Below are 56372 nucleotides of genomic sequence, written 5' to 3'. Positions count from 1 at the left end.
CGGGGTGCGCCCCTCATGGTTAATGGGCCGCTAACCATGTCCCTGGAGGCCGAACCGGCCGCCCGGCGGGAGAGGCGCCTAGTAGCTCTTCGGCAGACCCAGGACGCGCTCGGCGATGAAGTTGAAGATCATCTCGCGGCTGACAGGGGCGATGCGCGGGATCATCGCCTCCCGGAAGTAGCGCTCGACGTCGTATTCCTTGGCGTAGCCCATGCCGCCGTGCGCCAGGACGGCCGCCTCGCAGGCGCGGAAACCCGCCTCTCCCGCGAGGTATTTGGCCGCATTGGCCTCGGCGCCGCACTCGCGCCCGGCGTCGTAGAGGGCGGCGGCCTTGAAGGCCATCAAGTTCGCCGCCTCCAGTTCGGCCCAGGACCGGGCCAGCGGATGGGCCACGCCCTGGTTCTGGCCGATGGGCCGCCCGAACACGACCCGCTCCCTGGCATAGGCCGCCCCCTTCTTCAGCGCGGCCCGGCCCAGGCCCACCGCCTCGGCGGCGATCAGCACGCGCTCGGGATTGAGCCCCTCCAAGAGATAGCGGAAGCCCTGCCCCTCCTCGCCCACCAGGGCGTCGGCCGGCACATGCAGGTCGTCGATGAAGACGGCGTTCGATTCCACCGCCTTGCGTCCCATCTTCGGGATCGGGGTGGCCTGGATCTTCGACCGGTCGAAGTCGACATAGAACAGGCTGATGCCTTCGGTGGGCTTGCGCGCCTCTTCCCGCGGCGTGGTCCGGGCGACGATCAGCATCTTGGTCGCCCGCTGGGCCATGGTGGTCCAGAGCTTGCGGCCCGAGATGACATAGCCGTCGCTGGTGCGCACCGCCCGGGTCGCGACACGCGTCGTATCGAGGCCCGCGTCCGGCTCGGTGACGCCGAAGCACATGCGGTCCTCGCCCGAGATGAGCCTGGGGATCAGCTTCCGCTTCTGCTCCTCGGTCCCGAACTTTGCGAGCGGCATGGGCCCGAAGATGTTCAGGTGCAGGGCGCTGGCGCCCGAGAAGCCCGCCCCGCTCTCCGCCACCGCCTGCATGGCGATGGCCGCCTCGGTCAGGCCAAGACCTGAGCCGCCCAGGTCCACCGGCATGGCCGCCCCAAGCCAGCCGGCCTTGGCCATCTCGGCCACGAATTCCTCGGGGAACGCTCCGGTCTCGTCAGTGCGGCGCCAGTAGTCAGCGTCGAACTTGGCGCAAAGGCGCAGCACGCCGTCGCGGATCGCCTGCTGTTCGTCGCTGAGCCAGAAGCCTGTCATGAAAACCGCCGGGGATCGAAGCCGGCGGCATAGGGCCCCGGGTCACCTCCCGTCACGCAAGCCCGGACCACCTGGGCCACGAGCGGCGCCAGTAGCCAGCCGTTGCGCCGGGCGCCGGCGGCCAGGATCACGCCGGGCTCGGCCCCGAAGCCGACGAGGGGCAGGCCGTCCGGGGTCGCAGCCCGCACGCCGGCGAACGCCTCGAACGGAGCCTCCGCCAGGCCCGGAAACAGGCGCGCCGCCACCGTTCGCAGGGGCTCCACCTTGGCCGGATCCACGGCGGCGTCGGCGACTCCGGCCTCCATGGTCGCACCGACGGTCATCAGCCCGCCCCCGGCCGCGGCATAGGCGCCCTGCCCGCGCACCGTCACGCCGTCGGCCCAGGGCGCCTCGGCGCGCAGGATGTGGCCCTTGATCGGCGACAGGACGGACAGTTCCGGCGCCAGCTGCGTGCGCCCGGCCCCGGTGGCGGCCACCAGCACGTCTGCATCGCCCCGTCCGGTCACCTCGACCTGGCGGAACACCACCCCCGCAGCCTCGGCGGCGCGGCGGAGGGCGGTCAGGGCCTGAACCGCCTCAACGCGCCAGTCTTCGCGCGTGAGCAGGGCCGCCGGCCAGGCGTCCGAGAGCCCCGGAGCCAGCGCCTGGGCTGTATTGGCCGGGATTGCCGCCGGATGCAGGCCGAGGGCCAGGAAGCCGACGGCGATGTTCTCGAGCCAGGACGCCTCGCCCACCGCCATGGCCCCGTCGCGACGCAGCATGACGCCGGAGCGCTCGGCGAGGGCCGGCCACAGGTCGCGGGCGGCGAGGAGCACCTGGAAATGCGGCCGGGCGGCCGCATCCAGCACCGCCTCGAACACGGGCGCGATCATGCCTGCCGCCACGCCTGAGGCGTTGGCCGCCGGTTCCGCCGGGTCGCACACCGTCACGGCGCACCCCGCATCGGCCAGGGCCAGGGCGCACGTGAGGCCCAGGGCCCCCGCTCCCGCGATCGTCACCTTCGGCTTTCGGCTCATGGGCCCTAACCACCCGGCCCGCCGCCGAAAATCAAGGCCGCGGCCCCCGGAACCTGCACTGTCGGCAGGGGTTCAGACGATTAGCCTCAACCTGATGCCCAGGGAGCCCCCCATGGCCACCGCGTCCCAGTCCGAATCCCGGAAGAAGAAGTCGTCCTCGCCGACCCGCTCGGGCGTCACCAAGACCGGCAAGGCGTCGATGCAGATCGACGACGCCGTCACCTCGCTGATGCGCGACCACCGCCGGGTCGAGGACCTGTTCAAGCAGTATGAGGCCGCCAAGGACGACGACGCGAAGAAGCAGCAGATTTTCCAGCAGATCAATCTGGAGCTGAAGGTTCACACCCAGATCGAGGAGGAGATCTTCTATCCCGCCTCGCGGGCCTATGTGGACGATCAGGAGACGGTCAACGAGGCCGTCGTCGAGCACCAGTCGGCCAAGGACCTCATGGCCCAGCTCGAGAGCATGGAGCCCTCCGACGACTACTACGACGCCAAGGTCAAGGTGCTGCAGGAGATGATCGAGCACCACGTCGAAGAGGAGGAACAGGAATACTTCCCCGAGTGCCGGCGCTCGGAAATGGACCTCAAGGCCATCGGTGAAGAGATGGACGCCCGCAAGCAGGAGCTGATGGGCGAACTGGGGATGCGGCCTCACTAGCCCTCATGGCCGAAGCCCTCGATCCTGCCGTCACGCCAGATATAGACCGCCTTGCCGAGCGCGTGCTTGGCGAGGCGTGCGACCGCAACCTGCGTCTGGCGGCGGCGGAAAGCTGCACCGGAGGCCTCCTGGCCTCCCTGCTCACCGACCTGCCAGGGCTGTCCCACGCCTTCGAGCGCGGCTTCGTCGTCTACACCCACGAGGCCAAGCACGAGATGCTCGGCGTGCCCTTGGCCGTCCTCGACAAGGACGGGACGGTGAGCGAACGGTGCGCCCGGGCGATGGCCGAGGGCGCCCTGGCCCATTCCAGGGCCGATGTGGCCATCGCCATCACCGGATTCGCCGAAGGCGGCCCCGGCCAGCCCGCTGGTCTCGTCCACTTCGCCTGCGCGCGCCATGGCAGCCCAACCCACCACCGCAAGGAAGCTTTCGGCGAGGTCGGCCGGGCCGAGGTGCGGCTGCGCGCGCTGAAGACCGCCCTCGAAATGCTCTGCGCCCAGGTCGCGCCGGAGCCCGTTTCGGACGCGGCTGACTGAACACCGATCACGAATCCGCCTAGCGTCCCGGCGTTTCCGAAGTTTGCGTGTTGCCAAGCGGCAGCAATTCCGCAATGGAGGGAACGCAAGTCTTCATTAGAAAGACTGGTATGTCGTTTAGCCGCCGAAGACGGGCGGCGGGCTCTGTAGGGGGGCGCCGAGGGTGCTGCGAGACTTCCTGGTCTGGCTCGCAACTGAGCCGGGTAAGGGCGAGGGCGAATATGCCCAGTCCTGGAGCGAGGCGCTGGCCTCCTCGCTCAACTTCTGGGGCCTGCTTGAAGGCACCCATGTCCTCACGCTGATGCTGTTCGCGGGCACCATCTTCCTGGTCGACCTGCGGCTGCTCGGCCTCGCCTTCAAGCGGACGCCGGTGTCGGTAGTGAGCGACCGGGTCCTGCCCCTGACGGTGTTCGGCTTCGTGCTGATGGTGCTGACGGGCGTCGCACTTTTTTACGCCAAGCCATTGGTTTATTACCACAATCTTTGGTTCCGCCTGAAGCTGATCTTCCTGGCGATCGCGCTCGTCAACATCATGATCTTCCACTGGCGGGTCCAGCGGAACCGGCATGAATGGGACACCCTCGCCCGCCCGCCGGCCAAGGCCCGGCTGTCGGCCACGCTCTCCCTCGTGTCGTGGCTGGCCGTGATCACCTTCGGCCGCTTCATCGCCTACGACTGGTACGAGTGCGGCAAGGCCCTGCCCCATTGGGCCAACGTCGCCCAGTCCTGCGCCACTTCCGACGTCGGCGCGATCGACATCGAGGAGAAGCTGCAATGAGCCTGGCTCCGCAGGATTTCCTGCCCGCCATCGGGCCCTGGGTGACCACCCTGGACGACGTGTGGCCGGGCGCGGCCGTGAAGCCCTACTTCGCCCACTGGGAGGTGCTGCACATCCTCTCCCTGGCCCTGCTGGGCGGGGCGAGCATCCTTCTGAACCTGCGCCTGATCGGCCCGGGCTTCCCCGAACAGTCCCCGGCCGAAATGCGCCGGGAGGTCTCGCCCTGGCTGCACCTGGGCGTCTTCGGGATCATCTTCACGGGCCTTCTGATCGGGGCCTCGAACCCAGACCGCCTCTACACCTCCGAGGCCTTCACCGCGAAGATGCTCGGCCTCGCCGCGGCCCTGATCCTCACCTATGGCGTGAGCCTGCCCCTGGCGGGCGGCCGCGGCGGCGCCGGCGTGCGCCTTATGGGCCTCCTGGGGATCGTGATCTGGGCGGCTTCGCTCTACGTCTTCGCGGCGGCGAAGCTGGTGAACCCCGGCCTCTGGCACGTGATTTCGGCGGCGGCGCTGATCGTACTGTTCGTCACCCGGGGCCCGACCCGGATGGTCTATCTGGCGGGCCTGATCGGCCTGATCGTGGTCCAGTTCGTGACCACCCACATCATCATCAAGCCCGACGACTATGCGGCGCTCGACCCGGCCAACAAGGCCTTCTTCTCGGTCTTTCTCGTGTGGATCCTCGGCGCCGCCGCCGTGCAGGTGGTCTCCACGGGCCGCGGCGAGACCGGCGGGCCGTTCGCCAAGGCCATGGCCTATGCCGCGATCCTGGTGTGGGTGACCACCGCCGCCGCCGGCCGCTGGATCGCCTTCGCCTGACGACGACGCCCCGCCCGGCTCAGGCCGCGGCGGGGTGATCGCCCCAGCCCTGGTGCCATTCCGGCTCGCCTGCGTAGCGCTCGGCCAGGAAGTCCACAAAACCGCGCACCTTGGCCGCCAGATGCCGGGCGTGCGGATAGACCGCGTGAATGTAGATCATCTCCGGCTCGTAGTGGCAGAGGATCGGCACGAGCCGCCCCGCCCTCAGGTCCTCGGCAGCCGCGAAGGCCGGGGTTCGCACCACCCCGAACCCGGCCCGGGCAGCGGCGACACAGGCGTCGGCGCCTCCGAACCGCAGCCGGCCGCGCACCCGCACGTCGTGGGGCTCCCCGTTCCGCTGGAACCGCCAGACCGTCGGGTCCTTCAGATTGGTGTCGAGAATGGCCTCGTGATTGCCGAGGTCCGCCAGGTCCTTGGGCGTCCCAGCCCGGGCCAGATATTCCGGTGAAGCGCAGGTCACCAGCCGCACCGCGGCCAGCTTGCGGGCCACCAGGGAAGAGTCCGACAGATGGCCGATGCGGATGGCCACGTCGAAGCCCTCCTCCACCAGGTTCACCATCCGGTCGCTGAACACCACGTCGAGGGACACGGAATGACACCTGGCCGCGAAGTCCAGCAGGGCCGTGGTAAGCTGATTGCCCCCGAACGACATGGGCGCCGAGACCTTCAGGAGGCCCGACGGGCCGCTCTGATCGCGCACGGTCGTCTCCAGGGCCACGAACTCGTCGAGCAGGTCCCGGGCGCGCTCCAGATAGGCCCGGCCTACATCGGTAAGCGAGACGTCGCGGGTGGTGCGGTTCAGTAGCCGCGCCTTCAGCCGGTTCTCCAGCCGGGCCACCAGCTTCGACGCCTGGGCCGACGACACCCCCAGCTTGCGCGCGCCCTGGGTGAAGCTCCGCGCATCAGCCACCGCGACAAAGGCGGCGATCTCATCCAGACGGTCCATCGGATTGCTTCCTTTCTGGAAATACAGTCCTCCAACCGCACCGGATTATCAACGCGTCAGTGAAGGACCACCTTCCGCTCACCCCGAACGACTCCGCTTCGGAAACCCTCGCGAAAGGACCCGTTCATGTCCCAAACCCGCACCGTCGCCGTGCTCGTCGGCTCCCTCCGCAAGGATTCGGTGAGCCGCAAGATCGCCAAGGCCCTGGCCGCCCTGACGCCTCACCTCAAGTTCGACATCGTCGAGATCGGCGACCTGCCGCACTACGACCAGGATCTCGAAACCGACGCCCCGCCCGAGTCCTGGACCCGCTTCCGCCAGGAGATCGCCGCCCATGACGCGGTGCTGTTCGTCACCCCCGAGTACAATCGTTCGCTGCCCGGCGTGCTGAAGAACGCCATCGATGTGGGCTCGCGTCCGTGGGGCGCCAGCATCTGGAACGGCAAGCCCGGCGCGGTGATCAGCGTCTCCCCGGGGGCCATCGGCGGCTTCGGCGCCAACCACCACCTTCGCCAGGCCATGGCCGTGCTGAACGTGCCGCTGCTCGGCCAGGAAGCCTATATCGGCAACGCCTTCTCGCTGTTCGACGACAACGGCGAGCTGAACGAGAGCACCGCCGACTTCCTCAAGGGCTTCGGCGCGGCGTTCACCGCCTGGATCGAGCGGCTGCTGGCCGACGTTCCGAGCGCCGCCAGGGTGGCGGCCTGACGGCCATGCGCCTCCCGGCGTTCTACATCCCCCACGGCGCGGGTCCCTGCTTCTTCATGGAGTGGACCCGCGGCCCGGCGGACACCTGGGCGCGAACGGAAGCCTTCCTCCGCGGCCTCGTCGACGGCCTGCCCGAACGGCCGTCCGCCATCCTGGTCGTGTCGGGACACTGGGAGGCGCCCGTCTTCACCGTGGGGTCGGGCGCAGCCCCGGGGCTGATCTTCGACTACTACGGCTTCCCCGAGCACACCTACGCCCTCACCTTCCCTGCGCCGGGCTCTCCGGCTCTGGCGGGGCGGGTGCGCGAGTTGCTGGCGGGCGCCGGCATCGCCTCAACCGAGGACGCCGAGCGCGGCTTCGACCACGGCGTCTTCGTGCCGCTGCTGCTGATGACGCCTGAGGCCGACATCCCGGTGGTGCAGCTCTCCCTCAAGGCGACGCTGGACCCGGCCGAGCATCTGGCCGCCGGCCGCGCCCTGGCGCCTCTGCGCGACGAGGGCGTGCTGATCGTGGGCTCGGGGATGAGCTGGCACAACATGCGCGGCTTCTCGCCCGCCTACACCGCCGCCTCGGCCGAATTCGACGCCTGGCTGGCGGAGGCGGTGAAGGATCCCGCCGCCCTGGCCCGGTGGGCGCAGGCTCCGAACGGGCGCCTCGCTCACCCACGGGAGGAGCATTTGGCCCCGATCTTCGTCGCCGCCGGAGCCGCCGACGGCGAACCAGCCCGCGCGGTCTTCCGCGACACCGTCATGGACGTGGTGGTGTCCGCCTTCCAGTTCGGCGAGCCCCAGGCCGCCTGACGCCCCCCCCCAGCGAGGGACCCGGAGGCCCTCGTTCCCCCACGGCGCGCACACCCGCCGAGAGGGCCTCCGGACGTCGCTTCCCTCGCTTGGCTACGCCGCGGCCGCCCGCGCCGCCCCGCCCTTCTCCAGGGCCGTCTGCAAGACCTCGTAGAGCCTGGCCGCCTCGATAGGCTTGGCCACATAGCCGTCCATGCCCGCCGCCATGTACTCGGCCACCTGGTGGCTCATGGCGTTGGCGGTGAGCGCCACGATGGGCGTACGGCGCCGCCGGGTCGCCACCTCGCGCGTGCGGATCAGAGCCGTCGCCGTGGGGCCGTCCATCACCGGCATCTGGATGTCCATCAGGATCACGTCCCAGTCCGCGCGCTCCCAGGCCGCCACCGCCTCGCGCCCGTCCGGCACGATCACCGGATCGACGCCCACCTGGGCGAGCAGGGTCCGCAGCACGAGCTGGTTCATGCCGTTGTCCTCGGCGGCCAGAACCCGCACCGGCCGTTCGGCGTCCGTCTCCTGCGGCGCCGGCGGCGCCGGCTTGGGCGGAGCCTTCCGCCGGGCGACCTTCTGCAGCGGCAGGCGCACGGTGAACGTCGCCCCGTGACCGCGGGTGCTGCTGGCCGAGATCTCGCCGCCCATCAGCTCTGTCAGCTCCCGGCAGATGGCCAGGCCCAGGCCCGTGCCGCCGAACCGTCGGGTCGTGGAGGCGTCGGCCTGCTCGAACTTGCGGAACAGGTTGGCCAGCTGGTCGGGGGCGATGCCGATGCCGGTATCGGCCACCTCGAAGACCAAGGCCCCGCCCTTGCGCGCCACGCGCACCTTCACCCTGCCGCGGTCGGTGAACTTCAGGGCGTTGGAGACCAGGTTCCACAGCACCTGCCGCACCCGCACGGGATCGCCGTGATAGACCCCGCGCGCGCCGCGTTCGAACGACAGCTCGAACGACAGTCCCTTGTTCTGGGCCACCGCCGCGAAGGTGGCGTGCACTGCCCGGGCAAGGTCCGCGAGATCGAACTCGGCGTCCTCAAGCTCGAGCTTGCCCGCTTCGATCTTGGACAGGTCCAGTACGTCGTTGAGGATCGCAAGCAGGCTCTCGCCCGACTGGTGGATCACCTCCAGCCGCTCGCGCTGGGTCGGAGTGAGTTCGTCGGCGCCCATGGCCTGGGCCATGCCGAGGACGCCGTTCAGCGGCGTGCGGATCTCATGGCTCATGGTGGCCAGGAAGGCGCTCTTGGCGCGGTTGGCCGCCTCGGCCTCCTCCTTGGCGCGGATCAGCGCCCGCTCCTGAGCCTTGCGTTCGGTGACGTTCTGCAGCGCGCCCAGCAAGCGCCGGGGCCGGCCGGTCTCGTCGGTGATGAGGCGGGCGGTGCCGGCGACCCAGACCTCCTGCCCGTCGGTGCGGGCCACCCGGTATTCCGGATAGAACGGCGCGCCGTCCGCGGCGTGCCGGTTCCAGGCCTCTTGCACGGCCTCGCGGTCCTTGGGGTGCACCACCTTCCAGATATCGCGCTCGAGGCCTTCGTAGGTGTTGGTCACCTCGAAGAAGCTGTCCTCCGCCCCGACCTTCACCAGCTCCCTGCGGAGATAGTCCATCTCGAAGACATGGATGTCGGCGATCTGCAGGGCCAGCTTGAGCCGCTCCTCGGAACGCTCGGTGCGCTCCAGGGCCTCGACCATGGCCGTGATGTCGTACGAGCACATGATCATGCCGCCCACATCGCCGTCCGGCCCCCGCCACGGCGTCACCTCCACCCGGACCCATTCGGTGCGGCCGTCGGCGGCCGGCAGCGGGTGGCGCTCGACGTTGTAGCTCGAGCCCGTCTCCACGGCCCGGGTCAGGTGCTCTCTGGACGGTTCGAAGATGTCGGGACGCAGGTCGTAAAGGCTCTCGCCGATCACCTTCTGGTCGACGAGGCCTCGCGCCGCGATCCAGGGCGGGCTGGCGTACAGCACCCGCATCTCGCGATCGGTAAGCACCACCGAGACCGGCAACGCGTCGATGATCGAGTCCAGCCGACGCTCGAAGATGTGGCGGGCCTCGTTGGCGTGGACCCGCACCATTCGTCGGCCACGAAGTCGGCCAGATCCTGGAGCCGGGCGGCAAGTCGGCGGTCATAGGCGCGAGGCTCAAGGCCGGCCACCCAGATCGCGCCGGGCGTCGTCCCGTCCTCAAGCCGGATCGGCGCGCCGGCGAAGAACCGGACGAAGGGCGCCGTGGCCACCGTCTCCGCGTCCCGGAACCTGGGATCGGCGGCGCAGTCGGCCACCCACAGGAGTTCCCCGGTCCGCGTGATCTCACGGATGGCCGGCGCATCGCCCGTCACGTCGTGCCGGGCCGCACGGCTACGCCAGACCTGCGCGCTGTCCAGCAGCGTCACCTGGGCTTCGACGGAACCGAAGAGGCTGCGGGCAAGGCGCGTGGCTCGGTCGAACACGGCCGCGGACTGCTCCAGTCCGGCCGGCTGTCCCGCGGCGCTGGGCGCCTTGCGATCCATGTCTTCCCCCCGGGACGAATGCGCCCCCGAGCATCGATGGTTACATACCGGGGTTAAGTGGAAATTGAGATTGCCCGGCCTCGAGCCAGGTGGTGCAGCACGATGCCGCTGGTGGTGGCGACGTTCAGGCTGTCGAAGCCTCCCGCCATGGCGATGCGAACCGTCCGGGTCCTCGCCAGCACCTCGTCAGGCAGTCCGGGCCCTTCCGCCCCGAACAGCACCGCGGCGCGCGCCGGGGGCGGCAGGTCGGCCAGTTCCGCCTCGCCGCGCGGACTGAGGGCCAACACGTCCAGTCCGGCCCCAGCCAGGGCCCCGACCAGGTCGGCGCCGCGCGGCAGACGGGCGAAGGGCACGGTCAGCGCCGCTCCCACGCTGACGCGGATGGCCTTGCGGTAGAGCGGATCGCAACAGTCGGCGTCCATCAGCACCGCGTCGGCCCCGAAGGCGGCGGCGTTGCGGAAGATGCCGCCCATGTTGTCGTGGTTGGCGATGGCCGACAGGCCCACCACCAGCGCCCGCGGCGGCAGGCCGGCCAGCAAGGCGCCCGCCTCCCGTTCAGGGCGGCGCCCCACAGCGAGGATGCCACGGTGGATGGGAAAGCCCACGATGGCGTCCATCACCGCCTGGCTCGCGGCGTACACCGGCGCGCCGGGGGCGAGCTGACCGGTCAGGTCGGCGAGGCTTTCCAGCCTGTGCTCGGCCACCAGCAGCGAGACGAGACGGTCCGGGATCGCCCGCACCGCCTTCTCCAGCACCACCCGCCCCTCGGCGATGAACAGGCCGTCGCGGCCCACGAGATCGCGCTCGCGGACTGCGCGGTAGGCCTCGATCCGAGGGTCCTCCGGATCTGAGATCGGGACGACTACCAGATCTTCACCCGGTCTGCGGGGGCCAGATAGAGCTTCTGGCCGGGTTGGACGTTGAAGGCGTCGTACCACGGGTCCTGGTTGCGGACCGTGAGCGCCCGCCACTGGCCTGGCGAATGGACGCCAGTGATGACCGCCCGGCGCAGCGCCGCCTCGCGATACTTCGCCCGATAGATTTGCGCCCAGCCGAGGAAAAAGCGCTGGTCGGCCGACACGCCATCGATGGTCGGCCCCTCGGCGCCGCCAAGCGAAAGGCGATAGGCGTCATAGGCCGCCGCCAGCCCCGCCACATCGGCGATGTTCTCGCCCAGCACCTGCTCGCCGCGCAGGTTCAGGCCCGGCAGAGCCTCATAGGCGCTGTATTGGTCGGCCAGCTTCCTGGTCTCGGCGCGGAAGCGCTCGAGGTCCTCGGGCTTCCACCAGTTGCGCAGGTTGCCCTCAGCGTCGAACTGCGAGCCCAGATCGTCGAAGCCATGACTGATCTCGTGGCCGATGACGCCGCCGATGGCCCCGTAGTTCAGGGCGGGGTCGGCGTTCGGGTCGAAGAACGGCGCCTCCAGAATCCCTGCGGGGAAGATGATCGAGTTCTGGGACGGCGCGAACAGCGCGTTCACCAGATGGGGGACCATGAACCACTCGTCCCGGTCCACGGGCTTGCCCAGCTTGGCGCGGTTGCGGCGGTACTCGAAGAGCTCCGCCCGATACTGGTTGCCATAGGCGTCGCCGCGCACCACCTCCAGTTCCGAATAGTCACGCCAGGTGTTGGGATAGCCCACCGAGACCCGGAAGTTGGCGAGCTTCTTCTTCGCCTGGGCCTTGGTCTCCGGCGTCATCCATTCGATGCGGTCGATGCGCTGGCCGAAGGCCTTCAGCACATTATCCGCCATCTGCTGCACCTGAGCCTTGGCCTCGGGCGTGAAGTGCTTCTCCACATAGAGCTTGCCCACGGCCTCGCCGAGGGCGGCGGAGGTGTAGTCCACGCCACGCTTCCAGCGCTCGCGCTGCTGGGGCTGGCCGGTCAGGGCCTGGCCGTTGAAGGCGAAATGCTCGTCCACGAAGGCCATGGACAGGAACGGCGCCGCCCGCTCCAGGGCGCGGAAGGCCAAGTAGTCACGCCAGGCCTGGATTGGCTGACCGCCCACCAGCTTGGCGATGCCGGTGATGGCGGTGTCCTGCCAGGCGCCGAAGCGCGGCTGGTCGGCGAGGCCCGCGGCGGTGAGGAAGGCGTTCCAGTCGAGCCCCGGCGCCTTCCTGGCGAGTTCGGCCCGGGTCCAGACCGTGTTGGCCTTCTGGACGTTGGCGGTGTCGTCCACAGTCCAGTGGGTGCGGGCGATGGCCGTCTCCAGCCGCACCACGCGCTTGGCACGGGCCTCGGCCTGATCGTAGCCGGCCAGCCGGAACATGGCGGCGATATGGGCCTCGTACTGCGTTCGCAGCTCGCGGAACCGCTCGCCGTCGCTGAGGTAGTATTCCCGATCGGGCATGCCGAGCCCGCCCTGCATGAGGTAGGGCCGGTACTTGGTGGTGTCGTCCAGGTCTTCGGCGACCCAGAGCCCAAGCAGCCGGTCGGTGTAGAAGTCGGTGGCGTTCAGCGCGTCCACATCAGCCCGCAGGGTTGAGCCCAGCTCACGGGCAAGGTCGGCCCGGGTGCGGATGGCGTAGATGCGGTCAAGCTCGGGCTTCACGGGCTGCACGCCCAGCTGCTCGATGCGGGCCTCGTCCATGAAGCTCGCGAAATAGTCGCCGATCTTGCGGGCCTCCGAACCCTCGGGGGCCTTGGCGGCGGCCTCCTCGATGATCGCCCGGGTGCGGGCGGCGGCCGTCTCGGCGATGCCGGCGAAGCTGGTGATGTTGGAGCGGTCGGCCGGGATTTCCGTGCGGTCGAACCATTTGCCGTTGGCGTAGCGGAAGAAGTCGTCGCCGGGGGCGACCGACGGGTCCATGCCGCTGGCGTCGAAGCCGAACGCGCCGAGCGTCGCCTTGGGCCGGGCCGGTTCAGGCCCCGGGGCGGGTGCGGCCTCCGCGGCGGGAGGCGGCGTCGGCGCGGTGGCGCAGGCCGAGATCAGGGCGGCGGCCGAGGCGGCCGCGAGCCAGGTCGGACGAAACTTCATGGCGAATATCTCTCCGAGGCGCGGGCCGGACCCGCGCGCCTTGCCGCGGTTCTTACACCCTGGGCGAGCATGGGAAAGCGTTACACCTTTGTCATTTGCCTGGACCACGCGACGCAGGGCGCCATGCCGCTTTCTGATGCGGAGGAACCATGGACCAGCGGGCTGCGATCGGCGCGGTGATCGATGAGATGTACGACATGATCTCGGGGCCCGCGGGGCCACGGGATGGGTCGCGACAGCGGAAGGTGTTCCACCCGGAGGCCCGCCAGATGCGCACCGGCGTGGACGGCCAGGGCGCGCCCTCGATCCGCATCATGTCGCCGGCAGAGTACGAAGCCGATGTCACCCCCTTCTTCGCCGCCAACCCGTTCTATGAGGTGGAGATCGCCCGGCGCATCGACGTGCTGGGGAACATGGCCCACGTCTGGAGCCTCTACGAAGCCCGCACCTCCCCCGACGACCCCAAGCCCGAGCGGCGCGGGATCAACTCGATCCAGCTCTACAACGACCCGGAGCGTGGCTGGACCATCATGTCGATGATCTGGGACAACGAACGGCCCGGCGTCGCGGCCGAGCTGTTCTGAGCCTCAGGCTTTCGGCGCGGGTTCGCGAATCCGTACGATCAGCGACTGGCTGGCGGTGGCCATCAGTTCGCCGTCCTGGCTGAACAGGTACATGGCTCCATGGGCGAAGCCGCCATGGACGCCGTGGATGCGGATGTCGCACAGCACCCAGTCCGTGGGCACGATCCGGCGGATGCGCAGGGTGTTGTCCAGGCTGTTGCCCCCCGCATTGGCCCCCAGCGCATTGCCGACTCCGGACGGGACGAAGTCTGCCATCACCGCCAGCATGGGCGCGTCGATGGCGATGGGCTCCCGCGGACGGATCCAGAGCAGCGCCCGCCCGTCCGGCTCGGGATGGCCGATGCGATCGTTGCCGTAGCGGCCCTTGGCGATCCGCACCTCGATCCGGCTGTGCAGCCCCGGTCCCCGCCCGCGCCAGTGTTCGGCCAAGTCGCAATCCTCAGGACGGGGCGCGTGCGGGGCCTCAAGCCATTGCTGCGACAGGTCGCTGGGGCGCGAGCCCAGGGCGGCGTTGACCGTGAAGATCTCCCGGTCGCCCACGTGGCCCACCACGCGGGCCTGGCTGTTGTACTTGCCGGTCACCGGCGCACGGACGTCCAGGTCCACCACGCTCGGCGGCTGGGCGTAGGACAGGTACTGCGCCGTGGCCCACACCAGGGGACGGCCGGTGGTGCGCTCCAGCGCGGCTATGGCGGACGCGAGGCCCACGCCCCCGAACATGAACATCTTCCCCGGCGGGCCGACGCACACATCCTCGGAAAGCGGCACGTACCAACGATGCGGGTTGTGGGTGCCGCGCAGGTCAAAGAAAAGCTTGTCCATCACTGTTCTGAAAAGCGTGCGGCGGCGGGCTCCGCAAGCCCCGGCGCGCGGTTATATGCTCGACAAGGAGGACCGCCGTGACCGCCAAGATCGTAATCGCCCAGCATCCCGCCCACCGCGACGACATCGGCGACCTCGTCACCCGCCGCCCGCTTCCGGGTCCGCGCGTGGCGCAGGTGGACCCGTTCCTGTTCCTCAATCACCACGGCCCGCAGGTCTATCCGCCGAACAACCGCGGCCTTCCGTTTGGTCCGCACCCGCATCGCGGTTTCGAGACGGTCACCTTCATCCTGGAAGGCGAGCTGGCGCATCGGGATTCCGCCGGCCACGAGAGCATCATCCGGGCGGGCGGCGTGCAGTGGATGACGGCGGGCTCCGGCCTCATCCACGCCGAAGTCTCGCCTGAAAGCTTCCTGCGCGCCGGCGGCCCCCTGGAAATCCTCCAGCTCTGGGTGAACCTGCCCGCCCGTCTAAAGATGACGCCGCCGAAGTATGTGGGGGTGCAGGCGGACGCCATTCCGGTGCTTCCCGCCGGCGAGGCTGGCCAGGTCCGGCTGATCTCTGGAAGCTGGGGCGGCGCCACGGGGCCGATCAATTCCCTGACCGACGTCTTCATGACGGTCATCGACCTGGAGGCCGGCGGCCGGGTCGGCTTCGGCTCCCTCTCCGGACGCAGCGTCTTCCTCTACGTCGTGAAAGGCGAGGTGCGGGTGAACGGCGCCGTGGTCTCCGAATGGCGCCTGGTGGAGCTCGACCTGCCGGGCGACACGGTGGAAATCTCCGCCCACGGCGCGGCCCAGCTGGTCTTCGGCCATGCCCAGCCCATCGGCGAGCCGGTGGTCGCCCATGGCCCCTTCGTGATGAACACCCGCGAAGAGATCGTGGAGGCGATCCGCGACTATCAGGCGGGGCTCTTCGACAATGTCAGCGCCTAGAAGTTCACCCGCGCCGAGATCGCCCCGTCCACCACGAGATTGGTCCCGGTGGTGAAGGCCGAACGGGGGCTGGCCAGGAACACCGCCGCGGAGGCGATCTCCTCGGCCGTGGCCATGCGACCGGTGGGGTTGCGCTTGATCATCTGCTCGAACAGGCCCGGCATGCCGTCACGCACCTGGGCCCACACCCCGCCCTCGAACAGCACCGTCCCTGGCGAGACCACGTTGCATCGCACGCCCTTCGGGGCGCCTTCGCGCGCCACGCCCTTGGCGTAATGGATCAAGGCCGCCTTGATCGCCCCGTAGGAAGACGGCCCGGCGGCCTCGGCGGCCGAGATAGAGGAAATCAGGATGAAGGCGGCGTCACCGCTCGCCGCGGCGGCCTTCTCGAGGTGCGGCTTGGCCGCCTCATAGCTGCGGACCGCGCCCATCAGGTCGATATCGACCATGGCCCGCCAGTCGTCTTCCGACACGCCCTGCACCAGGGCGCTCGCGTTGGAAATCAGAATGTCCAGCCCGCCCAGAGCGCTCGCAGCCGCGTCCACGAAGCCCTGCAGGGCCGCCTTGTCGGCGATATCCACGGCCCGTCCGAACGCGCGCACGCCTTTGGCTTCGAGCGCCGCCACCGCTTCCGCCACCTGATCGGCATTGCGCGCGCAAACCGCCACATTGGCGCCTTCGTCGGCCAGGGTCTCGGCGATCGCCCGGCCTATGCCACGCGATCCGCCCGTCACCACCGCCGACTTGCCTTTGAGCTTCAGGTCCATGTGCGCCTCCCTATGACGGCGCGACCCTGCCAGCGTCCGGCGGATAAGGCTACCCTACGGCCGATCGGGGCGCGGCGTCCTGCGGCTCGGCGGCCCGGGCGATCACGCGGATGATGCAGGCCGCCGCCGCGGCGCGGCTCGGAGCCGCCCCCTGCTCGACCGGGCGCCCCTCGCGATCGTAGGCCGTCCAGGACCACCCAGCCGCGGTTTCCAGGACTTTGAACCCGTAACCGGGACGACGTGCGGCTCGCATGGTCTTGGACTCTTTCCTGATACGCATCGGGTGGCCGGGACGAACGGCCGACCGGCCCTGTCGTTCCATCGACCGACCTCAGCCCCTCCCCTTAAACCCTGTTTTTGCTCGAAATTTTTTCGATCTGATCCGTCAGATCCATGATCTGATCCATCAGCGGCCTGCACACGTCACAGGTCACAACGGTCCGTTCGGAACCGCGCGGACTTTCAAACGCTACTTTTATCGCCGACGCCCGTGTTCTTCCGGACCCACCCGCGCCGGCCGCTCGCTCAGGCCGCCAGCCAGAGCGCCGAGCGTTGAAGAGGTCCGGCATGGGGGAGTTGCGGGATGACGAGCCGCCTTGCTCCGCGCCTGACGGGATGGCCAATCGATCCGGTCGTCCATCGGCTGCGTTCTCTGACGTCGCTCACGGAACATGAAGAAGCCCTGGTGCGAGGGCTTTCCGACAGGCGCGAACGGCGCCGGCCCGGCGATGAGATCATCGTCGAGGGCCAGACCCGGCGACAACCCAGGTTCGTGGTGACGGGGTGGGCCGCCCGCCAGCGGGTGCTGCCCGACGGCCGCCGCCAGATCTTCAGCTTCATTCTGCCCGGCGACGCCTTCGGCCTCGACCTACGCGCCGGCGCGACGGCGCCCTGGACCGTCACCGCCCTCACGGCCATGGAGACCATCGACGCCTCGCCGTTGCTGGAGGATGTGTGCGAAGGGCGCGCCCCGGGCCTTGCACAGGGCTTGGCCGCCTCGACGCTTGAGAGCGAGCGGCTGTTGCTGGACCATATGGTCCGCCTCGGCCAGCAGACGGCATACGAGCGGGTCGCTCATTTCCTGCTGGAGCTCCAGCGTCGGCTCCAGATCGTCGGGCTCGGCGACAGTCAGCGTTTTCCGCTGCCGCTGACGCAGGAAATCCTGGCCGACGCCCTCGGCCTTTCCATCGTCCATGTGAACCGCACCCTGCAGCAGCTTCGCCGCGAGCGGCTGATCGAGCTGCGGTCAGGGGTGGCTATCCTGCTCCAGCCGCAGACCCTGGCGGCGATCGCCAACTATGATCGCGGCCCGCTGGAGGCGCCGGCCCCGCCCCGCCGTCAGTTGGCAAGCAGATCAGCGTAGCGTTCGCGTAGCAGGTTCTTCTGCACCTTGCCCATGGCGTTGCGGGGGAGTTCAGCGACGAACACCACCCGCTTCGGCGTCTTGTAGGCTGCAAGGCGCCGCCGCGCCTCGGCGATCAGCCCGGCCTCGTCGCCTTCGCCCTGCACGACGGCCACCACGGCCTCGCCGAAATCGGCGTAGGGTACGCCAATCACCGCGCTCTCCACAACGCCGGGCATTTCGTCGAGCACCAGTTCGACCTCCTTCGGATAGACATTGTAGCCGCCCGAGATGATCAGGTCCTTGGCCCGCCCCGAAATCCACACCCGGCCATCAGCGTCGACCCGACCCACGTCACCGGTGATGAAGAAGCCGTCGGCGGTGAGCTCCTGGGCCGTCTTCTCCGGCATCCGCCAATAGCCGCCGGACACGCTGGGGCCACGAATCTCGATGACGCCGGTCTCCTCGCCGCCGCCGATCCGCAGCTCAACGCCCGGCAGCGGATAGCCAACCGAGCCCGCGACCCGCTCGCCATCCAGCGGGTTGGTGGTGATGATCACCGCCTCGCTCATGCCGTAACGTTCCAGGATGCGCTGGCCCGTCCGCGCCTCGAACTCCGCGAAGGTCGAGGGCAGCAGCGGCGCCGAGCCCGAGATGAAGAGCCGCACGCCGGCCGCCGCGTCCCGGGTGAAGGCGGGATTGGCCAGCAGCCGGGTGTAGAAGGTCGGCACGCCCATCATCACCGTCGCCTTGGCAAGGCCCGCCAGCACCTCCCCATCGCTGAACTTGGGCAACCAGATCATCGGCGCACCGCTCAGCAGGGCGCAGTGAAGGGCCACGAACAGCCCATGCACACGGAACACCGGCAGGGCGTGCAACAGCACGTCGTCGGGCGTGAACCCCCACGCCGCGTGCAGGGCCAGAGCGTTGGCCGCGAGGTTCCCATGGCTGAGCATCGCGCCCTTGGACCGGCCGGTAGTGCCCGAGGTGTAGATCAGCGAGGCGAGGTCACCCGCCGTCCGGGGGATCGCCGTCTCCAGCGGCGCGAAGCCTGCCGCCTCCCGCACATAGGCCGGCGGGTCGGTGATGAAGACCCGAGGCTCGGCGTCACCCTGGAAGTAGTCCACCTCAGACGCCGTGTAGGCCGCGTTCAGGGGTAGGAAGACCGCCCCCGCCTTCAGGGTCGCCAGATAGATGACGATGACCTCGGGCGTCTTCTCGGCCTGCAGCGCCACACGGTCGCCGGGGCGCACGCCCTCGGCGATCAGCCGGGCGGCGGTGCGCGCGGCCTGGTCCTCAAGCTCGCCGTAGCTGACGGTCCCGCCGCTCAGCAGGAAGCAAGGCTTGGCTCGGTCGGCGGGAAAGCCGCCGGCCAGCAGGTCGTAAAGGTTCTCTGACATCAGCCCGTATTCCGAAGTCCTGCCGCCACGCCATTGATCGTCAGGTGGATGCCCTGACGGACGGCGGCCTGGTCATCGCCTGAGCGGCGACGGCGGATCAACTCGATCTGCAGATGGTTCAGGGGATCAATGTAGGGCAGGCGCGAGCGGATCACCGCCGCAAGGTCCGGGTTGTGCTCCAGCAGGGACGACTGGCCGGTGATCTTCAGCAGCGCCTCTAGGGTGCGGTCCCACTCGGCGCGAATGGCGCCGAACACCCGGTCTGCAAGCGCGCGGTCCTCCACCAGCCCGGCGTAGCGGCCTGCGATGGCCATGTCGGCCTTGGCCAGCACCATTTCCATGTTGGCCAGGGTGGTGGCGAAGAACGGCCAGGCGGCGTGCAGGTCCCGCAGCTGGGCCATGGAGACCCCGCCCTCGGCCACCGCCGAGCCGAAACCGTACCAGCCCGGCAGCATGGCCCGCGACTGCGACCAGGAGAACACCCAGGGGATGGCCCGCAGGCCGTGGATGGTCCGAGAGGCCTGCCGCGAGGTCGGCCGGCTGCCGATGTTCAGGTCGGCGATCTCGGCGATGGGCGTGGCGGCGAAGAAGTAGTCCGCAAACCCCGGCGTCTCGTAGACTAGGCTGCGATAGGCGCGCATGGCCGTTCGGGCCAAGGCGTCCATGGCCTTCGACCAGGGCGCCAGGTCCTCCGAGGCCTGTCGGCGCAGCGAGGCCAGCACCACTCCCGCGGTCAGCGTCTCCAGGCTCTGCCGGGCGAGCTCCGGGTCGGCGTACTTGTTGGCCACAACCTCGCCCTGCTCGGTGATGCGGATGCGCCCGCCCACGGTGCCCTGCGGCTGCGCGACCAGAGCGTCGAAGCTGGAGCCGCCGCCCCGCCCCACGGCGCCGCCCCGGCCGTGGAAGAGCTGCAGCCGCAGCCCCGCCTCGCTCACCACCGCGCTCAGCGCCCGGGAAGTCTTGTGGAGCTCCCAGGTGGAGGTCAGATAGCTGCCGTCCTTGTTGCTGTCGGAGTAGCCGATCATCACCTCCTGCAGGCCGTGGGCCGCCAGGAGATCGGAGATCAGCGGCAGGGCCAGATATCGGGCCATGGTCTCGGGAGCGGCCCGCAGGTCCTCGATGGTCTCGAACAGCGGCTCGGCGAAGATCCCGGCCCTCGGCGGCGATCCGGGGACGAACAGCCCCACCTCCTTCAGAAGGACGTACACCTCCAGAAGGTCCGAGACCGAGGTGGTGTTCGAGACGATGTAGCTGCGGATGGCCTCAGGCCCGTAGCGGTGCCTGATCGCGGCCGCTGCGGCGAGGGTCTCCAGCTCGCGCGTCGTCTCGTCGCCATAGACGGCGAACGGCGAGGCCAGCAGGCGTCCGTGGCCCAGCTCCCGCAGCAGCAGGTCGCAGCGCGCCGCCTCGTCCAGCGCCTCATAGTCCTCCACGACCCCAGCCCGCCGGAGCAGTTCGGCGACCACCCGGGCGTGGACCGCCGAGTTCTGCCGCATGTCGAGGGTGGCGAGGTGGAAGCCGAACACGTCCACGGCGCGGATCAGGTCGGGCAGCGGCCCTTCGGCGAAGGCTTGTCCGTGCACCCTCAGCAGGGAATCCAGCACCGTCTGCAGATCGGCCTTGAGGGCGTCCGGACTGTCGTAGGGCTCGGCCGCGGCGCTAGGCGGCCGGGGCGGCGTCTCGCCGGTGAGCCGCGGATAGGTGGCGGCCAGCCGCGCATAGATGCCTGTGAGCGCTCGGCGATAGGGCTCGTCGATCCTTTGCGGCGACGGATCCTGCGCGGCGTCGGCCAAGCCCCTCAGCTCGGGCGTCACCTCGGCAAGGTCCGACGAGATCGACAGCTCCGCCCCCAGGGCGTGGATGCGATCCAGGTACATCCGCAGCGCAGCCCGCGACTGCTTGGCCATGGCCTCGCGCATCACCGCGGCGGTGACGAACGGGTTGCCGTCCCGGTCGCCGCCCACCCAGCTGCCGACCCGCAGGAAGCTCGGCAGCGACGCGGCCTCCTCGCCCAGCACCTCGCGCCAATGGGCGTAGAGCCGCGGCACGGCCTTCAGGAAGCTGCGCTCGAAATAGGAAGCGGCGTTCTCGATCTCGTCGCTGACGGCGATCTTCACGTGCCGGAGCAGACGGGTGCGCCAGAAGATCGAGACCTCGCGCACCAGTTGCCGTTCGATCGCCGCTCGCTCGGCCTCGGTGCGGGCGTGATCGAGCGCCTCCAGGCCGCGGGCGATGGCGCTCTGGCGGTCGAGCACGCTCTTGCGGCGCACCTCGCTGGGATGGGCGGTGATCACCGGCGCGATCAACGCCCCGGCCAGCAACTGGATCACCGCCGCCCGGTCCACACCCTCTGCGGCCAGGGTCCGCAGGGCGCCGGCCAGGGTGTCCTGCCGCGCATCCCCCGCCCGGATGCGCCGGCGCTGGATCTGGTCCTCGGCGATGTTGGTGATCTGCAGGAAGCAGGCGAACGAATGGGCGAAACGGACCGTGTCCTCGAGGCTCAGGGACGACAGCCGCTCGGCCATCAGCCGCGCCGCCTCTGGCGTGCCTTCGCGGTGGAAGGCCACCGAGGCCTTTCGGATGTCCTCGATCTGGTTGAACACCGCCACGCCGTCCTGGGCCCGGATCACATCGCCCAGCACCCGCCCCAGGAAACGGACGGTCGCGCGGAGCTGGTCGGGGAGCGACGACATCATGTCGCCCATGATTTACCGCCGCTCGTCGATCGACGTCATCTGGTTTCCTTCCCCCAGGTCAGCGATAACGGAGGCCATGACCCCACAGGAGGCCCTCGATCGCATCCGCCGCTACGACGGCCGCCTGAAGGCCTTCGTCCAGGTCTTCGATCCGCCCCTGCTCGGCGAGGACGGAGACGGACCGGTCCTGGCGGTGAAAGACCTGATCGACGTGGCCGGCGTCCCAACGGGCGGCGGCGCCCGGACGCCGGTCGATCCCTCGCCGGCGCGCAACGCCCGCGTCGTCGATCGCCTCCTGCAGGCGGGCTGGAGCATCGTCGGCAAGACCCACACGGTGGAGCTGGCCTATGGCGGCTGGGGCACTAACCGGGCCGTGGGCGCCCCGTGGAATCCCTGGGACGCCAAGATCCAGCGGGCGCCGGGCGGCTCGTCCTCGGGCTCGGCCGTGGCCGTCGCCGCCGGGCTTTGCGACGGCGCCCTGGGCACCGACACCGGCGGCTCGGTCCGCATCCCCGCGGCCGTCTGCGGCGTGGTGGGCCTCAAGCCCGGCCGCGGCCTCGTGAGCCTGCGGGGCGTCCATCCCCTGAGCCCCGCTCTCGACACGGTGGGCGTCCTCGCCCGCGACGTGGCCACCACCGCCCGGATGCTGGCGGCGATCTCCGGACCGGACGAGGCCTCGGCGGTGCGCGAGGCCTTCGACGCAGAGGCCGCCTTGGCCGCGGACGTCGCCGGCCGCCGCGTCGCCGTCCTGCCGCCCGACGCCCTGGGCGGCCTGCATCCCGAGGTGGCGCGACTCTATGAAGAAGCGACGGCCCGCTTCGCCGAGACCGGCGCGGTGCTGGAAACGGTCGCCCCGCCACCGGTGCTGGAGGGGTCCTTCGACGCCAACGGCCTCCTGATGGCCGGCGAGGGCTGGCGAGTATGGGGCTCGCGGATCACCCGCCTCGCCGAAGTCATGGATCCCTGGATCGTCCGACGGTTCGAGGCCGGTCGGGACATTACCGACGCAGAGCTCGACGAGGCCCGGGCCCGCCGCGCCGCCGACCAGGCGGCCTTCCACGCCTGGCTCGCCCCCTACGACGGCCTCCTGTCGCCCACCTGCCCCCTCCCCGCCCCGACCCTGGAGGAGGTGGACGAGACCATCTCGCCGCTCAGCCGTCTCACCCGGGCGGCCAACTACGTGGATCTGCCGGGGATCACCGTGCCCTGCGGCCTCACCCGGACCGGCCTGCCGGTCGGGCTGCAGATCCTGGGCCGTCCGGCCGACGAGGCCGCCGTCGTGAGCCTGGGCGCGGCGTTCGAGAAGGTGTCGGGTTGGAATGGCCGGACGCCGCACCTCGCCGGCTTCGGCTGATCTAGCCTCGGGTCCGACCGCCGGCCCAGCGCAGCACCACCCACGCCACAAAGGCCCAGGCCGATCCCAGGCACCACCCGGCCAGCACGTCGCTCGGCCAATGCACGCCGAGATAGATCCGGCTCAGGCCCACCGCGGCCATGACCATCACGGCCAGGACATAGACCAGGGCCTTCGAGCGCCGGCGCTCTTCCAGGCTCGCGATCAGCACAGCGAGGGTCAGGAAGGTAGCCGTGGACAGGGTGGAATGGCCGCTGGGGAAACTGGCCGAATAGACGTTGGAGCCGTGCGGCACGAGGTCGGGCCGGGCCCGGCCGTACAGGGCCTTGGTTCCCTCGCTGGAGGCGAAGGCCAGCAGCACGGTCCCCCCGAGCACCAGGGCGTGTTTCCAGCGTCGGTGGAAAAGGAAGGCCAGAACGCCCACCACCGTGGTCAGGGTGACGACGGTAAAGCCGCCCAGAGCGGTGACGTCCCGCACCGCTTCCTCGAACGAACCCGAGCCGATGGGATCGGACAGGTCCGCAGGGTTGCGGAACATGAGGATCAGCTGCGCATCGACCGCATGGGTGTCGCCCGCGCTCACCGCCCCGGCGATGGCGATGAACGCCCAGAGCGCGCCCATGGCCGCCATGAGGATCAGCAGCGCGCGTGTCTCGAAGCGCCCCAGGAAGCGCAGCGCCCTTGTCCGTTGCACCGGCATGCCGTCGTTCTAGCCCAGTCCGCTCCCGGGGCGCAGCCAGATCAGGCGGCGGCTCAGCCGCGCAGCCTGGGAAGGCAAAGAAGCTCCGCCGCACTGTTCAGCATGGCGTCTATGGCCGCCTGGGCGGCGGCTCTGCTGGAGTCCAGTCCTCGGGCTACGGTCTCCCCGTCTTCATCGTACACGCTCCACAGCCAGCCGGTTTCGGCCTGGCTGAGCGAGTAGGCCAACGCACGCGCCTCTTGCATGTCGATCTCCCGTCCTGGGCGGAGAGAACACATGGGGACCCGTTCGGGTTGCCGCATCCCGCGGCGCGGATTTTCAGTCGAGGTCGAGCAGGTGGCGGCCGGCCTGGCGCACGTCGTTGCAGCCCGTGAGGATCATCGCCACCGCCAGTTCCGACCGCATGATGTCGAGCATCCTGCGGATCTGCGGCTCGCCCCCGGCCCCCAGGGCATAGGCCCAGGCGCGCCCCACGAAACAGGCCTTGGCCCCGAGGGCGAGGGCCTTCAGCACGTCGAGGCCCGAGCGGACCCCGCCGTCCATGAAGACCTCCATCCGGTCGCCCACGGCGTCGGCGATGCCCGGCAGGGCCGAGATCGAGGAGCGCACGCCGTCCAGCTGCCGGCCGCCGTGGTTCGACACCACGATCCCCTGCGCCCCGGCCTTGGCCGCCAGCCTGGCGTCCTCGGGGTCCAGCACGCCCTTGACCACGATGGGGCCGTCCCAGGTCTCCCGGATCCAGTCCAGGTCCTTCCAGGTGACCGACCGGTCGAAGTTTCGGGCGATCCAGGCCAGGAAGTCCGTGACCCGCCGGCTGCCCTGCACCGCCGCGGCCACCGAACCCAGCGTGTGCGGCCGCCCATGGACGAAGACGTCCCAGGTCCAGGCCGGATGGGTGATCCCGTCCCAGGCCTGGATCAGCGCCGCCTCCAGCTTGCTCACGCCGGTGAAGCCCGAACGCACGTCGCGATAGCGCGCCCCCGGCGTTGGCAGGTCGACGGTGAACACCAGCACGGGCGAGCCCAGCTCCTTCGCCCGGCTCAGCAGTTCGCGCATGTAGCCGCGGTCCTTGAGCATGTAGAGCTGGAACCATGGAGGCGTTCCGGTGGCGGCCACCTCCTCCACTGAGCAGACGCCCACGGTGGAGAGGCAGAATGGAACCCCAACGGCGGCGGCGGCGCGGGCGGCCTGGGTCTCCCCGCGCCGACCGTACATGCCGGCCATCCCCACCGGCGCGAGCCCCACCGGCATGGACAGCTTCTGGCCCAGCACTTCGGTGCTCATGGAGAGCTGGGTCATGTCCACCATGACCCGCTGGCGCAGGGCGATCTCCTCAAGGTCGGCGACGTTCCGCTTGAGCGTCACCTCCGCATAGCTGCCGCCGTCGATGTATTCGAAGAAAATCCGCGGCAGCCGACGCCGGGCCAGTTCCCGAAAATCCGATACCGAAGCTGCACGCATGTGGAATCCCCTTCGCCTCCGAAGGTTGGCGGCTCCGCGGTGCGGCCGCAAGCGCCGGACGTCAGGCGGCGACGGCGGGCAGCGGGCCGATGACGATCCAGACCTGGTGGGCCCGGGCCATCAGTTCGCCTTCGGCCGAGTAGAGCGCCACGCCGGCGAATTCCTTGCGACCCTCCTTGGCGATCGGCCAGGCGAGCAGGATGCATTCCTCGCCGGCGCGGGGCGCGCGCAGAACCTCCCCGGTCATGGTTCCCAGCAAGGCGCCGTGCCGGCCTTCCTTTTCATACCAGGCGAAATAGCCGGGGCAGTCGATCGCGGCCCAGACGATCTCGGGCGCGATGGTCCCGTCCGGCCGGGCGAAGTTCTCGTGCGCCCGCCAGGCGCAGGCGACGACGCCGGGCTCCGCCCCCTCCAGCTGGCCGGGGAGAACCCGCAGGCCGTCGCCCTCCTCCCGCGCCACCCCGCAGGTGAAGCAGATGGGATGGATGCGCTGGTGCAGGCCCACGTGCCGGGCGCCGGCGGCCCGGGCGGCCTCTAGGCTCGGCGCGGGCGGCGGATCGGGCAATTCCACCTTGGCCAGCCCGGCGCTGCCGATGGGCCCAGCCTCGCCGAGCAGCACATGCAGCCCGTCCTGCGGCTCCACCGTCAGTTCGACATCCAGCGGCACAGGGGCCCGAAGCACGGCGGTCACCGGGCCTTCCAGCCCCTCGGAGATGACGCCGCAGACATAACCGCCGTTGCCGGAATTCGGCGGGCCGCAGAACTGGCGGCCGATTACGATCTTCGACAAAACACGCCCGCTTCAAATCGCCTGGAACAATGGCGTGGCTTTCCCACGACGACGCGGGGGAATGGAAGCCGAAATCGCGCTCTGGCGTTGGACGGCCGGTGCGGGCGCGCTAAGGCTTAGTCGGCCCTCGTATTAGATTTCCAAAGAGGAGAATTCGGTGAGCGAACGGATCGAACGTCCCTGGGCCCTGATGCGCCATCACGCCGGGTGGGCCGACGTGTTCCACGTGGAGAGCGAGACGGGGGATTCCATCACTGGCTTCTATCCCGACCGCGAGACCGTGGGGCCGCCGGTGAGTTACTCCACGCGCGCCGTCCTCGCCCGCTATCCGACCATGGAAGCCGCCCGCGCTGCCCGCGAGGAGGCGGTGGGCGCGTGGCGCAAGCACGACGCCGCGGTCCGCGAGGCGGAAGAAAAGCTGCGCCAGGCTGAGAAGGCCCGCGAGGAGGCTTGGCTGGCCTGCCTGCGCGACGCCGCCGAGCGCAGCTAGGTCCAGAACCCCTTCGACGCGGCGAAGGCCAGGGCGGCTGCGACGGCGATCGACGCCAGCAGCCGCCACACCGGCGCGCTCGCCAGGCCCGGATCCTCGGGGAAGGTCCGCCAGCCGGTGACCATGGGCCGGATCAGGTTGGTGCGCTTGTAGAGCAGGTAGAACAGCACCGCCGCCACATGCAGCGCCACCAGCACCTGCAGCAGGCGGAAGCAGAATTCGTGCAGCTCGGCCAAGGTGCGGCCGAGGTCATAGCTGACGAGATGCGACAGCGGACCGGCCTCGAAGGCGTCGATATCCACCGTAAAGAGGCCGGTCGTCACCTGCGCGGCGAGGACGAGCAGGAGCGCGATCACGCTCCAGCCGCCCAGCGGATTGTGGCCGGGCGTAGCTGAGGCGGCCCGCTCCGGCAGGGTCCGCACATAGGCGGCGACCGCCTTCGGCCCGCGAACGAAACTGGAGAAGCGCGCCGCGCCGGCGCCGGCGAAGCCCCACAGAATGCGGAAGGCGACCAGCCCCAGGATCGCGTAGCCGCTCCAGCGGTGCCAGTTCAGATGGTCTTCCGACGACCACCACGAGAAGGCGACCAGGACGACCAGCAGCCAGTGGACGAGGCGGACCGGCGCGTCCCAGAGCTTCGCACGGACTCCGGCGGCGCTCACGATCAGCTCTTCTTCTCGCGATAGACGTCGTGGCAGCCCTTGCAGGCGCCGCCCGCTGCGCGCACCTGGGCCTTCACCGCGCCCATGTCGCCCTTGAGGGCGGCGTCGTTGAGCTTGTTGATCTCGGCCAGAGAGACCGAAGCCTTGGCGTTGAAGCCGGCGGCGTCGGTCCAGATGTTGGCTTTGGCCTCGCTCTTCGGTCGGACCTCGACGCCGCTGCCGCGCGGGAACCAGGTCGGCAGCGCCTTGGCCAGGGCGGCCATGGTCTTGGTCTGCGCCTGCACCGTGGCGACGTTGGGATTGGACTTCCGGAGCTCGTCGTTCAGCGCCTTGAAGGCAGCCCCCAGCTTCTCGAAGTTGGCGTGGCGGTCATAGGCAGCCTTCTGGGCCGGGCTCAGCTGGCCCTTGGGCGGCGGATCGTCATGGGCCACAGCCACGCCGGCGACCGTCACGGCCAGACCAACACCGAGAGCCGCCGCAAGGCTCGCGCCCAAGTTTCCACCCAACGCCATCGTCCCGAGTCTCCTCAGCTACACAATTGCGAAGGACATTGCCGGGCGGCGACTGGAGGCGTCAACGGGCGGCGGCAGGCGCGGGAGCCCCTTTGCGGCCCGCCTCGGCCAGCAGAGCGCCGCAGTTGGCGTCCTTGGCGAGGCCGGGATCCACGAACGGCAGCAGGGCGGCGACCGGCGCAATCAGCGCGCCCAGACCCGCCGCGACCGCGCCCTGGCCGATCGCCGTTCCCGCCTCCACGCCCAGCTTAGGCGCGCGGATTGGCCCCTCCGCCGTCACCGGCGCCAGCACCCGGACCAGCCGGAACTTCTTGTTCTCGCCCTGCAGCCTGAACGCCATCCGCTCGCGGCCGAGGTCGACCTTGCCCTGGCCGGTGATCAGCACCGGCTCGGTGTCCAGCACGATGTTGCTGGCGGTCATCACCCCGTCGGCAGCACGGAAATGGGCGACGCCGCAGCGGAGCGGGACGCTGTCCATGTCCTTCTTCAGGAGCAGGCCCAGCCCCTTGACCACATTGACGCCCATAAGCTCGGCGAACGCCTCACGGATCTCGCCCCCAGGGGCCACCATCATCACCTCGCCGTCGGCGGTGGCGAAGGCCTTGTGGACGCTGTCACCCTGGCCGGTGAGGCGCGCCCGCCCGGCCAGGGCGCCGGTCAGCGGATGGCCGCCGCCATAGGTGACCGGGACCAGTTCCTCGATGCGGGCGTTGCTGAGCCGGAGGTCCAGCTCGGTCGCCGGAACCGCCTTGCGGGCGTTCAGGGCGATGTGGCCGGCGACGCGGCCGCGGGGCAGATCCAGGCGCAGCGGGTCGGCCCGCAGCAGACCGTTGTCGAGCTTCACCCGCACGGAGCCCGAGCGCAGGTCGATGGGCGCATCGCGGATTGCGGCCGCGCGGTAGCGTACGTCGGCGTCCATGGCCCGGATGCGGGTCATATCGAGCGTGGAGTCGGGGAACAGACGCTGCTGCGCGCCCAGGCGCCGGGCCACGGCGGCCTGAGCCGGCGAGGCGGTCTCGCCCAGGCCGGTTGACGGCGAGCCGCCGAACAGGGCCCCCAGGTCGTCGAAGTCCAGACTGTTCGAGCGAAGGTCGGCGGTGAACATGGGCCGCTCGCGCCCAGTCTCCACCTTCAGATCCCCGGCCAGATCACTGTCGCCCACCCGGCCGCCGAGGTTGTCGATGCGCCAGATCTGGCCGTCACGCGAGAGCCGCCCCCGCAGGCGGTATGGCGGCGTATTCGGCAGGGCGACGCCGGTGAGCGGATAGAGGTCCGACAGGTCCGGTCCCCGGGCCATGGCGGCCATGGTGAAGCGGCCAAGGTCGAAGGGCTTGGGCACATTGCCCGTGGCGGTGATGAAGGTCTGGCCGGCGCGGATGTCGGCGGCGAACGGATAGGGCTTGTTGCGATCAATGTTCAGCAGCGGGCCGCCGGTGACCTCCATCCGAAACGGCTGGCGGTTGATGGTCCCCTGCCCGATTAGCTCAAAGCCCCGGTTCGCCTGGCCCAGGGTCTCGCTGGCGTTCACCGTGGCGTCGAAGCGCATGTCACGGCGCGCATCGGCATAGGCCAGCCGCCCATCATTGATGATGAAGCTGCGGATCGGCGGCAGCCGCAGCGGCTCGCCCTGGCGACGGCCATCCGAGAAATCCCAGTTCCGGCGCCCCTGCGCGTCCGCCACCAGGCGAAGGTTTGGCCGGTCGAAGCGGAGCAGGCGAAGATCCACATCTCCCCACAGGAGCGGGATCAGCCGGATCTGGACCGTGATCTTCTCGAAAGTCCCCATGGGGCGGCCGTCGGGATTGCCCTCGCCGTTCCAGGCGGCGTCGGCGATCCGCACGCCCGAGACCGTGGCCCGGGGCTGCCAGGACCATGCCTTCACCTCGAGGTCTCCCGCGATACTGACCTCCCGGTGCATCCGCAGCGAGGCATAGCGGGCGAGCGGCCCGCGGAACCAGTTCCAGTCCCAGACGGCGGCCAGGATGGCGACGGCGATGGCGACGAGGGCGAGCACGCCCGCCGCCCACTTCAAGGTCCGGTTGCTCGGCCGCTTCAACCGGGGTCTGTGCAGCCGAGCCTGGCTGAGCTTCTCCCAGCGGGTCTGGGCCCAGGCCCTCGCCCGTTGCATCGGCCGCCGCCGGCCTGGCGGAGGCGGGACCTGGCGCCGGCGGCCGGGCTGCGGGGACTGGAAGGCGTCTTGGCTCAAGGGAATCTCCGATCCGCCTCAACGCCCGGGCGGTCCGGTGGAGTTCCCCGGAAGGTCTAGTGGCTCACCCCGCGCCCCGAGATCGCCGACCGGACAGTCCGCAGGACAATGGCCAGGTCGAAGGCCAGCGACATGCGCTCCATATACTCCCGGTCGAGCCGCACCTTCTCGGGGATGGGCAGCTCGTCGCGGCCATTGATCTGGGCCCAGCCGGTCACGCCGGGGCGCAGCCGATCCACACCCGCCTCCGTCCGCAGCGCCACGAGATCGTCTTGGTTGAACAGGGCGGGCCTGGGCCCCACGAGGCTCATCTCGCCGGTGAGCACGCTCCAGAGCTGGGGCAGCTCATCCAGGCTGGAGCGGCGCAGGAAACGGCCCAGCGGCGTGATCCAGCGGTCAGGATCGGGCAGCAGATGGGTCGCCACGTCGGGAGCGTCGGTCCGCATGGTCCGGAACTTCGGCATCCGGAAGATGCGATTGTACCGTCCCACCCGCCGTGACCAGTGCAGGGCCGGGCCGGGACTGTCCAGGCGCACGGCCACGGCCAGACCCAACAGAATCGGCGAGAGGACGATCAGCCCTGCGAGGGCGGCCAAAATGTCGAAGGCGCGCTTCAGCACGGGCCGTTCTTACGGCGCGCCGCCGCCGCACGCCAAGTGAGGCTTCGGGCCGTAAGCCGGACGAGATGACGGCTACGGATCCGAGGCCGAGGCCAGGGCATAGACTCGCGCCGCCCCCTCCTCGCCGAGTTCCTCAGCCACCCAACCGCAGATCGCGGCCAGATCGGCCGAAAGGTCCGGCCCGTTCATCAGCACCAGGGCGCAGCCGTTCATCTTCATGGGGTCGGCCAGCGGCCGCACCCGGGCCTCTGCCACGCGCATAGGCGCATCCACCACGTCCTCCAGGTCGCGCAGGAAGGCGTCGAAGGTCTCCAGATCCTTCAGCGGCAGCCAGACCAGGGCCTGGACCTGCGGATTGCGCGCCCGGGCGCCTTCCAACGCCTCGATGACGCGGTCGTAGTCGTCGGCCTTCTCGAACGGCGGATCGATGAGCAGCAGCACCCGGCCCTTGGGCGGGCATCGCTGAACCGCCGCGGCATAGCCGTCAGCGCAGAGCGTCTCGACATTGGCCCGTCCCCTGAGGGCGCTGCGCAGGGCGTCGTGCTCCTCCTTGCGCAGTTCGCAGGCGAGGTAGCGGCCGGCGGGCGGCAGATGCTCGGCGATCAGCCAGGGCGAGCCCGGATAGCGCCGCACGGCGCCGCCGGCGTTCAGGGCGCTGACGGCCCGGACAAGAGGCCCGAAGACAGCCGGCGCGTCCCTGTGCGCCATCAAGCGAACGATCCCGGCCTCGGCTTCCCCGGATTTGCGCGCCTCGGGGCCCGCCAGGTCGTAGAGCCCTCGCCCGGCGTGCGTGTCGATCACGGTCAGCGGCCCTGGCCCCAGCGCGTCCAGGAGGCGCAGCAGGGCCGCGTGCTTCACCAGGTCCGCGAAGTTCCCGGCATGGAAGGCGTGGCGGTAGTTCAAGGCGATGGGCTTTCCGGCTGAGGAACCGGCGCCGCGCATACCACGTTGCCGCCGCACCAGTGGAGGGCCCATGGCCAGGGACATGCCCGACGATCTCGCGGCCGAAGAGCTTCAGGAGGCCGGCCTTCGTTATGTGAGCGACGCCGACCCGGGCCTCACCCGCCAGCCCGCCCGCGGCGAGGGCTTCAACTACCGCAAGCCGGACGGCTCCCCGGTGACGGATGAGCGGACGATGGAGCGCATCCGCCAGCTGGCCATTCCTCCGGCCTGGACCGAGGTCTGGATCAGCCCGCGGGCCAACGGCCACATCCAGGCGGTCGGCCGCGACCAGAAAGGGCGCAAGCAGTACCGCTATCACGCGCGCTGGCGCGAGGTGCGCGACAGCCACAAGTACGACCGGGTGATCGCCTTCGGCCGCGCCCTGCCCCGCCTGCGCCGCCGCGTGGAAGCGGACCTCAAGCGCCCTGGCCTCCCCCGGGAGAAGGTGCTGGCCGCCGTGATCGCTGTAATGGAACGCACTCTGATCCGCGTCGGCAACGAGGAATACGCCAAGACAAACAAGAGCTTTGGCCTCACCACCCTGCGCGACCGTCACGTGAAGGTGGGCCGCGGCGGGGCCGTGTTCGAGTTCCGCGGCAAGAGCGGAAAGATGCACCAGACCGGGCTCAACGACCGGCGGCTCGCGCGCATCATCAAGGCCTGCCAGGACCTGCCCGGCCAGCGGCTTTTCCAATATGTGGATGCGGACGGCCGGCGCTGCGCGGTCGAGTCCGCCGACGTGAACGCCTATCTCCGCGAGGCCCTCGGCGAGGACTTCTCGGCCAAGGACTTCCGCACCTGGGCCGGCACGGTGATGGCCGCCCGCGCCCTGATGCTTTCGCCCGAATGCGCCAGCGCCGCCGACGCCCGGCGCAACATCGTCACCTGCGTGAAGGCGGTGGCCGGGGTGCTTGGCAACACGGCCGCCGTGGCCCGCAGCGCCTACATCCACCCGGCCATCCTCGAGGCCTATGAGGCCGGCGGGCTGAAGATGCAGGCGTCAGGCGACGAGCGCGCCTTCGAACTCGCCGTGCTCAAGTTCCTGGAGGCGGCCCGCGACGGCGACGAGGCCAGCAAGGCCGCCGCCGCCCGGGCCATGGCGAAAGAGGCCTGAGCTCCTACCGCCGGATGCTGACGCCGATGCGGAAGGTCCGCGGCGCGGCGTAGCTCTCCACGCCGTCCGCCGTCTCGCCCACCTCCAGCTCCTCGTCGCCGAGGTTCTCGGCCGAGATATAGATCTCGGTCGTGCGGTTCACGCGCCAGGCAGCGCCGGCGTCCAGCTGGACCCCGGCGGCGAGCCGGCGGGTGTTGAGGTCGTCCTCCCAGCGCATGGTCTCGTAGCGCAGGTCCGCCGAAACGGTCAGACGCTCCAGCGGGCGCCAGTCGGCGCCGGCCGTCACCGTCCACCTAGGCGTCTGGGCCGGTCGCAGGCCGGTAAGCTGCGGCGCCGCCGAGCCGCCGTCGACCTCGGCATGGGCATAGGCGAAGGCCGTCCGCCAGGACAGGTTCGTCCCCAGGTCGCCCGAGGCCTCGCCCTCCACGCCCCAGGCCTCGATCTCCCCGGCGTTCTGCCGCTGGCGCAGCACGCCGCCGGCGGGCACGAAGCCGGCGGTGGGGAAGGTTCCGGGGCCGATGCCGATGGTGACGTTGGTGATCGGGTCCTTGATCCGGTTCCAGAACAGGGTCGCCCCCCAGTGCACGGCGCCCTCGCCGCCCACGCCGACCTCCAGGCCCTGCAGCGTCTCGGGCTGCAGCGCGGGATTGGCCTCGGTGATGTCATTGCCCACCCGGAACGGCCGGTGCAGTTCGTTCAGCGTCGGCGGCCGGAAGGCGGCGTAGGCTGCGCCGCGCACGTAACGGCCGTCGGTCAGGTCGTAGCGGACGCCGAGGCGCGCCGTGGGCGTCGTTTCCGACGACCCGTCCGGTCGCTCGTCGAGGGTCACATCGCCAGTGGCGGTGTCGATTTCCCGGCGGATGGCGTCGCTGGACTTGGAGCGGTCCACCCGCACGCCGCCGGTGACAATCCACGGCCCCTGGTCATAGGCGGCTTCCAGATAGGCGCCCGCCACAAAGGTCTCGCCCCCGGCTTCGCGATCGCGGGTGAAGGCGCCGTTCTGGTAGCGGAAGCGCTCGCGCACCTTGCCGTCGGTCCAGCGGGCGTCAGCGCCGAGCTCCCAGTTGATGGCGTCGAGGCTGCCCTGGATGGCGGCGTTCAGGCCATAGCCGGTGGCGGGCGTCTTGTACTGGTCGTTGGCCAGGGTCGTGCCCACCCGACCGGCCGCCACGGCGACGGAGCTGTTCTTCAGGTCGCTTTCGCGGACCCAGCCCTGCAGCCGCCAGCCGCCCACGCCCGCCTCGGCCGGACGCGCCAGGGTCAGGCTCGCCGACTGACCAGAGGCCACCGACCGCGCGCCCACTAGGCCCGCGCCGCGGATTTCGCGGAAGGCCGACACCCGGGCCGCCGCCTGGACGCCGCCGAAGTCGTGCTGGGCGCGGATCGCCCCCGAGACGTCCTCCAGCGAGATACGTTCGTCCGCCGCCCCGCGCTGACGGCCGCGCACGGCATAGTAGCCGTCGGTCTTGGAGGCCGCGGCGGTGAGCAGCAGGCTCTCGGTCCCGCCCGCGATGGCCGCCCGGTAGCTGTCCCGCTCGCCCACCGACACGTCCAGGGCGGAGACGCCCTCCTGCGCGCCGCGTTCCTGCAGGGCGACGACGCCGGTGAGCGCCCCGGCGCCATAGGGGCCGGCCCCCGCGCCGCGGACGACGCTCGCCCCGTCCAGCCCCTCGGGCGGCAGGCCGCTCCAGATCACCCAGCCGCCGAAAGGATCGTTCTGAGGCGCACCGTCCAGCGTCACCAGCGCCCGGCCCGCGCCCGAAGGCGCGATGGCCCGCAGCGACAGACCCTGGGTCGTCGGATTGGCCGCGCCGCTGCCGGTGCGGCGGAACAGCGAGACGCCCGGCGCCGCCTTCAGCGCCTCGTCCAGCCGCGGTTCGGTCTTCAACACCTCGGGGCCGATCCGCACGGCGCTGAACGCCGCCTCGCCTCCGAGCGGAGCCAGCCTCGGCGGGTGGACCACGACGGCTTCGACCTGGGGTGTCGGGGGCGGCGGAAGATCCGGCATGTTTCCTCGTAATTTCGGTATGCTGATTTGACTGGTATGTGGGCTAGTCACAGAAGCGGGAGAGCGCAATGCCCAAGGTCGCGATTGTCACGGGCGCGGGCAGCGGCATCGGCCGCGCCGTCGCACTGGCCCTGCTCGACGCCGGATGGCAGGTGGCCCTCGCGGGCCGACGCCAGGCCGCCCTCGAGGAGACGGCGACGCTGTCCGGGGGCGAGTCGCTGGTTGTCCCCACGGATGTGGCCGACGAAGCGTCGGTGGACGCCCTGTTCGATGCGGTGAAGGCCCGGTTCGGACGCCTCGACCTTCTGTTCAACAACGCCGGCGCCGCCGCCCCGCCCGTTCCTATCGAGGATCATTCCCTGGCGCACTGGCGGCGCGTCGTGGACGTGAACCTCACCGGCGCCTTCCTCTGCACCCGCGCCGCCTTCCGCCTGATGAAGGACCAGGATCCGCGTGGCGGCCGGATCATCAACAACGGCTCCATCGCCGCCCACGCGCCTCGGCCCCTGAGCATCGCCTATAGCGCCACCAAGAGCGCCATCACCGGCCTCACGCGATCCACGTCCCTGGACGGGCGCCCCTACGACATCGCCTGCGGCCAGATCGACATCGGCAACGCCGAGACGCCGATGACCGCAGCCATGGGCAAGGGCGCGCTGCAGGCGGACGGCTCGCTCAAGCCCGAGCCCTATCTCGACGTCCGCCACGTGGCTGAGGCTGTGCTGTACATGGCCGGCCTGCCGCTCGAAGCCAACGTGCAGTTCCTGACGGTGATGGCCACCAAAATGCCCTTCATCGGCCGCGGCTGACGCGACGGAAGGCGCCGGCGCCCAGGCCACGGGCGCCGCAGGGGGTGCGACATGTTGCACCGCAGCATCGCACTTGCGTTCGTTCGCAGAACCGGGAATCACTCGGCCTCGCAGGCGAATGAGCCGGGCGTCAGTCGCCGGCGCCGCCTGTGAGGAACGCCGGAAAGGGGTTGTCGCAAACCCTTCTCCCGGAAGCGAACCATGATCCGTGTTCTCACCATCGCCGCTGTCGCGGCTCTCATCGCGGCTCCGGCCAGCGCCCAGTCCGTCCGCATCTCCACCGCCGGCAAGACCACCGAGCAGCTGCAAGCCGACATCGACCGCGCCGCCAAGTCGGTCTGCCGTCGCGCTGCGAACAGCTCGAGCTTCCCGCGGGAAATGCGCGCGTCGTGCCTGAAGGCGACCATCGCCCGCGCCTACGCCAACAGCGGCGACCCCGTCCTGGCCGCGACCCTGCCGACCCGTATGGCGGCTCGCTAAGTCCGTTGCGTGACGCGCGGACGGGCCTTCGCGTCCGTCCGCGCCCCGCCTTCCTCGCCTAGGCGTCGGCCTTGGCCGGCGTGACGTCGGCGAAGTTCGGCTCGCGCTTCTGCAGGTTGGCCATGACGGCCTCCACCTGGTTCGACGATCCGATCAGCGCCGCCTGCTCGCGGCTCTCCTCCAGCAGGATCTGATGCTGGTCGGCGTGCGACATCAGGTTCAGCAGGCGCTTGCCGGCCTGGATGGCGTGCGGATTTCGGCCGGCGATGTCCCGGGCCAGCGTCAGGGCCTCGGCGCGCGGATCGGCGGCCACCCGGGTGGCCAGGCCCACCGCCACCGCCTCCTCGCCGGTGACGATCCGGCCCGTGTAGGTCAGCTCGCGGGCCACGTCGTCACGCACCAGGCCGCGCATCAGCACCATGCCCGCCATGTCGGGCACCAGGCCCCACTTGATCTCCATCACTGACATGCGCGCATCGGGCGCGATCAGCCGCACGTCCGCGCCCAGGGCGAGTTGGCAGCCGCCACCGAAGGCGACGCCGTGCACCGCCGCGATCACCGGCACGGGGATCTCCCGCCAGACCATGCAGGCGTGCTGAGCCCGGTTGGCGCCGCCCGGGGTGCGGTTGGGGGTGAGCAGGTCCCCGGCCGTGCCCTTGCCGCCGCTGCGCTCGCCCGAGGCCATGGACTGGAAGTTGCCCATGTCGAGGCCGGCGCAGAACGCCCGCCCCTCGCCTGACAGCACCACCGCCCGGACGCCAGGCTCGGTCTTCAGCCGCTCGCCGGTCTCGATCAGCGCCGAGAACATGGCCGTGTCCAGGGCGTTCATCTTGTCGGCCCGCACCAAGCGCACGTCGGCCACGCCGCCCTGGATGTCCACCGTCACCCGATCGTTCATCGCAGAATCTCCCTTGCGCCCCGCGCTCTAGCCCACCTCGACCACGCCTGCACCCGGCGGGTTGGCGTAGATGGCCTCCACAAGCGCATGGCGCCGCTCCAGCGTGGCGCGCTGGTTCACATAGCCCTTGTCGGTGATCTCGCCGGCGTCGATGGACGGCGGCTCGGCCATGATCACGAACCGGCCCACCCGCCGCGACGAACCGCCCGCCGTGGCGTTGAACTCGGCGAACCGCGCCTTCAGCACCTCGGCCAGCTTGGCCAGGGGATCATCGCCCAGGCCCGCCAGGGCCGCCGGGGCGGGCCAGACCAGGGCGCCGATGAACGGCTTGTCCTGGCCGGCGATCACCATGTCGAAGACATAGGGGCTGCAGGCCGCCACCAGGTCCGGACGCAAGGTGCCCACCGACACCCAGGTGCCGCTATCCAGCTTGAAGTCCTCGGTCACCCGGCCGTCGAACACCAGCCCCTTGGCCGGGTCGTCCGGATCGACGAAGCGGCAGGCGTCGCCCAGCTTGTAGAAGCCCTCCTCGTCGAAAGCGGCGGCGGTCTTCTCGGGGTCGTTGTGGTAGCCGCTGGTGACCGTCGGCCCCTTCACCCGCACCTCGAGCTTCGAGCCGTTCGGGGCCAGCTTCAGGGTGATGCCCGGCAGCGGCAGGCCGATCAGGCCGACCCGCTCGGTCTCCCAGTGGACCACCGTGATCCCCTGCGTCTCGGTGGCGCCATACATGGTGGTGATCGGGATGCGCATCCCGGTCTCGGCGATGGCCAGGGCCTGGAGCCTGTCATAGAGGTCGTTCGACAGGGTCGCCCCACCGTAGCCCATGTAACGCAGGTTCTTGAAGAAGCTGCGGCGCAGGACCGGATCGCGCTCCATCGCCTCGGCCAGCATGCCGAAGGCCACCGGCGCTGAGCCGAACACCACCGGCGAGACCTCGTAGAGGTTCTTGATGGTGGTCTCGAACATGCCGGGGATCGGCTTGCCCTCGTCCAGGTACAGCGTCCCGCCGGCCCAGATGTTGGCGTTGAAGGCGATGTTGCCCGCCGAGATGTGGCTCCAGGGCATCCAATCCAGGGCCTGCGGCGGTTCCGCAGGATTCGGCTCGGCCCGCAAACCCTCCTGCCCGGCTATGACCCCGGCGAACATGCCGTGCGTCTGGGGCACGCCCTTGGGCATGCCGGTAGAGCCCGAGGTGAAGAGGTACTTGGCCACCGTCCCGTGGTTCAGCTGCTCGCGCACCGCCTCCACCGCCGGGCCGGGCTCCGTGGCCGTCAGCTCCGAGAGCGCCACCACGCCATCGCCGCCGTCCACCGTGACGAAGGCGAGGTCCGGGTCCAGGCCCCGCAGGGTCTCGAAGGCCCGGGCGAACACCTCGCTCGACTGGGCGAAAATCACCTTCGGCCTAACCACGCCGAAGCAGTGCTTCAGCTTGGCATGGTCCACCGACATCAGGCTGTAGGCCGGGCTGATCGGCGCCACGGGCACGCCGGCCGCATAGCAGCCGAGCATGACGAGGGCGTGCTCCACGGAATTGGCTGACAGCACCATCACGCTGTCCCCCGCGGTCAGGCCCCGGTCCAGCAGCCACTGGGCGATCCCGTCCGCGGCGCGCCTGGCCTCGCCATAGGTGACGCCGCCCCAGGGGCCGTGCCCCGGCGCCCGCTGCAGGATGAACGGCCGGTCCGGATGCTCTGCGGCCCGCTGGGCCAGGAGATGCGGGATGGACCGGGGGCCCTCGCCGGGCGGGTGGTTCGATCGGATGATGAACGATCCGTCGGCGCGCCGCTCGACCGTGACGTCGGGCGCCTTCTGCGGCAGCGGCTTGAAGGGCGGCAGCGCCTGCACAGCGGCGCCCGCGTCATCCGCCGGGCTCATGGGCTTCCTCCGTATATTCTTGTTTGGCGAAAGCCTATGCGAATGGCTTGCGCCCGCAAGCGCGACCCCACGTAAGGGTCAGGAGGAAAGCGCCTCCGCCAGCTCGATCTTCTGCGCCCGCTTGGCCGCCAGGAACGCCGGCCGCGCCCTCAGCCGCTGCCAGTAGGCCGCCACCGCCGGGCTGAAATGCTCGGACAGTTTAAGGTGGCTCGCCAGCAGAAGCGCATAGCCGACCGAAATGTCCGCGGCGGTGAAGCGACCCGCGCACAGCCAGTCGGCGTCCTGCAGGGTCCGATCCACGTGCCGCAGCCGGCTCAGGAACCACCTCGCATAGTCATCGGCGGCCTGGTCGGCCCGCCCTTTCTCGAACGTCCCGTAGCGCAGCACCAGCGTCTGCGGGAACGTCAGGGTCGCCTCGCCGAAGTGCAGCCAGTTGAGCCAGGCCCCGTAGGCCGCATCGCCCGCCGCAACCGCCAGGTCGGTGGGCCCGCCCCGGGTGGCCAGGTACTGCACGATGGCGGCGGACTCGGTCATGAAGGTCTCGCCGTCCCGGAAAGCCGGGACCGTGCCAAGCGGATTGACCTCCAGATACTCCGGCGCCCGGGCCCTGGGCGGGAACGGCAGGAGGTGCAGCCTATAGTCCAGCCCCAGCTCCTCCAGCGCCCACAGGGGGCGGAACGAGCGCGCGTCGGGACAGTGCCAGAGCTCGATCACCGCTCAAGCCTCGCGCCGGCCATAGACGGGCTTGCGCTTCTCGAGGAACGCCCGGACGCCTTCCTCGAAGTCGCCGTCGGCGCTGGCCAGGATCTGGTTGCGGTCCTCCATGGCGATGGCGGCCTCCAGCCCCTGGGCGTCGATGGCGTGGTTCAGGGCCTCCTTGGTCAGGCGCAGGCCGAGCGGCGTGGCGTTCAGCATGTCGTCCACGAAGCCCTGCGCCTCGGCCTCCAGCCGGTCCTTCGGCACAATGCGGCTTACCAGCCCGAGCTCACGGGCCCGCTCGGCGTCGATGAAGCGACCGGTGAGCATGTATTCCGCCGCCACCGAGCTGCCGACCATCCTGGGCAGGAAGTAGCTCACGCCGATGTCGCAGGCCGACAGGCCGATGCGGATGAAGGCGGCGTTCATGCGCGCCCGCGGCGTGGCGATCCGCACGTCGGAGGCGAGGGCCAGGGCGAAACCGCCCCCCGCCGCCGCTCCGTCGATGCAGGCGATGATCGGCTGCGGACACCGGCGCATGGCGATGACGATCTCGCTGATCTCGCGCTGGTGGGTCAGGCCGGCGCCGATGGACCGCCCGCCCTGCGGATCGCCCCGTTCCTTCAGGTCCAGACCGGCGCAGAACGCTTCGCCCGCCCCCCGCAGCACCACCACCCGCACGTCCCGGCGCCAGTAGAGACCGACGAAGAAGTCCCGGAGTTCGGTGACGAGGTTGCGGCTGAGCGCGTTCAGCCGTTCGGGGCGGTTCATCGTCGCCCAGATGACTTCGCCGTCCTGGCGCAGTTCGAGGTCGGCCATGGTCTAGAGCCCTTTCAGCCAGTCGAGGAGGATCGCGGTCACCTCGGCCGGGCGCTCCTGCTGGGTCCAGTGGCCGCAGCCCTCGAGCATGTGCCCGGCGACGAGGTTCGGGACGAACGGGCGCATGGCCGCCACCGGATCGGAAACGCCGCCAAAGGCGGTGCTGGCCGGATCCTTCGTGCCGCCGATGAACAGGGCCGGTTGCTGGATCAGACGATCCTTGAAGCCCTGCAGCCAGACGAAGTCCCGCTCGTGATTGCGATAGCGGTTGATCGGCCCGCGGAAGCCACTCTCCCGGAACTCGGCCACGTAGTAGTCGAGCTCGTTCTCGGTCAGCCATCGCGGGAACGGGTCAGGATCGACGAGACCTTCCAGCAAAGTCGCATCCGCCGGCTTCTGCGGCCAGGCGCCCGGCGGGGCGTCGCCCGAGATGGCGTAGTAGAACTTGCGCAGGAAGGTGCGCACGTCGGCCTCAGCCTCGGCCTCGGGCGGCCCCACCTTCTGGAACCAGGCCTGGTAGAAGAACCGTCCGCGCTGGGTGAACAGGGCGTCGAACACCTCGGTGAACGGCCGGGTCGGAACGCCAAGATAGGGCACCGACAGCCCGGCGACGGCCCGCACCGTGTCCGGCCGCGTCAGGGCGGTGTTCCAGACGATGGGCGCGCCCCAGTCGTGGCCGATCAGGATCACCGGACGGTTGGGCTGCAGCGCCTCGGCAACCCCCGCCACGTCGGCGGTGAGCCGCTCCATGGCGTAGGCTTCGATGGCGTGCGGCTTGTCCGAGCCGCCATAGCCGCGCACGTCGATGGCGGCGGCGGTGAAGCCGGCCTCGGCGATGGGCGTGATCTGGTGTCGCCATGAGAACCAGCTTTCCGGGAAGCCGTGGACCATCAGAACCAGCGGCCCCTCGCCTTCCACGGCCACGCGGATACGGACCTCGCCGGCGTCCACCGTGCGGAATTCTGGCATGGGCGTTTCCCGGTCTCGTCTTGTGTTTTCGGCCATGCTTTCCCGGTCGGCGCCCGCTGGCAAGGGTGACGGGGCGTCAGCGTTGACCCTCGCCCGTCGCGTGCAAGCATGGCCGGAAAAACCGAGGGAGGATGCAGATGGGCGATCTCGACTTCAGCGGAAAGGCGGTGCTGGTCGTGGGCGGCTCCAGCGGCATCGGCAATGGCATCGCCCACGGCTTTCGCCAGCGGGGCGCCGCCGTCCACGTCTGGGGCACCCGGGCGAGCGCCGCCGACTATGCGGGCGTCGAGGGTTCGGACCTCTCAGGCCTAGCCTACGCCCAGGTGGACGTCGCCGACCGCGCCCAGATCGAGGCCGCCGAGACGATCGACCCGCTGGACGTGCTGATCCTCTGTCAGGGCACGGTGGTCTATCGTCGGGGCGAATTCGAACCCGAAGGCTGGGATCGGGTGATGGCGGTGAACCTCGACAGCCTGATGGACTGCGCCCGCAAGTTCCGGCCCATCCTCAGCCGCCGCAAGGGCGTAATCATCATCGTCAGCTCGGTGTCGGGCTTCACCTCCAATCGCGGCAACCCGGCCTATGCGGCCTCGAAGGCCGGGGCGGTCAGCCTGACCAAGACCCTCGGCGAGGCCTGGGCGCCGGAGGGCATTCGCGTCGTCGGCCTTGCGCCCGGCCTCGTGGACACGAAGCTCACCAAGGTCACCACCGAACATCCCGACCGGCTGGCAGGGGCGCTGCGCTCCATCCCGCTCGGCCGGATGGGCACGCCGCAGGACATGGCGGGCGCGGCCCTGCTCCTGGCCTCGCCCCTCGCCGGCTACGTGGTCGGCCAGACCCTGATCGTTGATGGAGGGCTGTCGCTATGAACCCCCGCTCCGTGAAGGGCCTGACGGCCCTCGTCACCGGCGCCGCCTCCGGCATGGGCAAGGCCACCGCCGAACTCTTCGCCGCCGAGGGCGCCCAGGTGGCGGTCACCGACGTCTCCGCCGAGGGGGCCGAGGCCGTGGCCCAGGCGATCCGGGCCGCGGGCGGCCAGGCCGAGGCCTGGGCTCTGGACGTCTCGGACGCTGGCGCCATCCATGAGGTCACCGCGGCCGTGGCCGCCCGCTTCGGCGGCCTCGACATCCTCGTCAACAACGCGGGAATCTCCGCCTTTTCCCCCATAGATTCCGAAAATTACGAAGAGGTCTGGATGCGGGCCATGAGCATCCTGCTCACGGCCCAGCAGCGCCTCGTGCGCGCCGCCCTGCCGCACCTGCGCCGCTCGGCCAGCCCCCGGATCGTCAACATCGCTTCCACCGAGGCCCTCGGGGCCACCTCCCGCGACAGTCCCTATGCGGCGGCCAAGGCCGGTGTGACGGGCCTCACCCGCGCCCTGGCCGTGGAGCTCGGCCCCGAAGGGATTACGGTGAACTGCATCTGCCCGGGGCCGATCCTCACCGGCATGACCGCCGGCGTGCCCGAGGCCGACCGGCAGACCTTCGCGAAGCGGCGGACGGCGCTGCGCCGCTACGGTCGGCCCGAGGAGGTCGCGCACATGACCCTCAGCCTGTGCCTACCCGCCGCCTCATACATCACGGGGGCGACGATCCCGGTGGACGGCGGCCTGATGGCCCGCAACGCCTGACGGCGGGCGCTTCCGCGCCCTGGCTGATCTGAGCCGTGGCGACACTCGCCGCAGCCACGTTGTTGCGACTAGCTGGCCGGCGGCTTCTGCACGCCCTCGTCCCGGTCGCAGCGCAGGTCGCGCTCCTGGGTCTCCAGCACCGTGGCGGTGAGCACCAGGGGCTCGCCGGGCCTAGCCGTGGAGACGATCACGTTGAAGGCCCGGGCCGACGGCAGGTTGCAGAAGGCCTCCCGGCTGGCGAAGGCGCCAGCGTCCCAACGGGTCTTGGCCGGAGAGAAGCGTTCCTTCCGGGCGGCGAGAGCGTCCAGCACCCGGGCGCGAACCACCGCCGGCTCGCCGCCGGTGACGCTGACCGTGCAGGTCTCGGGCGCCTTCTCCCGCCGGATCTCCACGAACTCGCCCTTGATCTGGTCGGCCACGGGGGCACCATCGACGATGGCCGAGATGCAGGCGCCGACCGCCGAGGCGGCTTCAGACGCCGGATCGGCCTGGGCTATGGCCGGGACTGCGAACACCGCCGCGGCGGCGAGGAACAGGCTGCGCATCCGCCTGGATTGGCCGAGCATCGCGGCAGCCATGTGGCGGCTCCTGGCCGGTTCAGGTCCGGGGGACCACATAGGCCTTATGGCAGCCGTTGCAGCTGTCGTAGAGGCGCCCGCCGGCTTCGAAGGCGGCCTCGGCGTCCCGGGCCTTGATCGCGCCCTCGGCGGAGGCGGCGGTGTCGGCCATCAGCCTGGCGAGGTCGGCCCATTCTCCCGGCTGCAGATAGGGCGGCCGCTGCATCCGGGCGCCCTCGGCCTTGAGGATGGCGATGGCAGCCTCGGCGGCGCGCCAGCGGGCGTCGGCGGCCTGCGGCGTCTCGCCCTCGGGCGGGTCGTTGCCGGCCGCCCAGAAGGCCAGGGCCGCAGGGTTCACCGACCGCTCCATCATGTCGGCCATGGTCGACGCCTGAGCCAGGGCCGTCCCGGCCAGCGCCAGGGCCGCGCCGCCCCCGATCACGAAACGCCACGCCTTCATGCCGTCCCTCCCCTCTTCGGGGGCAACGCTTAGCCGGGCGCGGTCTCGGCGGGCAAGGGGATGAGCGCCGGGGTCTCGGCCGGCGAAGCGTCAGGCGAAGACGCGTCCTCGTCCGCCGGCTGAGGGGGCGGCGGGCCATAAGGGATCGCCTGGCGCGGAATGCGTTTCAGGGCGCTCGCCATGAAGGTCCGCCACAGCTCGGCCGGCGCGCCGCCGCCGGCGATGCGTCCCATGGGGCTGTTGTCGTCCCGTCCCATCCAGGCGCAGGCGGCGAAGCCGCCCGTGTATCCGCAGAACCACGCATCCTTGTAGTCCGAGGTCGTGCCGGTCTTGCCCGCCAGGTCATGGCCGGGAATGGCCGCGCCCTTGCCGGTGCCCGCGCTCACCGCGGTGCGCAGCATCCGGTTCAGGTCGCCCAGCGCCGGATTGCCGATGGCCGGGGCCGGCGGCGGGCCCTTGTGCTGGTAGAGGGTAACGCCCGCCCGGGTGCGAATACGCTCGACGCCATAGGCGTGGACCCGATTGCCGCCGTTGGCGAAGGCGGCGTAGGCCTGGGTCATCTCCAGGGGCGTCACGAGGCTGGTGCCGAGCGCCATGGCCGGATCGGTGTTCACGCTCGAGACGATGCCCACCCGATGGGCGGTGGCCGCCACATTGGGCCGCCCGACCTCCTCGGCCAGCTGCGCCGCCACGGTGTTCACCGACTGCGCCAGAGCCTGTTCCAGGGTCAGCGGTCCCAGGAACTTGTTGGCGTAGTTGCCCGGGCTCCAGCCGGCGATGGTCACCGGCTCGTCCACCACCGGCGTCTCCGGGGTGCGCCCCTGCTCCAACGCGGTGAGATAGACGAAGGGCTTCCAGGTCGATCCCGCCTGGCGCTTGGCGCTGGCCGCACGATTGTACGGCGCCCGCACATAGTCCGTGCCGCCCACCATCACTCGCACCCGGCCCGCGCCGTCCACGGCCACCACCGCCGCCTGCTCGGCCCGGGCGGCCTTGTGACGGGCCACCGTGTTGCGGGCCGCGTCGAACGCCGCCTGCTCCATGGCCAGATCCAGGGTCGTCTCGACCACCACATCCTGGCGCACCTTGCCGGCCACCGGTTTCACCTGGTGGTCGATCCAGTCGATGAAGTACTGGGCCGCAGCGTTGGGGGCGGTCTTCCAGATATGGGGTTTCTCGGCCAGGGCCTTGGCCCGCTGGGCCGGGGTGATGGCCCCGGTCTCCACCATGGCGTCCAGCACCAGCTTGGAGCGAGCCAACGCCGCCTCGGTCTGTTCGGCCGGATTGTAGTTGGTGGGCGACTTCAGGACGCCGGCCAGGATCGCCGCCTCGCGCAGGGTGAGCCGCGACGCGGGCTTGTTGAAGTAGCGGTGGGCCGCCGCCTCCAGCCCATAGGCGCCCGAGCCGTAGTAGACCCGGCTCAGGTACAGGGCGAGGATCTGCTTCTTGCTGTAGGTCCGCTCCAGCTGCAGGGCGTAGGCGATCTCAGTGGCCTTGCGCTCCAATGTCCGGTCCTGGGTGAGGAACAGGTTGCGCGCCAGCTGCTGGGTGATGGTCGAGGCGCCCTGGGTGGCGTGTCCCTTGTCGATGGCCACCACCACCGCCCGGGCGATGCCCCGGGCGTCGACGCCGTTATGCTCGTAGAAGCGACGATCCTCGATGGCCACGAAGGCGGCCGGGACATAGGCCGGCAGCCTGCCGAGATCCACCGGCGGGCCATAGCGGCCGCCCCGCACGCCGATGACCGCCCCGTGGCGGTCCACATAGGTCACCTGGGGATCGCGCCGGATGGGCGGAAGGCGCGGAAGCTCCGGCGCCTGGGCGACGACCAGGTTGGCCGCGACAGCAAGGCCGATCACGAGAAGTCAGCTCCGAGTAACGCCCCCCGGCGCCCTTCTGTCCCGCGTCGCTGTCACAGCCAAGATAATTCGCCGTAATGCGCCGCGACGGATTCTCCCCCGCAGCGCCGGCGCCTCGGCTCAGTCCTCCTCCGCCACCGCGGTCGGCAGGCCGCAGAACCAGCAGTCCTCGCCGATCGGGCTCCCCGGCGGCGGCGGCGCGGACGGCAGGCGATCCTTGGCCAGCTCCCTCAGCCGCTCCGGGTCGGCGTCGAGGAGGATGGCGGCGAGATGGTGCGCCGCATTGGTCTCCTCGGGCGAGCCGCGATAGTCCCTGAGTTGGCCGCCGAAGCGTGTCAGGGCCGCGCGGAGCTCGGCGGCCGCCGTGGGCGAGAGCTGCGGATCGAACAGGGTGTCCGCCGCATCACCGGCGAGGCGCACGCGCTGTCGGCGGCGGATTTCCGCCAGGCGCGGCGGCAGCTCCCGCCCGGCCTGGGGCGCGAGGGCGTCGAAGATCGTCGACAGCAGCTCGGAAAGGCCGAGTTGGCCGGGATCGCGACGATGCTGCTCCACCACCCGGTTCAGGCGCTGGGCGTCCAGCAGCTGCGAGAGCACCATGTCGCTGGCCGTCGTCGCCACCCCGGGCAGGTCGAACACCGGCCCCCCGCTGCTCTTGAACAGCTCGATCTCGAACTGCCGGTCCGGCGTGCCCGACTGCTCGGCCGACAGGAGCTCGATCGTGCGGTCCGGCAGGTCGAGGCCCGCCGGATCGAGGGTGCGGACCAGGGCCGAGAGCGCCCGCCGCTGGGCGGCGGGCGGAATGGGACGCGCCCGCTCCTGCCCGTCGCCACGCACGGCGTAGGCATAGTCGACCCCGCCGATCTGTTTCACGGCGGCGTCCACCTGATAGCGGTGGAACAGATAGATCGGAACGATGGCGCGGCGCAGGTCGGCCACAGGCGCGCCCTTCGGGATGCTTTGCAGGCCGAAGCGGTCGAGGGCGATGCGCCGCACCGCCATCACCGTCTCCAGCTCGGCGACCGGATCCTCGCCATTGTCCCATTGGGTGCTCGCCGGGTGTTCGGTGTCGGCTATGAACTTCCACCCTTTGTTCACGGCCTCCTGCGCGAGCCGATCGAGCTCTTTCTGCTCGTCGGCGCCCGGCGGAAACTGGCTGTAGAGCCACTTCACCGCGAACTTGTCCCAGTCGCCCGCCCCGGTGCGATAGGCGCGACTAAGATCGATCCGGCCGTCCTTCACCCGCACCTGCGGCCCCGGATAGTCCATGGCCGAAGCTCGGTCGCCGTAGGTGCTGGCCGCGAAGTTGTGGGAAAAGCCCAGGGCGTGGCCGGTCTCGTGCATGCCGAGCTGACGGATGCGCCAGAGGGCGATCTGCACGGGATCATCCGGGGCGCCGGTCCCGCTCCGATCGGCGCCGACCAGCCCCTCGAAGATCATCTTGTCCTGGCGCACCCGCAGCGAGCCCAGCTGCACGACACCGCGCACGATCTCGCCTGTGCGGGGGTCGACCACCGTCTGGCCGGTGGACCAGCCCCGGGTCTGGCGGTGCACCCAGTTGATCACATTGTAGCGGGCGTCCATCGGGCTCACGCCCTCGGGCAGCACCTCCACGCGGAAGGCGTCGACGAAGCCTGCCTCCTCGAAGGCCTGAGCCCACCAGCTCGCCCCTTCCACGAGCGCGCTACGGATAGGCTCCGGCGCGGCCCGATCGACGTAGAAGACGATGGGCTTCTTCACCCGCGAGCGGGCGGCCTTGGGATCGATCTTTTCGAGGCGGAAGCGCCGGGCGAGACGATAGACCACCGGCTCGTTCAGGTCCGCGGCGTAGTTGTTGACCAGCACCTGCACCGAGGTGCCCGTGCGCGGATCATGCCGGCGCGGGACGAAGCCGGGCTCGGGAAGCTTCAGGAAGGAATGGTGGACGGTGAAGGTGATGTTCCTGGGGTCGGGCGCGACCCGCCGCACCTCGGGCCCCGGCTCATCGGAGGTGAAGGTCTGCACCGCCTCCAACTCCACGTTCTCGGGGAAGGCCGCCGCCCCGGCCGCGTCCACATAGGACAGCGGCGCCGACAGCCTGAACGCGCCCTGCCGCCGCTGCTTGAGGCGGGCGGCGATGTCCAGGGCGTCCTGGCCTAGGAAGGAGCTGAAATCGACGAGCACCGCCCCGTCCGCGCCCTCGGCCTCCACCTCCCCGGCCCAAAGGTTCGAGACCGCGAAGGAATCCCGCACCGCCCGGCGTTCCTCCGGCGAGCCGCCGTCGGCCCGGAAGCCGTAGTTCTCGGCCTGCAGGATCACCCGCCGCCCCACCCGGCGGAAGGCGACCACCTGGGTGCGCGCCATTGCCGCCCGGTCGAGCCCGAGGGACGTGGAGCCCAGGCCGCTGGCCAGGGACGCCTGGTAGAGGTAGCGCCCCATCACCCCGTCGCGGTCCGGCGCAGGCAGGCGCAGCTTCACCTTGCCGCCCTTGGCGTCGACGTAAAGGTCGAACAGTCCGGCCCGACGCTCCAGGCCCGCCACCGCCTGGGCGAGATCCTGCGGCGCCTTGGGGGCTCCCGCCCCCGCCGGACGATCCCCGCCCGACCGCTCCTGGGCCAGCACCGGGCCCAAGGGCGCCGCCGCGGCTCCGGCCAGCAGCAGGAACGCCAGCGCGCGACGGCCGGCGGGCGGGAAGAGCATCATGTCAGGAACTCCTTGTGGCGCTTGCTCGGCGGCAGGCCGACGCCGCGACGATGAACAGCGGGACAGCCGGCGAGGCGCGTCCGATGCCGCGTCCCGCAAGGACGCCCGCGCCTCGAACGCCGCCCCGTTCCATTCGCAACACCCGCCCCACGCTATGCTTCACAGTTCTCGCGCCCCGCCCCGCGCGCCGCAACCACGGCGTGGCGGGCGACGGCTCAGCGAACGGCGACCGCCTCCGCGTCGGGCCGGCGGGTGTCGGCGGCGCCGTACATCACCCCGTCGGGACCAATCATGATCGACTGGGTGCTGCCGATGATCTGCGAGCGCTCCACCCGGTGACCCAGGGCCCGCAGCGCCTTCACCTGATCCTCGGGAACGGCCTCCTCCACCTGCAGGGGCCCATCGACCCCGGCCTGGTAGATGCGCGGCCGCTGGACCGCCTCGGACATGTTGAGCTTGAAGTCGATGAGGTTCATCAGGACCTGCACCATGGTGCCGATGATGGTGCCGCCCCCCGGGGTGCCCGTGGCCACCCAGGGCTTGTCGTCCTTGAAGACGATCACCGGCGAGATCGTCGACTGGGCCCGCTTGCCCGGCTCGATCCGGTTGCCGAGGCTCTGCGGCGTCGCCCCCCAGTCGAAGTTGCCCAGCGAGTTGTTCAGCAGGAAGCCGGTGCCCGGGGCCACCACATGCGCCCCGTACGAAGCGGTCAGGGTGTAGGTGTTGGACACTACATTGCCGTCCTTGTCCGCCACCGAGAAGTGGGTGGTGTCGGGGCTCTCGTACGGCGTCGGATCGAGGGGCGGGATCTTGGACTGGTCGAGCACGCGATCCATGGAGATCAGCTTGGCCCGCTCCTTGGCGAAGGCCTTGCTGGCCATCCCTTCCGCCGGGGTCCGCCACTGCGGCGGCCCGCCCGAGTAGCGGCGGTCGATGGTGACCACCTTCAGGGTCTCGGCCACGAGGTGCATGGTGGCCACGTTGCCGGGGCCGTACTCCTCCACCGGGAACTGCTCGAGGATGTTCATCGCCTCGGCCACGCTCGACGCCGCCGAGGTGGGCGGCATGTAGGCGATCTTGTAGCCTCGGTAGCTGCCCCAGATGGGCTCGCGCACATTGACCTTGTAGCTCGCCAGGTCCTCCAGGGTGATGATGCCCCCGCCGGCCTGGATGCCGGCCACGAGCCGCTCGGCCACCGGCCCCTTGTAGAAGCCGTCGGCCCCGCGCTTCTGGATATGCTTCAAGGTCCAGGCCAGGTCCGGGTTCTTGAACACCTCGCCCGGCTGGTAGGCGCTGCCGTCCTTCTTGAAATACAGCTTGTAGGCGCCATTCGGGTCCTTGCTCATCTGTTCCCGGCGGGCCGCCAAGGCAATGGACTCATCGTCGCTCATCACCAGGCCTTTGGTCGCCAGGTCGATGGTCGGCTGGATGAGCTGGGCCCACGGCAGCTTCCCGAACCGCTTGTGGGCCTCATAGAGGCCGGCGACCGTGCCCGGCACGGTGACGCCCTTCATGGACATCACCTTTTCCTGGGAGACCTTCTGATCATCGCCCAGCAGCAGGTCCGGGGTCACGGCCAGCGGCGCCTGGCCGTAGTACTCGATCGCCGTCGTGGTCTTGTCCTTGGCGTTATAGACCAGCATGTAGCCGCCGCCGCCGATGTTGCCTGCCCGCGGCAGGGTCATGGTCTCGGCGAAGCCCACAGCCACGGCCGCGTCCACCGCATTGCCGCCCTTGCGCAGGATCTCGGCGCCGATCCGGGCCGCGATCTTGTTCTGGGCCACAACCATGCCGTCGCGACCGATGGTCGGGTGGTGGATCGAGCGGTAGCCGATCAGGTCGCCGCCGCCGGCCGGCTGGGTCGCGGCGGGGCGGGCCGCCTCTTGGGCGAGACCCGCGGCGGGAGTGAGGACGAGCGACAGCGCCAGGGCGCTGGACAAGGCGATGCGCATCAAGCGCGCACCGGCGAGCGCGGCGGAGCCAGACATACGGGTCATCCTTCCGGAAAAGCAGACGCCGCCCCCGGCGCGGGCCGGGGGCGGCGGAACATCAGAACGTCTTGCGGACGTTCACATACAGGTAGCGGCCATACGGATTGTAGACCGTCGCCGGGTAGCCGCCAGAGACCAGCGGCGGGTCCTTGTCGAACACGTTCCGCGCGCCGATGCGCAGCCGCGTCCCCGACAGGTAGCGCCCGCCGTCCTCGAACTCATAGGTCAGCGAGACATTGTGCATCCACGTGTCGTGGACGCGATAGTACTCGCCGGTCGAGTGGGTCAGGCCGGTGGAGTAGAAGCTGCCCGTATAGGTCGTGAACCAGTTGGCGGTGAAGTTGCCATAGCGCCAGGTGAGCGAGCCCGAGCCCCGCCATTCCGGCGTGCCGTTCTGGCCCACCAGATCCTGGCCGCCCGTGATCACCGTGCCCGAGTTGATCAGGCTGGCGTCCCGGGCCTCCATCAGCAGGGCCAGGCCCTCGGTCGGCGACTGATAGAGCTTGTCGAGCCGGGCCACGTTCACGTCGAGGCGGAAATCCCCGAAGCGTTCGGTGTTGAGGGCGTAGTTCACGCCCACGTCGACGCCCTGAGCCACCTGCGGCAGCTGGTTGATGTACTTGTCGTCGGCGTATTCCACGAAGCCCACCGGCTCGAGCCCGGTGCCTTCGAACACGGCGATGTTGTCCGGCGTGGGCGGCAGGCGGTGGACCGCGGGGTTCGACGAGCCCTGCATGCGCATCAGGTAGTCGAGGATCACGGCATTGCCCTCGCCGAACAGGCCGATGATCCCGTTCTGACGGATCTTCCAGACATCGACCGTGAAGATCAGCCGGCCCATTTCAGGCGGCAGAAACTCCGGCTGGAAGACGATGCCGTAGGACAGGTTCTTCGAGGTCTCCGGCTTCAGGTCGGGGTTGCCCGCGCGCACCGCCCGGGTCGCCCGCGACTGGGTGCACTGGGTGAAGCTGGTGATCCGCCCGGCCCGCAGGTCCGCCTCGCAGAAGTAGTAATCCTGGCGGTTGTTGGACCGGCTGACCTGGGTGACGTTGATCTGCTCTAGGTTCGGCGCCTTGAAGCCCTCGGACCAGGAGCCGCGCAGCCGGAAGCCCTGGAACAGGTCCCACGCCACGGCCACCTTCGGCTTCGCAACGCTGCCCACGTCGCTGTAGTCCTCGGCGCGGCCAGCCAGCTGCATCTCCAGCCGGTGGACGAGCGGGATGTTCATCTCCGGCGACACCAGCGGGACCGCCAGCTCGGCATAGGCCGACTTCACCGTGCGATGCCCCTTCACGTCCGGCGAGACCGAGGTGCCGGGGATGTTGCTGTAGGCCACCGCACCGCCGATGAGCGGGCCGGTCACCGCATCCACGAAGGACACGCTGCCGTCGACATTCTCGTCGCGGTCGTCCTCATAGGTCTCGCGCCGCACCTCGACACCGGCGGCGATGCCGATGTCGCCCGCCCAGATCGAGAGCAGGTCGGGCCGGTTCACCCGGAAGTCCCACAGCGCCAGGGTCGTCTTGTTGGAGCGGGTGATCGGGATCACGAGGCCCGCGGTCGCCGCCGGGCTCGACGGCGTCTGGTCGCCGCCAGCGATCAGGTCCGTGGCGCCGACGCCGTTGAAGGGGTTGTAGGCGTCGGGCGTGCTCCGGTTGACCGCCGCCGAGAACGCGGTGCCGTCCACGGCGAAGGACACGTCGTCCACTGTCGCCCAGGAATAGAGGGCCGCGCTTTCCCAGTTGAACCCGAACTTCTTGCCCTTCAGGCCGCCCAGGAACCGGTACTGCTCGTTGGTCACATAGACCTTCGAGGTGTCGAGATCGAGCAGGCCGTAGCTGTTGAAGGTCAGGCGCAGGCCGCTGTCCGGAACGCCCGTCAGGCCCGGCAGGCGGTTGGGGTTTGGCTCGCCGTTGGGCAGGGTCACGGCGCCGAACGGGTTGTAGTAGGCGTTCGGCCCGATGCTGATGGCCGGCGACGTGCCGATGCTTTGTGACGCCGCGACCGTGCCGTCGGTCTTCGCCCGGTAGTAGCCGGCCTCGCCGAAGAACGTCACGTCCTCGGTAAGATCATAGTTGCCGGTCAGGAAGAAGTTGTAGCGGGCCGCCTGCGGAATGACCGTGGACTTGCTCGACTTCAGCGTGTCGACCCGGAAGGCCCGGTCGGTGGTCGTGTTGAAGGCCCCTGGCGTGATGCAGAGGCCCGAGCTGACCACCACTGCGCAGGTCACTCCGGCCGTCTGCGGGGCATAGTGGAAGATGCCGGTGGCGCCGGTGATGGCGACGCCGTTCTGGCGGATCGCGCTCGTCACGCCCTGGGCCTGGAAGGCGCCGAACCCCGTCACCGCCGAGCGGCCATCAAGGCTGACGGTGTTCTCGAATTCGGTGCCGGCGAACAGCGGCCGCAGGTCGGACGAGGCCGTGTAGTCCTGGTCCGAGGCGAGCAGCGCCGAACGCCGCTCCAGCGAGCCGAACAGGGTGATGTTGCCCCGCCCCTCCTGAAGGTTCTTGCCGAACAGGCCCGTGAGGCGGCCTTCCCGCATGTTGGTGCCGGTGGCCGCGCCGTACTGGAACTCAAGCTGGCCGCCTTCATAGTCGTCCTGCAGGACAGTGTTGATCACGCCCGCCACCGCGTCCGTGCCGTAGATGGCGGCTGCGCCGTCGCGCAGGACTTCGACGGTCTTCAGGCCCGCCACCGGGATGGCGTTGGTGTTGTAGGTGAAGGTCGGGACCAGCGATTCCGCCTGGGTCGTCGGGTGGTAGACCGTCCGGCGGCCGTTGATCAGCACCAGGGTGTTGCCGGCGCCCAGGTTGCGCAGGCTCACCGAGTTCACGTCGCCGCGGGCCGAGTTGGACGAGCCGGGCAGGAAGCTCGAGTTGAAGGTCACATTGCCGGCCTGCGGGATCGTCCGGAACAGTTCGTCGCCCGAACCCGCCGCGGTGGCCTCGATCTGCTGCGTGTCGACCACGGTCACCGGCAGCGCCGCGGTCACCTTGGAGCCCTGGATCTGACTGCCGACGACGACGATCTCCTCGACGTCAGTTCCACCGCTCTGGCCGAAGGCGGGCGCCGCCAGCACCGTCATCACCGAAAAGGCCGTGGAGGCAAACATGGCGGCGCGCCGCCGCCGTGCAGCTTGCATCATCTTGATCCCCTCTACCCCTAACGTCCGTCGTTGCGGACAGCAGGAATTGTGAGACGATCAGAGACGCCGCGTCAAACAACCGTTCGTCAGGTCTTCAATAACCAAAACTTATAAGCGAAGACCTCGACGCCGGGATATTGGGCGTGGGTGCCGCAAGGACAGGCCTTCGGAGTCCCCGGCGGCGCGGGGTCATGCCCCGTTCGGCCGACGAGCCTGCGTCATCTCGGACTTTCCGGCGCGGCCGCCATCGATGCTTACACCTCAGGTCCGCGTTGCTGATCGCGGCGAACGGCGAGGCCGCGCCTCAGCCCTCCCGCACCGACGTGGTCCGCGCTAGCACCGCCCGCCATTCGTCGGCGTAATCGCAGTCCGCATAGGCCTCGAAATAGGGGCCGCCCAGGGTGAAGTGGGCGTTCTTGGCCTCGGCGAGGTACGGATACTCGCCCACCAGCCAGTTCCAGCTCAGCGGCAACTCGCCGATCGCCTCGTCGCTCTCCAGCCACTTGAATTGGTGCAGCTCAAGCCCGCTCGCCGTAGCCACATAGTCCGGCGTCAGCGCCCGGCAGCGGGCGTTGTTGAACAGCATGACGCTGGACCAGTTCTTCTTCTCGTAGCGGGTCTGGGTGCGGCCGAGGAACTTCACGTCGGTGCTCGGCGCATAGTCGTGTTTGCAGACCATCACCGCGTACCGGTCATCCGCCAGAGCGAACAGCTCAGCGATGTCGGCGCGGACCAGCATGTCGCAGTCCATGAACAGCGACCAACCGGCGTAGCCTGACAGATAGGGCGTCAGGAACCGGGAGAAGGCGAAATCAGTGCTCTGCTGCGACAGCCGCTCCCGCTTGAAGATTGTCCGCAGAGTCGACAGCGCGATGGGCGTGAACCGCACAGGGGCCGAGCTGTGCTCGACGATGCTCTGGCAAAGGGCGTGATAGGCGACGATTTCGTCGGTGTCGTAGCCGACGAACACATCAAGCGTGGGGGCGGTCAACCTCGACTCCAACTCTGCGGCCGTTCGAACGGGCCATTTCCCCGACCAGCTCGGCCGCCCGCTCGATGACGGCCGGCCAGCCCGCCTCGCCTTCCCTCAGGAGCTCGACGGCGCGGTACCACGGCATCGCCGGGCCCGCCGCCGTGTAGCGCCACTCGGCAATCTTGGGAACCATGACCAGGGCGCGCACCCCAAGGGCCCCGGCGAGGTGCGCCGCCGACTGCTGCACCGTCACCACCACGTCAAGCGACGCGGTCAGCGCGGCCAGATCATCGAAGTCATCGGTCTCGCTTTGAGGGAACAGCCGAACCTGCGCGCCGAACGTCCGATTGACCGCCTCCACCTCGGCCCCGACATCCCCGTATTGGAGACTGAAGAAGGCGCAGTTGGGGGTGGCGAGGATCGGGGCTAGGCGCTCCAACGGAATCGAGCGCAGCGCCTGCCGGGTCTCCCGGGTCCCGCCCCGCCAGGCCAGCCCCACCCGGAGCACGCCGGTCGGCGTCGCCGTCCGGACGCGCCAACGCACCTGGGCTTCAGGGCTTGGCCGGAGATAGGCCGTCCCTGGGAAATCCGCCTCCCGGCGCCGGAACGCCGCCGGCAGACTGCCGATGGCCGCCACGCGGTCGAATTCCTCCGGCGCCAGGTCCGCCGCCTCCGGAAACCCGAGCGTCTCGATCCCCGGAAACGACACGGCGAAGAGCCGGGTCAGGCGTGGGTCCACCGCCACCACGACTCTCTCCGCCAGGCCCACGAGGTCGGGCAGGCAGCTGGCGAACATCACCTGGTCGCCAACGCCCTGCTCCCCCAACACCAGCACCCGCCGCCCAATGAAACTCTCGGGCCGCGGGTCCAATGTCAGTCGCGCCATGGCGCCACGGGGGTAGAGCGCCGCGCCGGATCTCGGCAGGAAGACGTCGCTGCGCCAGCGATGCTCATAGTCGGCCCAGCCGCCGGCGAAATCCTTGAGACCCAGCCGCACCTGCGCGCGTCGCTCAAAGGCGAGATGGGCCTCCGGCGCCCGGGCGATCGCCCGGCCGAAAGCCTCGAGGGCAGCCTCGTGCCTCCCTAGCGCCGTCAGGCTCATGCCCAGCGCCGCGTCCAGCTCCCAGCCGGCTTCAGGGTTCAGGCGCTGGGCTGCGGCGAGGCTTTCCAGCGCCTCGACATGGCGCTCCTGTCGCGCCAGCACCTGCCCCCGCCCCATGAGCGCGGCGAACCAGTCCGGACGCAAGGCCAGCGCTTCGTCGAAGACCGCCTCGGCCCCCGCATTGTCGCCCTGATCCATCAGCAGGCGGGCGAGGTTGAAGCGGGCCTCTTCGTAAAGGGGCTCTGCAGTCAGGGCCGCCCTGAAGCTCGCCGCCGCCTCCGCCGGCCGCCGCAGGGCGACTTCCGCCATTCCCTTGGCGTTCAGGGCGAGGGCGTGGTCTGGCCGGAGGCCCAGCGCTCGGGCCGCGCTTGCCAGGGCCTCCCCAGGCCGCCGCAGCTGGTTGAGAAGATTGGCCCGGAACGCCAGCACCTGGACCGCGTCCGGCGCGAGCGCCAGGGCCCGGTCATAGCTGGCGAGCGCGGCATCCAGCCGCCCGGCCTGGCGCAACGCGAGCCCGAGCTCGGCGTGAAGGGCAGGGTCGGACGGCTGCCGGCTCGCCGCCTGCTGCAGCCAGGTTACGGCCTCGTCGAGGGCGCCGCGGCGGGCCGCCGCTCGGGCCCGCGCCAGCATCGCCACGTCATCCAGGGGCTCCCCGCCGGCCGGCTCCAGGTCCATGCCTTCCTGTCCCGCAAAACTTCGGGCTGGGCAAGACGCCCCCCCGGGCCGGGTCCTCGCGGCAGGTTTTGGGTGTTGGGTCAAAGGAAAACGCCGCCCTGATTTGGGGGCGGCGTTTTGGTGTTGTTTGGAAGGTTGGGTGCGGGAGCAGGATTTGAACCTGCGACCTTCAGGTTATGAGCCTGACGAGCTACCGGGCTGCTCCATCCCGCGGCAAAGCCGGTACTGGTGTAGTGGATTGAAGGGTTCTTGGACGGCTGCATCCGCTTGGTAGACCTGGCGGCGACCTACTCTCCCGCGCCTTAAGACGAAGTACCATCGGCCCAGAGAGGCTTAACGACCGAGTTCGGAATGGGATCGGGTGGGG

The 56372-nt window shown here is 69.9% G+C and carries 50 protein-coding genes, 1 tRNA gene and 1 rRNA gene; 16 read left to right on the top strand and 36 right to left on the bottom strand.

Annotation, left to right across the window (positions count from 1 at the left end; genetic code table 11):
- Positions 1-78: 78 nt before the first annotated feature.
- Both BO64_RS08920 and BO64_RS08915 read right to left on the bottom strand, forming a co-directional pair.
- Complete coding sequence (locus BO64_RS08920) at positions 79-1248, bottom strand: acyl-CoA dehydrogenase family protein (protein WP_496402945.1); 1170 nt, start codon at positions 1246-1248, stop codon at positions 79-81.
- Positions 1245-2264, bottom strand: a complete 1020-nt coding sequence (locus tag BO64_RS08915; RefSeq protein ID WP_496402944.1) for an NAD(P)/FAD-dependent oxidoreductase — start codon at positions 2262-2264, stop codon at positions 1245-1247. The genes BO64_RS08920 and BO64_RS08915 overlap by 4 nt, the downstream gene beginning before the upstream one ends.
- A gap of 112 nt (positions 2265-2376) precedes the next feature.
- Between BO64_RS08915 and BO64_RS08910 the strand changes: the two genes are divergently transcribed.
- From BO64_RS08910 to BO64_RS08895, 4 genes are all read left to right on the top strand, one after another.
- Positions 2377-2925 carry a hemerythrin domain-containing protein gene (locus BO64_RS08910; protein ID WP_496402943.1) on the top strand — a complete coding sequence of 183 codons (549 nt, stop codon included), beginning with the start codon at positions 2377-2379 and terminating at the stop codon, positions 2923-2925.
- A gap of 5 nt (positions 2926-2930) precedes the next feature.
- The gene (locus BO64_RS08905; protein ID WP_496402942.1) at positions 2931-3461 is read left to right on the top strand and encodes a CinA family protein; all 531 of its coding nucleotides are present in this window, start codon (positions 2931-2933) and stop codon (positions 3459-3461) included.
- Between the two features lie 163 nt (positions 3462-3624).
- Positions 3625-4239: a DUF6644 family protein gene (locus BO64_RS08900; RefSeq protein WP_496402941.1), complete on the top strand. Its 615-nt coding sequence runs from the start codon at positions 3625-3627 to the stop codon at positions 4237-4239.
- The gene (locus BO64_RS08895; protein ID WP_496402940.1) at positions 4236-5060 is read left to right on the top strand and encodes a DUF6644 family protein; all 825 of its coding nucleotides are present in this window, start codon (positions 4236-4238) and stop codon (positions 5058-5060) included. Before BO64_RS08900 ends, BO64_RS08895 begins: the two co-directional genes overlap by 4 nt.
- Before the next feature lie 19 nt (positions 5061-5079).
- Here the strand turns inward: BO64_RS08895 and BO64_RS08890 are convergent, their stop codons facing one another.
- The gene (locus BO64_RS08890; RefSeq protein WP_496402939.1) at positions 5080-6006 is read right to left on the bottom strand and encodes a LysR family transcriptional regulator; all 927 of its coding nucleotides are present in this window, start codon (positions 6004-6006) and stop codon (positions 5080-5082) included.
- A gap of 126 nt (positions 6007-6132) precedes the next feature.
- Between BO64_RS08890 and BO64_RS08885 the strand changes: the two genes are divergently transcribed.
- On the top strand, positions 6133-6714 hold the full coding sequence (locus BO64_RS08885) for an NADPH-dependent FMN reductase (RefSeq protein WP_496402938.1): 582 nt from the start codon (positions 6133-6135) through the stop codon (positions 6712-6714).
- A 5-nt stretch (positions 6715-6719) separates the two neighbouring features.
- Positions 6720-7514, top strand: coding sequence for a DODA-type extradiol aromatic ring-opening family dioxygenase (locus BO64_RS08880; protein ID WP_496402937.1), 795 nt, complete (start codon positions 6720-6722; stop codon positions 7512-7514).
- 93 nt (positions 7515-7607) lie between these two features.
- On the opposite strand, the gene BO64_RS08875 is transcribed toward BO64_RS08880, so the two are convergent.
- The 3 genes from BO64_RS08875 to BO64_RS08865 all read right to left on the bottom strand — a co-directional run bounded on the left by BO64_RS08875 (position 7608) and on the right by BO64_RS08865 (position 12983).
- Positions 7608-9572, bottom strand: coding sequence for an ATP-binding protein (locus BO64_RS08875; RefSeq protein ID WP_496402936.1), 1965 nt, complete (start codon positions 9570-9572; stop codon positions 7608-7610).
- A gap of 487 nt (positions 9573-10059) precedes the next feature.
- On the bottom strand, positions 10060-10800 hold the full coding sequence (locus BO64_RS08870; RefSeq protein ID WP_496402935.1) for a TrmH family RNA methyltransferase: 741 nt from the start codon (positions 10798-10800) through the stop codon (positions 10060-10062).
- Between the two features lie 68 nt (positions 10801-10868).
- Complete coding sequence (locus BO64_RS08865) at positions 10869-12983, bottom strand: M13 family metallopeptidase (protein WP_496402934.1); 2115 nt, start codon at positions 12981-12983, stop codon at positions 10869-10871.
- Positions 12984-13132: 149 nt separating this feature from the next.
- On the opposite strand from BO64_RS08865, the gene BO64_RS08860 reads away from it, so the two are divergent.
- The gene (locus tag BO64_RS08860; RefSeq protein ID WP_496402933.1) at positions 13133-13567 is read left to right on the top strand and encodes a hypothetical protein; all 435 of its coding nucleotides are present in this window, start codon (positions 13133-13135) and stop codon (positions 13565-13567) included.
- A 3-nt stretch (positions 13568-13570) separates the two neighbouring features.
- On the opposite strand, the gene BO64_RS08855 is transcribed toward BO64_RS08860, so the two are convergent.
- Positions 13571-14389, bottom strand: coding sequence for an acyl-CoA thioesterase (locus BO64_RS08855; RefSeq protein ID WP_496402932.1), 819 nt, complete (start codon positions 14387-14389; stop codon positions 13571-13573).
- A gap of 77 nt (positions 14390-14466) precedes the next feature.
- Here BO64_RS08855 and BO64_RS08850 point away from each other — a divergent pair, with 77 nt between their 5' ends.
- Complete coding sequence (locus BO64_RS08850; RefSeq protein ID WP_496402931.1) at positions 14467-15324, top strand: pirin family protein; 858 nt, start codon at positions 14467-14469, stop codon at positions 15322-15324.
- Here BO64_RS08850 and BO64_RS08845 read toward each other — a convergent pair.
- Entirely contained in the window at positions 15321-16091 is a 771-nt protein-coding gene (locus BO64_RS08845; protein WP_496402930.1) for an SDR family NAD(P)-dependent oxidoreductase, read from the bottom strand. The genes BO64_RS08850 and BO64_RS08845 overlap by 4 nt on opposite strands.
- A 49-nt stretch (positions 16092-16140) precedes the next feature.
- Complete coding sequence (locus tag BO64_RS08840; RefSeq protein ID WP_496402929.1) at positions 16141-16344, bottom strand: hypothetical protein; 204 nt, start codon at positions 16342-16344, stop codon at positions 16141-16143.
- A gap of 432 nt (positions 16345-16776) precedes the next feature.
- Between BO64_RS08840 and BO64_RS08835 the strand changes: the two genes are divergently transcribed.
- Positions 16777-17454 carry a Crp/Fnr family transcriptional regulator gene (locus BO64_RS08835; RefSeq protein ID WP_496402928.1) on the top strand — a complete coding sequence of 226 codons (678 nt, stop codon included), beginning with the start codon at positions 16777-16779 and terminating at the stop codon, positions 17452-17454.
- Here BO64_RS08835 and BO64_RS08830 read toward each other — a convergent pair.
- Both BO64_RS08830 and ppc read right to left on the bottom strand, forming a co-directional pair.
- The gene (locus tag BO64_RS08830) at positions 17430-18833 is read right to left on the bottom strand and encodes an AMP-binding protein (RefSeq protein ID WP_496402927.1); all 1404 of its coding nucleotides are present in this window, start codon (positions 18831-18833) and stop codon (positions 17430-17432) included. The genes BO64_RS08835 and BO64_RS08830 overlap by 25 nt on opposite strands.
- Positions 18833-21538 (bottom strand): phosphoenolpyruvate carboxylase, encoded by a 2706-nt coding sequence (gene ppc, locus BO64_RS08825; protein WP_496402926.1) that lies wholly within the window; start codon positions 21536-21538, stop codon positions 18833-18835. Before ppc ends, BO64_RS08830 begins: the two co-directional genes overlap by 1 nt.
- 67 nt (positions 21539-21605) lie before the next feature.
- Here ppc and BO64_RS08820 point away from each other — a divergent pair, with 67 nt between their 5' ends.
- Positions 21606-22883, top strand: coding sequence for an amidase (locus BO64_RS08820; RefSeq protein ID WP_496402925.1), 1278 nt, complete (start codon positions 21606-21608; stop codon positions 22881-22883).
- Position 22884: 1 nt separating this feature from the next.
- Here BO64_RS08820 and BO64_RS08815 read toward each other — a convergent pair whose 3' ends face one another.
- The 4 genes from BO64_RS08815 to BO64_RS08800 form a co-directional block, all read right to left on the bottom strand.
- Positions 22885-23583, bottom strand: a complete 699-nt coding sequence (locus BO64_RS08815) for a phosphatase PAP2 family protein (protein WP_496402924.1) — start codon at positions 23581-23583, stop codon at positions 22885-22887.
- 53 nt (positions 23584-23636) lie between these two features.
- On the bottom strand, positions 23637-23828 hold the full coding sequence (locus BO64_RS08810) for a hypothetical protein (RefSeq protein WP_496402923.1): 192 nt from the start codon (positions 23826-23828) through the stop codon (positions 23637-23639).
- 73 nt (positions 23829-23901) lie between these two features.
- A complete protein-coding gene (locus BO64_RS08805) occupies positions 23902-25044 on the bottom strand; it encodes an L-lactate dehydrogenase (protein WP_496402922.1) in 1143 nt (380 codons plus the stop codon).
- Positions 25045-25105: 61 nt separating this feature from the next.
- Positions 25106-25834, bottom strand: a complete 729-nt coding sequence (locus tag BO64_RS08800; protein ID WP_496402921.1) for a hypothetical protein — start codon at positions 25832-25834, stop codon at positions 25106-25108.
- 157 nt (positions 25835-25991) lie between these two features.
- Here BO64_RS08800 and BO64_RS08795 point away from each other — a divergent pair, with 157 nt between their 5' ends.
- The gene (locus tag BO64_RS08795) at positions 25992-26324 is read left to right on the top strand and encodes a hypothetical protein (RefSeq protein WP_496402920.1); all 333 of its coding nucleotides are present in this window, start codon (positions 25992-25994) and stop codon (positions 26322-26324) included.
- On the opposite strand, the gene BO64_RS08790 is transcribed toward BO64_RS08795, so the two are convergent.
- The 5 genes from BO64_RS08790 to rlmJ form a co-directional block, all read right to left on the bottom strand.
- Positions 26321-26986 carry a cytochrome b/b6 domain-containing protein gene (locus tag BO64_RS08790; RefSeq protein WP_496402919.1) on the bottom strand — a complete coding sequence of 222 codons (666 nt, stop codon included), beginning with the start codon at positions 26984-26986 and terminating at the stop codon, positions 26321-26323. The genes BO64_RS08795 and BO64_RS08790 overlap by 4 nt on opposite strands.
- A gap of 2 nt (positions 26987-26988) precedes the next feature.
- Entirely contained in the window at positions 26989-27498 is a 510-nt protein-coding gene (locus tag BO64_RS08785) for a c-type cytochrome (protein ID WP_496402918.1), read from the bottom strand.
- Positions 27499-27559: 61 nt separating this feature from the next.
- Complete coding sequence (locus BO64_RS08780) at positions 27560-29626, bottom strand: AsmA family protein (RefSeq protein ID WP_496402917.1); 2067 nt, start codon at positions 29624-29626, stop codon at positions 27560-27562.
- A gap of 134 nt (positions 29627-29760) precedes the next feature.
- Positions 29761-30321: a sugar transferase gene (locus BO64_RS08775; RefSeq protein ID WP_496403214.1), complete on the bottom strand. Its 561-nt coding sequence runs from the start codon at positions 30319-30321 to the stop codon at positions 29761-29763.
- A gap of 75 nt (positions 30322-30396) precedes the next feature.
- Complete coding sequence (gene rlmJ, locus BO64_RS08770) at positions 30397-31227, bottom strand: 23S rRNA (adenine(2030)-N(6))-methyltransferase RlmJ (protein ID WP_496402916.1); 831 nt, start codon at positions 31225-31227, stop codon at positions 30397-30399.
- A gap of 70 nt (positions 31228-31297) precedes the next feature.
- Here rlmJ and BO64_RS08765 point away from each other — a divergent pair, with 70 nt between their 5' ends.
- Positions 31298-32380 carry a DNA topoisomerase IB gene (locus BO64_RS08765; RefSeq protein WP_496402915.1) on the top strand — a complete coding sequence of 361 codons (1083 nt, stop codon included), beginning with the start codon at positions 31298-31300 and terminating at the stop codon, positions 32378-32380.
- Between the two features lie 4 nt (positions 32381-32384).
- Here BO64_RS08765 and BO64_RS08760 read toward each other — a convergent pair whose 3' ends face one another.
- Positions 32385-34388, bottom strand: a complete 2004-nt coding sequence (locus BO64_RS08760; protein ID WP_496402914.1) for a TonB-dependent receptor — start codon at positions 34386-34388, stop codon at positions 32385-32387.
- Between the two features lie 68 nt (positions 34389-34456).
- Between BO64_RS08760 and BO64_RS08755 the strand changes: the two genes are divergently transcribed.
- Complete coding sequence (locus BO64_RS08755; RefSeq protein WP_496402913.1) at positions 34457-35197, top strand: SDR family oxidoreductase; 741 nt, start codon at positions 34457-34459, stop codon at positions 35195-35197.
- 201 nt (positions 35198-35398) lie between these two features.
- The gene (locus BO64_RS08750) at positions 35399-35677 is read left to right on the top strand and encodes a hypothetical protein (RefSeq protein ID WP_496402912.1); all 279 of its coding nucleotides are present in this window, start codon (positions 35399-35401) and stop codon (positions 35675-35677) included.
- 58 nt (positions 35678-35735) lie between these two features.
- On the opposite strand, the gene BO64_RS08745 is transcribed toward BO64_RS08750, so the two are convergent.
- From BO64_RS08745 to BO64_RS08725, 5 genes are all read right to left on the bottom strand, one after another.
- Entirely contained in the window at positions 35736-36575 is an 840-nt protein-coding gene (locus BO64_RS08745) for a crotonase/enoyl-CoA hydratase family protein (protein ID WP_496402911.1), read from the bottom strand.
- A 27-nt stretch (positions 36576-36602) separates the two neighbouring features.
- Positions 36603-38450: an AMP-binding protein gene (locus BO64_RS08740; protein WP_496402910.1), complete on the bottom strand. Its 1848-nt coding sequence runs from the start codon at positions 38448-38450 to the stop codon at positions 36603-36605.
- 78 nt (positions 38451-38528) lie between these two features.
- Entirely contained in the window at positions 38529-39164 is a 636-nt protein-coding gene (locus BO64_RS08735; RefSeq protein WP_496402909.1) for a glutathione S-transferase family protein, read from the bottom strand.
- Between the two features lie 3 nt (positions 39165-39167).
- Complete coding sequence (locus BO64_RS08730; RefSeq protein WP_496402908.1) at positions 39168-39965, bottom strand: enoyl-CoA hydratase/isomerase family protein; 798 nt, start codon at positions 39963-39965, stop codon at positions 39168-39170.
- Between the two features lie 3 nt (positions 39966-39968).
- The gene (locus tag BO64_RS08725) at positions 39969-40934 is read right to left on the bottom strand and encodes an alpha/beta fold hydrolase (RefSeq protein ID WP_496402907.1); all 966 of its coding nucleotides are present in this window, start codon (positions 40932-40934) and stop codon (positions 39969-39971) included.
- A gap of 137 nt (positions 40935-41071) precedes the next feature.
- On the opposite strand from BO64_RS08725, the gene BO64_RS08720 reads away from it, so the two are divergent.
- Positions 41072-41803: an SDR family NAD(P)-dependent oxidoreductase gene (locus BO64_RS08720; protein ID WP_496402906.1), complete on the top strand. Its 732-nt coding sequence runs from the start codon at positions 41072-41074 to the stop codon at positions 41801-41803.
- Positions 41800-42564 carry an SDR family NAD(P)-dependent oxidoreductase gene (locus BO64_RS08715; protein ID WP_496402905.1) on the top strand — a complete coding sequence of 255 codons (765 nt, stop codon included), beginning with the start codon at positions 41800-41802 and terminating at the stop codon, positions 42562-42564. Before BO64_RS08720 ends, BO64_RS08715 begins: the two co-directional genes overlap by 4 nt.
- A gap of 68 nt (positions 42565-42632) precedes the next feature.
- Here BO64_RS08715 and BO64_RS08710 read toward each other — a convergent pair whose 3' ends face one another.
- The 10 genes from BO64_RS08710 to rrf all read right to left on the bottom strand — a co-directional run.
- A complete protein-coding gene (locus tag BO64_RS08710) occupies positions 42633-43142 on the bottom strand; it encodes a hypothetical protein (protein WP_496402904.1) in 510 nt (169 codons plus the stop codon).
- Between the two features lie 19 nt (positions 43143-43161).
- Positions 43162-43581, bottom strand: coding sequence for a hypothetical protein (locus BO64_RS08705; RefSeq protein ID WP_496402903.1), 420 nt, complete (start codon positions 43579-43581; stop codon positions 43162-43164).
- A gap of 29 nt (positions 43582-43610) precedes the next feature.
- The gene (locus tag BO64_RS08700) at positions 43611-45440 is read right to left on the bottom strand and encodes a transglycosylase domain-containing protein (protein ID WP_496402902.1); all 1830 of its coding nucleotides are present in this window, start codon (positions 45438-45440) and stop codon (positions 43611-43613) included.
- 120 nt (positions 45441-45560) lie between these two features.
- Positions 45561-48119 (bottom strand): zinc-dependent metalloprotease, encoded by a 2559-nt coding sequence (locus tag BO64_RS08695; protein ID WP_496402901.1) that lies wholly within the window; start codon positions 48117-48119, stop codon positions 45561-45563.
- Between the two features lie 215 nt (positions 48120-48334).
- Positions 48335-50107 (bottom strand): gamma-glutamyltransferase, encoded by a 1773-nt coding sequence (gene ggt / locus BO64_RS08690; RefSeq protein ID WP_496402900.1) that lies wholly within the window; start codon positions 50105-50107, stop codon positions 48335-48337.
- Between the two features lie 61 nt (positions 50108-50168).
- The gene (locus BO64_RS08685; RefSeq protein WP_496402899.1) at positions 50169-53255 is read right to left on the bottom strand and encodes a TonB-dependent receptor domain-containing protein; all 3087 of its coding nucleotides are present in this window, start codon (positions 53253-53255) and stop codon (positions 50169-50171) included.
- A gap of 304 nt (positions 53256-53559) precedes the next feature.
- Positions 53560-54246 (bottom strand): hypothetical protein, encoded by a 687-nt coding sequence (locus BO64_RS08680; RefSeq protein WP_496402898.1) that lies wholly within the window; start codon positions 54244-54246, stop codon positions 53560-53562.
- The gene (locus BO64_RS08675) at positions 54227-56005 is read right to left on the bottom strand and encodes a tetratricopeptide repeat protein (RefSeq protein ID WP_496402897.1); all 1779 of its coding nucleotides are present in this window, start codon (positions 56003-56005) and stop codon (positions 54227-54229) included. Before BO64_RS08675 ends, BO64_RS08680 begins: the two co-directional genes overlap by 20 nt.
- A 136-nt stretch (positions 56006-56141) precedes the next feature.
- Positions 56142-56218, bottom strand: a tRNA-Met gene (locus tag BO64_RS08670).
- Positions 56219-56279: 61 nt separating this feature from the next.
- Positions 56280-56372: ribosomal RNA gene (gene rrf / locus BO64_RS08665) — 5S ribosomal RNA — on the bottom strand; the annotation flags it as partial.

It is taken from the genome of Phenylobacterium composti DSM 19425 (assembly GCF_059568645.1).
The sequence above is the reverse complement of the archived record's forward strand: the minus strand, read 5'-3'. Positions and strand labels throughout refer to the sequence as shown.

Bases quoted from the DNA above. Each gene is read 5' to 3' on its own strand.
- BO64_RS08920 (WP_496402945.1), bottom strand. From the start codon at position 1,248: ATGACAGGCTTCTGGCTCAGCGACGAACAGCAGGCGATCCGCGACGGC.
- BO64_RS08915 (WP_496402944.1), bottom strand. From the start codon at position 2,264: ATGAGCCGAAAGCCGAAGGTGACGATCGCGGGAGCGGGGGCCCTGGGC.
- BO64_RS08910 (WP_496402943.1), top strand. From the start codon at position 2,377: ATGGCCACCGCGTCCCAGTCCGAATCCCGGAAGAAGAAGTCGTCCTCG.
- BO64_RS08905 (WP_496402942.1), top strand. From the start codon at position 2,931: ATGGCCGAAGCCCTCGATCCTGCCGTCACGCCAGATATAGACCGCCTT.
- BO64_RS08895 (WP_496402940.1), top strand. From the start codon at position 4,236: ATGAGCCTGGCTCCGCAGGATTTCCTGCCCGCCATCGGGCCCTGGGTG.
- BO64_RS08890 (WP_496402939.1), bottom strand. From the start codon at position 6,006: ATGGACCGTCTGGATGAGATCGCCGCCTTTGTCGCGGTGGCTGATGCG.
- BO64_RS08885 (WP_496402938.1), top strand. From the start codon at position 6,133: ATGTCCCAAACCCGCACCGTCGCCGTGCTCGTCGGCTCCCTCCGCAAG.
- BO64_RS08880 (WP_496402937.1), top strand. From the start codon at position 6,720: ATGCGCCTCCCGGCGTTCTACATCCCCCACGGCGCGGGTCCCTGCTTC.
- BO64_RS08875 (WP_496402936.1), bottom strand. From the start codon at position 9,572: ATGGTGCGGGTCCACGCCAACGAGGCCCGCCACATCTTCGAGCGTCGG.
- BO64_RS08865 (WP_496402934.1), bottom strand. From the start codon at position 12,983: ATGAAGTTTCGTCCGACCTGGCTCGCGGCCGCCTCGGCCGCCGCCCTG.
- BO64_RS08860 (WP_496402933.1), top strand. From the start codon at position 13,133: ATGGACCAGCGGGCTGCGATCGGCGCGGTGATCGATGAGATGTACGAC.
- BO64_RS08855 (WP_496402932.1), bottom strand. From the start codon at position 14,389: ATGGACAAGCTTTTCTTTGACCTGCGCGGCACCCACAACCCGCATCGT.
- BO64_RS08845 (WP_496402930.1), bottom strand. From the start codon at position 16,091: ATGGACCTGAAGCTCAAAGGCAAGTCGGCGGTGGTGACGGGCGGATCG.
- BO64_RS08840 (WP_496402929.1), bottom strand. From the start codon at position 16,344: ATGCGAGCCGCACGTCGTCCCGGTTACGGGTTCAAAGTCCTGGAAACC.
- BO64_RS08830 (WP_496402927.1), bottom strand. From the start codon at position 18,833: ATGTCAGAGAACCTTTACGACCTGCTGGCCGGCGGCTTTCCCGCCGAC.
- ppc (WP_496402926.1), bottom strand. From the start codon at position 21,538: ATGGGCGACATGATGTCGTCGCTCCCCGACCAGCTCCGCGCGACCGTC.
- BO64_RS08820 (WP_496402925.1), top strand. From the start codon at position 21,606: ATGACCCCACAGGAGGCCCTCGATCGCATCCGCCGCTACGACGGCCGC.
- BO64_RS08815 (WP_496402924.1), bottom strand. From the start codon at position 23,583: ATGCCGGTGCAACGGACAAGGGCGCTGCGCTTCCTGGGGCGCTTCGAG.
- BO64_RS08810 (WP_496402923.1), bottom strand. From the start codon at position 23,828: ATGCAAGAGGCGCGTGCGTTGGCCTACTCGCTCAGCCAGGCCGAAACC.
- BO64_RS08805 (WP_496402922.1), bottom strand. From the start codon at position 25,044: ATGCGTGCAGCTTCGGTATCGGATTTTCGGGAACTGGCCCGGCGTCGG.
- BO64_RS08785 (WP_496402918.1), bottom strand. From the start codon at position 27,498: ATGGCGTTGGGTGGAAACTTGGGCGCGAGCCTTGCGGCGGCTCTCGGT.
- BO64_RS08780 (WP_496402917.1), bottom strand. From the start codon at position 29,626: ATGCAACGGGCGAGGGCCTGGGCCCAGACCCGCTGGGAGAAGCTCAGC.
- BO64_RS08765 (WP_496402915.1), top strand. From the start codon at position 31,298: ATGGCCAGGGACATGCCCGACGATCTCGCGGCCGAAGAGCTTCAGGAG.
- BO64_RS08760 (WP_496402914.1), bottom strand. From the start codon at position 34,388: ATGCCGGATCTTCCGCCGCCCCCGACACCCCAGGTCGAAGCCGTCGTG.
- BO64_RS08755 (WP_496402913.1), top strand. From the start codon at position 34,457: ATGCCCAAGGTCGCGATTGTCACGGGCGCGGGCAGCGGCATCGGCCGC.
- BO64_RS08750 (WP_496402912.1), top strand. From the start codon at position 35,399: ATGATCCGTGTTCTCACCATCGCCGCTGTCGCGGCTCTCATCGCGGCT.
- BO64_RS08745 (WP_496402911.1), bottom strand. From the start codon at position 36,575: ATGAACGATCGGGTGACGGTGGACATCCAGGGCGGCGTGGCCGACGTG.
- BO64_RS08740 (WP_496402910.1), bottom strand. From the start codon at position 38,450: ATGAGCCCGGCGGATGACGCGGGCGCCGCTGTGCAGGCGCTGCCGCCC.
- BO64_RS08730 (WP_496402908.1), bottom strand. From the start codon at position 39,965: ATGGCCGACCTCGAACTGCGCCAGGACGGCGAAGTCATCTGGGCGACG.
- BO64_RS08725 (WP_496402907.1), bottom strand. From the start codon at position 40,934: ATGCCAGAATTCCGCACGGTGGACGCCGGCGAGGTCCGTATCCGCGTG.
- BO64_RS08720 (WP_496402906.1), top strand. From the start codon at position 41,072: ATGGGCGATCTCGACTTCAGCGGAAAGGCGGTGCTGGTCGTGGGCGGC.
- BO64_RS08715 (WP_496402905.1), top strand. From the start codon at position 41,800: ATGAACCCCCGCTCCGTGAAGGGCCTGACGGCCCTCGTCACCGGCGCC.
- BO64_RS08710 (WP_496402904.1), bottom strand. From the start codon at position 43,142: ATGGCTGCCGCGATGCTCGGCCAATCCAGGCGGATGCGCAGCCTGTTC.
- BO64_RS08705 (WP_496402903.1), bottom strand. From the start codon at position 43,581: ATGAAGGCGTGGCGTTTCGTGATCGGGGGCGGCGCGGCCCTGGCGCTG.
- BO64_RS08695 (WP_496402901.1), bottom strand. From the start codon at position 48,119: ATGATGCTCTTCCCGCCCGCCGGCCGTCGCGCGCTGGCGTTCCTGCTG.
- ggt (WP_496402900.1), bottom strand. From the start codon at position 50,107: ATGTCTGGCTCCGCCGCGCTCGCCGGTGCGCGCTTGATGCGCATCGCC.
- BO64_RS08685 (WP_496402899.1), bottom strand. From the start codon at position 53,255: ATGATGCAAGCTGCACGGCGGCGGCGCGCCGCCATGTTTGCCTCCACG.
- BO64_RS08675 (WP_496402897.1), bottom strand. From the start codon at position 56,005: ATGGACCTGGAGCCGGCCGGCGGGGAGCCCCTGGATGACGTGGCGATG.